This window comes from Chryseobacterium sp. Marseille-Q3244 (genome assembly GCF_940807095.1).
Classification (GTDB): Bacteria; Bacteroidota; Bacteroidia; order Flavobacteriales; family Weeksellaceae; genus Chryseobacterium.
In genome coordinates, this window is record NZ_CALNWX010000010.1 from 115,343 (window position 1) to 158,109 (window position 42,767).

A 42,767-nucleotide genomic window follows, 5' to 3' on the forward strand; every position below is an offset into this window, starting at 1 on the left:
TAATTCAATAAAAAACAGAAAAGCAATACAATAAAAATATTGCTTTTCCTTAAGATTTAATATGCGGTATTTAATAGCTCCCAACACTATAACAGCCAGAAGCAATCCGTAGTTTAGGAATAAAATCGTCTTATAAAGATCTGCCATTCCTTTTATTTATTATTTTAAAATTCACCTTCCATTCCTGGTATACGGCAGATAGGCGGACATGGTTTTGCCCAGTCATACATATTGGAAATTGTCTCTGCACGTTGTGAGTTTTGAAGATCTTCGCGGAAAGAAATGAAAATAAGAGTTACCAACATTTTTCCATATACTTTATTGTACTTAAGCCCGAAAGAACACTTAATTTCTCTCAGCCCAGGATCTGAAAGACATAGATCTGCAGTAGGTACATAAAATCTTTTAAAGATGCCCAATCCTTTAGATTCCTCATGCTCTTTATAAAACCAATCCATTCCTGATTCTCTCCAAGTTTCAATAGCTTCTATAGCAATATCCTGGTCTAAAATAGGTTTATTGGATATAGGAAAAGCCATATCTGAATTTTGCTCTACTTTTTCAAGTCCTTTCGAAAGAATGGCATTTTTAACAATAGTATATTCCTGAACTTCCTGGAGTTTTACATCTTCATTAAGCTCAGTAAGAACACTGAAAGGATATTCTTTTTGATCTATTCTGTCTCCCTTCTCATTCATAGGGTAAAAAATCAAGATTACCTGATCTTTCCAAATTCCCATTGCTGCACAGAACTCAGGATAGTCTTTATAACTTTTCATCCAATTGAGTGGGCCATCTGCAATATTAAAGACATAATTAGTAGGAAGTAAATCTTTTATTTTGAAAAAATTGCAACGGCAAAGTTCCCATTCGTCTGCAGCAGCTTTACAATCTCCTACAGGAAGCAAATAATCTACGATGTTTAATGTTGTCATAAGCATGGTTTTTTAGTTGTATAAAATTATATAAACTAAACATGCTGTGCAAGTAGCAATTTAATTAATAATTACGCACTGTAATATGATAGCAACTTTGTTGTTTTTCTTTGATGTAATAAATTCTACCAGCATCTGCGTAGTGCTTTAAAACTTTCTCCAAAGCCACCTCCATTTTGGGATTGTATTTTAGAACATTATTAAATCGTATATAAGAAATATCAAAGGAATTCCCATAGTTGTGGGAGCTGATTCCTAATGAAGCATTAGAATTGACTCTTCTCAATCTGCATTGATCTTCCAGAGTTCGGGTAATGGATGAAACAGTGAATGTGCCTCCTTTTGTTGCCTTACTGAATTTGGAACCTATATTTTCCAGCGTAGTCTTTCCTTTAGAAACCATATAAGCTTTACTGTAATCAAGTTTTTGTACCTGATATCCTTTTCCGGACTTCTTAATTTTATGAAATTTTCCGTTGCTGATATATTTCTGTACAGTCTTGGAGTCCTTCAGTAAGTGTACTCCAAAACTTTTGGAGGCATCCAGATGGGGTTTGTAAAGTGCAGTAGGTTCAACCTTCAAAACAGTTGTAAGATCATAGCAGGGAAGCATTTTTTTGGCCGCCTGCGAATAATGTAAACTATACATAAAAGGTACAAAAACCACGCAAAGAAACTTTCTCATTAACCACCACTTTAAATTACTAACGAAGGATAAAACAATTATGTCAGCTCATTTAGCAACAACGATAATCGTATCCCGACAAATCCCAAACAAACATCAAACCAATTTGTTGAATTTACAATTTTTGTTCCTCTAATTTTGAAATATTTTTTCAGTTTTAACTTTTTACTTTAAGATATAAATTCTACATTTGAGTTACATTTTTAAAATAAACAACATGATAAAAAAACTTTTCGCTGAATTTTTCGGCACATTTTGGCTTGTTTTCGGAGGTTGCGGGAGCGCTGTTTTTGCAGCCGGTGTTCCTGATATTGGCATCGGACTTTTAGGGGTTGCTCTTGCCTTCGGTCTTACTGTTCTTACCATGGCATATGCTGTAGGACATATTTCAGGCGGTCACTTCAACCCGGCAGTTTCTTTCGGACTTTTAGCGGGGGGAAGATTTTCTGCAAAAGACCTTATCCCTTATATCGTAGCGCAATGTCTTGGTGCTATTGTTGCTGCAGGATGTCTATACACAATCCTTAACGGAGCCGGAGTTGTAGATTTCTCAAAACCGGGAGCATTTGCTACCAATTTCTATGGAGAAGCGGTCTACAACGGAAAAGCATTCAGCATGGGTGCAGCATTCCTTGCGGAATTTTTACTAACAGCTTTCTTCCTTATTGTTATTATGGGTGCAACGGATAAATGGGCTAATGGTAAATTTGCCGGTATCGCCATTGGTCTTGCTCTTACTTTGATTCACCTGATCTCTATTCCCATTACGAATACTTCTGTAAACCCGGCAAGATCTCTTTCACAAGCAGTTTTCACAGGCGGATTGGCTATGTCACAACTTTGGCTGTTCTGGGTAGCTCCAATTCTTGGTGGAATTGTAGGTGGATTAATCTACAAATTCTTACTTCAGAGAGATACTGAGGAAGTAACCGACTAATAAATTTTAGAATTATAAATATCTTAAAATCCTGTCTGATGACGGGATTTTTTTATGCTATATAAGAGCTTGATTTTATTTTATGGAGGTAAAAAAACGACTTCATTATTAATAAAGGACTTTAGCTATGCCCCTATGTGGTAAAAAATAATACATATTTTCTTTCAACTGATGAAAAAATTACAAAACCTGTTAGGTTTATATTCAACTCCTAATCAATCCCTTTCGATCTTGGAATAAAATATTTTCTTACTTCTTATTTTTAAGATCAAAAGGATTTTTGAAAATGAGTTCTTCATGCTTTCCTTTGATTTCCATTTTACGTTGAAGTAAGTTCAATGCCATTTTTCTGATAAAAAGATCTTTATCATTCAACTTCCAGTAAGAATCTTCGTGGAGCCTTTTGGGTGGACGGATGAGATAAAACTCCGTATCCCAGGTATCTGCATTATGATAAAATTCAATAATGCCGCAATGCTCCGGAATAGTATCAGAATCTACCATTCCCATAGGTAATAAAAAACTGAAAGCATTGCAGACATAATCTCCACAGGAAACTTTATCGTGTTTCAGAAATTTTTCTCCCGAATCTTTATTAACATATGATTTTTTGAAGTCATTTTTAAAATCACTTTTTGAAAGCTTGATTTCAATTTCATGGCTCATTCCTTCAGCATCTATGATGAGAATATCCGCCTCCCAATCAGCCTGGAAATAGTTGGTGAGTACGAGTTCTTTTTCAAAATCGCAGTGGGTATGAATATAGGCGTGAACAAGCTCTTCTATTTTTAGCATACTATAATGTTTAGATCGGAGATGTTAAGACATGCGATATGAAACTCTATCCAAAATCCTGCATGATGAATTCCGAAATTGGCTTTATTTAGCTCACTAATAAGCTGCAGCCTCTGATATCAGAGTGATCTATTCTTCCCAGCACCTGAAATTTGTCGCCTATTATTTTTCCCAAATCCTGGGTAGCAATAAAGGAGCAAGAATGCGTATTGGCCAAATCGATGATATTAATTGCGCCTGTTCTTCCTTCTTTTTCATAGGACAAAGGGTCTTCTACATTTCTAATCTTAATCCGCATCCAACTAGGGCACTGGTATTCATTATTTCCAAGAGAATAAGCCTGAGACAACAACTCTGTCATTGAATATTCTGAGTAGATTTTATCTGTTTTGAATCCTTCCTGTAAAGTTTTCAAAAGTTCGTCTTTTGTCATTTCTTCTTTTCTTCCTTTCATCCCACCGGTTTCTATAACGATTAGGTTTTCAAGAACCTTTAGAGATTCTTCACTTCGCTCAGAATGACAGTAGTCTAAGAAGTCTAACAGCGCAAAGGAAACTCCGAAAAGAATTACTTTTTTATCCTGTAATTGGTTTAAAAGGTTGAAAAGATCGGAATGATTGTAAAGGAAGTACCCGTTTTCAGGCTTTTCAGATTTTTTCATCAGATAATCCACCATATAAATCAGTGATGAATTCTGTTTTTCCAGATAACTTGGAAGTAGTCCAAGGAAAATAAAATCTTCTGGTTTACCAATGAATTGTTCGAAGCTTTTGTAAATACTTTCTTCATACAAATTCGTATTGGCTATGAAATGCTTTGAAAGATTCATCTGTGTGGTTCCTGAACTCTGAAAAAATAAATCCGTAGTCACATTTCTATCCAGAATCTGATGGTTTTTAAACATTTCAATCGGAAGAAAGGGAATTTTCGACAGATCATCAACCTCATCCGGACTGATGTTTAAAAAATCTACAAACTTCCTATATATCTCAACATTTTCATACTGATAATGAAATGTTTTCAATGATGCATTCAGGAAATCCTGTTCAGTCTGTATGTTGAATATATTTTTCGTCTCCATAATTTTTTCAATCGTCTTATTACTTCAGTGTAAAGCAATTATTGGGATAAAATATTTTTATTTAATGTTTTTTTAATATGAGAACCTGACTTTGGTAAACTTCTTGCAAGTACTTCATTGGAATATGGATTAAAAACAGAATGAGTCCCCCACTCATTCTCAAATTACCTCTTTTTAGGGGTAATTTTTTTTGTTTTATTTATCGAAAGTATTCAGTTCAAAGTCTTTTTCAAAAACGCCATAGGTAAAATAGGAAATCCAGTCTCCCAAATTGATGTATTTTGAATTTTGCCCCAAATCTAATACCATAGGAAGGTGACGGTGCCCATATACGAAATAATCAATCTTTTGGGTCTTCAGCTTCTCCTTCGAATAAATGATAAGAAATTCCTTATCTTCTCCTAAGAACGCTTTGTCTTCTTCTCCTGAGATCATTTTATTCTTTTGGGAAAGATACAAGGCCACTTTCATAGCGATATCAGGGTGAAGCCATTTGAAAAACCATTTTGCCACCGGATTGGTAAAAACTTTTTTCATTCTCTTATATCCTTTGTCACCAGGTCCAAGACCATCTCCATGAGCCAACAAAAACTGTTTCCCACCCATTTCAAAATATTGTTTCTGGTAAAAAACCGTGCATCCAATTTCCTCTTCGAGATAATCTTTCATCCAAAGATCATGATTTCCCACAAAAAAATAAATATGGATTCCTCTGTCTTTCAGCTCTGCAATTTTCCCTAGAACACGGATATATCCTTTAGGTACCACATGTTTCCACTCATGCCAGAAGTCAAAAAGATCACCCATTAAAAATAAAACCTGAGCATCTTCTTTGATCTGATCCATCCATCGTATAAATTTTTCTTCACGTACCTTACTTTCTTTAGGAGTAGGTGCACCGAAATGCTGATCTGAAGCAAAATATACTTTTTTTCCAGGTTCTAAATTAATTGTTGTTTTTAACACCTTCTGAGCTTTATGAGATAATAATTATTGATTGTCTTCTGCAAACCATTCTCCATAAGAGTTTTCTGTCTCGTGAAGTTTAAGATAAGCCAAAGAAATTCCTTCCGGAAGTCTTGATTTTATTTTGGCTGCAATGGCATACAGCATATTTTCACAGGTGGGCTGAAAGCTGCAATAGATTACCTTATGCCCTTTCTGTTCAAGATCCTCACCCAATTCTTTATGAGGAGACAGGGCATTTAAAAGCACTGCATGATCCCAAACGTCTACGATCTCAGATTTTACGATACTTTTGATATCTCCGAAATCAACTACCATCCCATTTTTAGGGTTATCAATATCATTAATCGGCTTTCCTTTCACTGTTACAAACAACTTATAGGAATGTCCATGCATATTTTTACATTTCCCATCATAGTTGTACAGTACGTGAGCTGTTTCGAATGTAAAAATTTTTGTAATACGTATCATAGTGCAAAGATAAGGAATTTGAGATGAGTGTAAAATGATGTCCGGAAAAGAAAAATCCTTATACTTTACCTGACCATACTCATAATTCGGAGCCTTTTTTTACCATATAGATCCCGTAGTAATACCAAAGAAGGGATTGATTATTATTTTTTAAATAATTAACTTTGAAGTATGTAATAATCTTGATCAGAATTGATTTCTTAAAAGTATTTTAATTACAGTTCCCGAAAGACTATTGGTTTATTTATTGAAATTTAAATTCTTAATACAATGAAAAACCAGGCGTATAAAATAATATTCGTTTTTTTCTTTTTTTCCTGTGCGTTGTAAAAGCATATCAGTCTGAAAATATAATACCTGATAAACAAGAGCAGTATAAAAAAGAACTGATGCAGTATGCCAAAGATTTTGGTGATGCTCCCAAGAAATATATTGATAAGTTTGAAACATTACGCAAAAAAGCAATACAAGAAAACATCAGAGATGTTGCTACCGAATGTCTGTATTATCAAGCTTATTGCTTTTATTTTACCAATAAAAATGACAGTTCCAGTATTTATTCTCAAAGAGCGATTGAAGAAGCCGAGAAATATAATAATAAAACGATCAAAGCAAAAGCTATGGGACTGCTTGCTATGGTATATTCCAGACGTGGATTTACAAATCGAGCATTCAGCTTATTGGATGAGGCAGTAAAAGAACTGGCCCCGGACGACCACAAAACCAAAGCCCAGCTCTATGCCCAGGGACTACAGATTTCAATGTATGCCAATAACCAGGATAAAGAAGACCGCTATTCTGTGCAATCTCTTAAAGAAGCAGAACTTTCCGGGGACAAAAGAACACTTCGTATGGCATATATAGGCCGGAGCCGCATCGAAAACTATAAGGGAAATGGTGAGCAGGCAAAAAAACTACTGAGAAAAGCAATAGCAACACTCAATGGTGCCGAAGATAATTATATCAGCGCTCATATCAATATGGGATTTGGAGAAATTTATCACAATCAAAATAATCAGGATAGTGCAATAATCTATCAACTAAAAGCTTTAAAGTCTGCTATGGCGATAGGCGATAAAAAATTTTTAGCAGATATTTATAATGCCCTGAAAGCATCTTATAAAGCAAAAAATGACTTTGAGAATTATAAGATTGCTGATGAAAATGCCGAAAAATTAAACGATAGCCTAAGAGTAATAAATATTTCAGAACAGGAAACAGTATTAAATTCCCTTGAAAAAGATGCGAAGGACAAGCAGCTCAGAGAAAAAAGAAAGTATCTTATTGTTACCGGTGTCTCCATTCTTTTATTATTGATATTCCTCTTTATACTGATAAGATATTACAGACGTCTATATAAGCTGAAGCTTACTACCAGGGAAAAAGAAGAAATAATCCAAGAAAAGCAAAACAAGATCAATACATTGGAGGATGAGATCCAAAAGGATTCTATAGATGACATTTTGCGCTATGCCAGAGAGGATCAGCCCGTTTTCTTAAAAAAATACAAGGAACTTTATCCTGATCTTTTCAAAAAACTGGAAACAATTGCCCCGGAACTGACTTCCGATGATCTTAAATGCTGCGCCATGATGCACCTGAACTTTACCGCAAAAGAAATAGCTTACTACACCCATGCTTCCATCCGTACAGTGGAAAACAGAAAATACCGTATCCGTAAAAAACTAAATGTGAAATCTTCTGTGGACCTAAACGAATTTTTAATGAACTTATAGAAAGAACTTATACTTGCCTGAATATCCATAATTGATAATAATATTTTCATATTTAATTATTAATCAATAATTTACAATAGACACATTTAGTTTTACGGCGTATTTTAGAAGCGAAGAAGATTGTAGCAATCACTTCCATAAACCTAGAGATACGAGCCTGTTTGTCCAATGGTTAATAAGCTACGGGATTCGATGATATAAAGAGATTCACTGTATACTCTGCAAGATATTATAGAATTTAACAGGATTTATTTCAATATGGTTATTAATTAAATCGATATTTTTGAAAGTCAATTAAAACTTAATTAATTCACTAAATGTTCTGAGGCATTGGTTTGTTTTATGAAAACAATTCCATCAAAACACTCATTAAGCTTTAGAGGCTCTGTGATTGTAAATTTTTCTGTTGCAGGAGTGATAGGACCATACCCTACAAATCTCATTTTAAAAGCTTGCCCATATATTTTTTCTGAGCTTTCATTAAAATTCACAAAATAATTTTCATAATGATGATTCCCCAGCTTCACCTCCCAACTGTTTTCCAATGGATTTGAGAGTTGATATGATGTATATTTATTACTTTTCACTGCACGTGGATCAGTGGTAGCACTGTAGTTTCCAAAAGAGGTAGAAGTTGCTAATGCATAATACTTTTTTCCATATTTTTCTTTAATGTATCCCCCCATTCCATCTACCAGAACCGGTTTGAGAGCAATATGACCGTTATGGGCAAAAAGAATCATTTTTTTATTATAGGTAGTTTGAATCTTCCCGATCATTTCAGCCATAATAAGGTCTCTGGAAACATCATAATTTTTTTTACTTGCTTCATAAGGAATTTTAAACCCTTGTTCAAGGTTGTATAAAGCCAGTTTTGAGCTCTGATCCATTTTTTTCCCATACAAACTGTCTACTTTTTTAACTAATAAAAATCCTTCTGTTCCATTTTTTATGACTGCTTTCATGTCTAATTTAAAAGAAGGGTCATTCTGTTTTTCCCACATTTCATCCTGTGACCCGGCTTTTAGTTTAATCTCATTTGCTATCGCGGTGTATTCTTCTCCTAAACCAAAAGATTTCTTCAAAATTTCCGCACTATTTGACAGAACATCTGTATCGAACCCGGAAATAATTACTTTGTCTTTATGATTCTTATTATAATCTCTGATCCAAGTCAACAGATTGTAGATTTCTTTTGTCTGCCAGATGGAAGTTATATATTTTTTTAAGGCCATATTTAAATCAACTTCCGAGTTAACAGCTTCATTCAGAAAAGAAGCATCCCCATAGGCACTTTCAAATGCTATAATTTTAAAATCATTTTTACCAATTAACTGTTTTGATATCTCACTTCTAATTTCATTAAACTCTTTGGTTCCGTGTGTTCCTTCTCCCAGTCCGACTATGGTATGATCCTTCAGTTGTTTACCGATATTTCTTATAGCTTTAGCCATATTTTTATGATCTGTAAACTGTTTGGGAACTTGAATTTCGTTTTTAGTATTTTGTGAAAAAACCATTAAGGAAGATGATAGAAAGACTATCATTAAGTATCTATTTAACATATAATATATTTTAAAATTTTTAAACCCTTTTTAATCAATTTTTAGGACTAAATTATTATCCTGAGTTCCGTCGGTATTGGCTGCATTGTAAGGAATAGTGAGCCACCCATTTTTGTTCATCACAAACTTAAAACCATAAGTTTTTCCTTTTTCAAACTGGGATTTTGGCAATACAACCTCGAAGACATTATCCTTTTTTGGAGTCATCTGATAAGAAGGATCATTCATATTCCAATTGTTAAATGTACCTGCTACAGAAATATTTTTAATGAATTCCGTACTAGAATTTTCAGGATATTGATAGGAAAAAATCAGTTGGTCATTTTCTATTCTGTATCCATATATTTCCTTCTTCAGATTGGGATGAACAAAAGGCTCTGCAATCGTGATTTCTTCAGCCAGCATATAAGGATTCATCAGGTTTTTATCTATAATTCCTGCAATATGATTCACCATTTGATACATCACAGGAAATCCCTTATTTGCATTATACATGACAACAATTGCCAAATTTTTATCCGGAAAAATACTGTAGGCACTTACATTTCCTCCAGAAAAACCATATGACTTTGTATTATTGTTATCTGTAATTTCCCAACCATGCCCGAATTCCCAGTCATTATTTTTATAATGGAATGGCTTCCACATCATCTTTTTTGTTTCCGGTTTCACAAAATCATTTTTACTGAAATGGATGCTCCACTGTAAAAAAGCGGGAAGTGTAACCGCCAAACCATTCGCTGAATGAGATCTCACTCCATCGATAGAGGTTAATTTCTCATACTGCTTCTTCTCCGGATTATAATTGTATTTCCCTACTCTATTAGGGATTTTCTCAATAGAATTGGATGAAAAAACCACCTGATTATGAGAGTCCGGGAATTGGTTTTCCAGAATATACTCTTCAAAAGTCTTTCCTGTTATTTTTTCAATAATCATGGTAATCAACAGATAATTCGTCTGATTGTACCGATAATGGTCTCCAGCTTCAAATTCATTTTTTTCCTTAGACAAACGGCTAATGACTTCACTATGGGTTGCTTTTTCTGAGAAATCTTTAACATCAGCCATATCCGGAAGTCCCGAAGAATGGGAAAGAAGATTCTTAACCTGGATATTTTGCCAGTCTTTTGGCATGTTGCCTATAAATTTTGAAATCTTATCATCTACTGACAATTTTCCTTCCTCAATAAGTTTAAAAAGACCAATATTAGCAACCAGCTTTGTATTGGAGTATATCCTGAACATGGACTTGGAATCCACTTTTTTATCACTTTCCAGGTTTTCACGCCCGTAGTATTGCTGGAATGTTACCTTATCATTTTTTACAATCCCTACGGCCATCCCGGGAATTTCATTGATTTTGATAACATCTTTTATATAGCTGTCAATTGCTTTTGACTGTTCTGCTGTCTGGCTGAATCCTAAAATGGATACATTAAAAAATATAGCTGTTAAAATGGATTGTTTCATTCTTTGTTCATCTATTATTCATAAGACAACAAAAAACTTTATTATGTTACAATCTTTTTTTATTTTTTTGATAAATGATTCAGTAAATTTTAATTAGGCTGTAATGGTTCAATTTTGTACCCTAACTCAGCTAAATAATTCAATCCATTTTGTTTCTCTATCTTATTCTTTCCGGTCCAACCCTTTTTTATTCCCTGTAAAATAAATTGATGTATATATTGGGGTGCATTGATATTGACCACTTCTATGGAATTTGTTTTGGTATTCATCAAACTGATTCCCGATTTCAGAGGCTGCCCCATAATATAATCATCAAAGGTTAGAAAATCAATGATTAAGGGAGCCTGTTTTTCACCATTTAAAAATATCTTTACAGTAAGCGTATTGGTTTCCGTTTCGGCATGAAATTGATCGGTAACAGAATATAAATACGCTCTCTGATTTATAATTATTTTTCTTAATTTATTCTTCACTCTGCTTTTTTAATTTTTCCAGCCAATTGTTTTCCAGCCTCTTAATCTTCTTTGCATTTGTATCAAATAGCACCCAAAGTGTACTTGAATCCACTACCAGTTCGTCATTACAATAGAATTCTACTTTCCTTGGCTGCTTAGCTCCTTCCGGGTTTTGCGGATAAGTTTTTACTGTAATTATATCATTGAGATATACTTGTTTTTTGTAACGAATATGATGATCCAGAAGCATCCAGGCATCATTCTCATACTCAGTTTTCTGTTTTAAAAGATTCCAGTGTTCTGCTGCTACTTCTTCTACCCAATGTACATATTGCACGTTATTGACGTGGTTATTCTGATCGATATGTTGTTCTGTCACTTTAATCTGTTTTTCATACACTAAATCCATCTTGTTGAAATATTTACCCAAATTTATGATTTAAAATAAAAGATTTCCAATGCTTTCCGTGCAAAAACCAATATTTATGGTAAAGAAAAACGGAACCAGATAAATCTGATTCCGTTTTATAGTATTCAATACATTGAAATTATTTTTTAGCTTTTCCTGCTGCAGGTTTAGAAGTTGTTGCTGTAGCTCCTAATTTTGCTTTTACTTGTGCAGTAATATCTTCACTTTCATCTGTGTAAACAAGGTTACTTCCCTGCGTGGCAATATCAAATACAAAGCTTAAGTTTCTTTCTTTTGATACTGTAAAAATAGCTGTTTTTATTTTTTGTTGTATTGGAGTAAACAGTTCGCCCTGCTTAGCAGAAATTTCTTTAGCTGCCTGTGCTCTTGCCTCTTCAATTTTTTTACCCAAATTGTCTAATTCTGTCTGTGCTGCAATCAGTTCTTTAGTTAAGGCTTCTTTATTAGTATCGTTGAATGTTTTTTCTTTATCCTGTGCTACTTTCAGCTTTGTCTGATATTCATTAATCAGTTTGTCAATTTCAGACTGTTTTGTTTTAGTCAGATTATCAATAGATTCGCCAGCTGTTTTTACTTCAGCCATATTGTCAAAAATATCTGCAGTATTTACACTTCCGATCTTCTGTTGAGCATTTACAGTATTAGCCGTTAAAGTTAATCCTGCTGCAATAAAAAATAATTTAATTAGTTTCATTATAATATATACTTTTTTCGAAAATTCTTTTTTTCCGTGTCCAAATATAGTATAATTTTTCATTTAAGATCATCCTCATTTTTTAGCCTTACTTAAAGTATAAAAACTATTCAAAAACAGTGTAAAAATCATACAAAAACTTTCATCACCAAAAGTTCCTTCAACATAAAGCCCCCCCCAAAAATTGAGGAGAGCTTCGATAATATGTATAATGCAAAAAACTGAACTTTAGTGAAACTGAGCCGTCTCTGTAGAATCTTTCATCGCTACGGTAGCTGAAGATCCGTTGGTAACAATATTCTGAACCTCATCAAAATATCCTGTTCCTACAAAGGACTGATGTTTTACAGCCCTGAATCCTTTCTGCTGTAAAGCAAATTCACGCTCTTGAAGTTCTGAATACCCGGCCATTCCTTTCTCTTTATAGGCTAAAGCCAATTCAAACATCGCCGTATTTAAAGCATGGAATCCTGCCAATGTAATAAACTGGAATTTATATCCCATTTTAGCTAACTCCTCACGGAAAGTAGACATTTCTTCAACACTTAGTTTAGCCGCCCAGTTGAATGAAGGTGAACAGTTATATGCAAGCATTTTTCCGGGAAACTTTGCATGAATTCCATCGGCAAATCTTTTAGCCTGCTCTAAATCCGGATTTGAAGTTTCCATCCAGATCAGGTCGGCGTAAGGTGCATAAGACAATCCTCGGTCTATCCCCTGTTCTACTCCATTTCTTACTACATAAAATCCTTCGGAAGTTCTTTCTCCTGTTACAAATTTTTTATCTCTGTCATCAATATCTGAAGTGAGTAGGTCTGCAGCATCTGCATCTGTTCTCGCAATAATAAGACTCGGAACTCCCAATACATCAGCGGCCAAGCGTGCTGCAATCAATTTATTAATGGCTTCCTGAGTAGGCACCAGTACTTTTCCACCTAAATGTCCACATTTCTTTGCAGAGGAAAGCTGATCTTCAAAGTGTACACCGGCAGCTCCTGCTTCAATCATTTGCTTCATCAGTTCAAATGCATTCAGGTTTCCTCCAAAACCGGCTTCAGCATCTGCGATAATGGGAACAAGATATTCTTTATCTCCGACTCCACTTACTGACTGAACCTGATCTGCTCTTAATAAAGCATTATTGATTTTTTTCACTACAGATGGTACTGAATTCGCTGGATACAAAGACTGATCGGGATACATTTCGCCAGAGAGATTTGCATCTGCTGCTACCTGCCATCCTGAAAGATAGATTGCTTCTAAACCGGCATCCACTTCCTGCACAGCCTGATTACCTGTTAATGCTCCCAATCCTGCCACATAATCCTGAGTATTTAATTTCTCCCAGAATTTCTTAGACATTTCTGTTGCAATCGTATAATCAATAGTATAAGAGCCACGAAGTTTTAAAACTTCTTCTGCTGTATAAGGTCTTTTTACGCCATTCCAGCGTGGGTTTGTCAGCCAATCTTGCTCTAGAGCCTGGATTTGTTCTTGTCTTGTTTTCATAATATTTGGATTTTGTTTGTTGAGTTATAGGGTTCGAGATTCGGGATACGAGGTTTAGAATGATTATCAACAGATACAGGATTAAAACTCTTAAACACTCAAGTCTTCTACTCTCAAACTAAATAAAAGGATATGCTTTCAGGGTTAAAAATTCTTCAAAATTTTCTGAGAAGATCAACTCATTAAATAATTCTTTGGCAAGGTTGAATTTTCCGTTTTTAAAACGGGCTTCTCCCACATATTTTTCAATATTGTCCATTTCTTCGGATTCCCATTGAAGAACCATATTTCTGGTTAATGTTCTGTCGTCGCTTAATACCGCTTCATTTTTCAGCCATTGCCAGATTTGTGTTCTTGAAATTTCAGCAGTAGCGGCATCTTCCATCAGGTTATAAATTGCTGCTGCTCCTGTTCCCATCAACCAGCTTTCGAGATAGAGGATTCCTACATTGATATTCTTTCTTACTCCTTTCTCTGTAATTTCACCTTTCGGGATTTCCAGCAGATTACTTTCCTGTATGTTGTATTCAAATTTTTTATCGATCTGATTTTTGGAAGGCATATATTCATCAAAAATATCTTTAGCTACTGAAACTAATGCAGGGTGTGCTACCCAGGTTCCATCATGGCCATTCTTTACTTCCCTTTCTTTATCGCTTCTTACTTTTTCGAACGCAATATTATTGGCTTCATCATCATTTTTTACAGGAATTTGCGCTGCCATCCCACCCATCGCATGAACATTTCTTTTGTGGCAGCCTTCAATCACTCTTTTTGAATACGCACTCATAAAAGGCGAGGTCATTGTTACCTGATCTCTGTCCGGAACAATAAATTCCGGAAGGTTTCTAAACTTTTTGATATATGAGAAAATATAGTCCCATCTTCCGCAATTCAAACCGGAACTGTGTTCTTTTAATTCATATAAAATTTCATCAATCTGAAATGAGGCTGTAATGGTTTCAATTAAAACCGTTGCTTTGATAGTTCCTTGTGGAATTCCCAAATATTCCTGAGCAAAGACAAATACATCATTCCACCACCTTGCTTCTTTATAATGTTCCAATTTCGGAAGATAAAAGTATGGCCCACTTCCCTTTTCCAGAAGCTTTTTTGCATTTCTGAAGAAGTAAATTCCAAAATCTATCAGGGATCCTGATGTTTCTTCATCATTAATCTTAATATGTTTTTCAGGAAGATGTAATCCTCTCGGACGGACTAACAAAACGGCTGTCTTTTCATTCAGCTGATAAGCTTTTCCTGCTTCGTTGGTAAAATCAATGGTTCTATTAATAGCATCGGAAAGATTAATTTGTCCCTCCATACCATTTTCCCAAGTCGGCGAGCTACTATCTTCAAAATCTGCCATGAAGGTAAAGGCTCCGGAATTCAGCGCATTAATAATCATTTTACGGTCAACCGGACCTGTAATTTCTACTCTTCGGTCTAATAAATCTTCCGGCAATGGTGCGCAAACCCAATTTCCATTTCTGATCTCTTCTGTTTCCTTCAAAAATTTCGGAAGAATTCCCTGATCGAATTCTTTCTGCGTTTTTTTTCGTTCTTCCAGAAGTGCTATTCTTGTATGATTGAAATTCTGGTGTAATGCGATTAAGAAATCTATCAAATCGGGAGTGAAAATTTCTTCAAACTGCTCTTGAGCCGTAATTTTTAATTGAGTCTTAGTTTCCATAACATGTTGATTTTGTGATTTGATATTACAAACATAAACAAAAACTTTTATAAAACAGCGAACGTTCGCTAAATTTATTTAAAAATTATTATGCGAATAATCGCATCTAATTATTTATATTTGAGTAATGAATTCAGAAAGCGACTTTATCAAAACAGTCTTCGGACTAAAACTGAAACAACAGAGACAAAAGAAAAACTGGTCTCTACAGGATCTTGCAGTAAAGACCGGATTATCAAAATCTTACCTTAATGAGATTGAAAATGGGAAGAAATACCCAAAACATGATAAGATCATCCAGCTTTCTGATGCACTGAACTGTACTTTTGATGATTTAGTTTCTACAAAACTGGATAAAAGCCTTGCTCCTTTTAATGAAATTCTACAATCTGATTTCTTCAAGGAAGTTCCTTTGGAATTATTTGGAATCAACAAAAATAATCTCATCAGTATCATTAGTGATGCTCCTAAAAAAGTTACCGCTTTTATCAATGCTCTGATAGAAATTTCCCAAAATTACAATCTTGGAAAGGAAAGGTTTTATTTTGCTGTTTTGAGATCTTTTCAGGAATTGTATGATAATTATTTTCCGGAAATTGAAGATAAAGTAAGCTTATTCACGGAAGAAAATCATCTTCAAATTGATAAAGATTTAAAGTCTGATATTCTGGAAACCATTCTTACTGAAAAATTTAGTTATACGATTCAATGGGAAGATTTTGAAAAATATGGAACACTGGATAATTTACGATCCTTATTTTTTCCGGATAAAAAATTATTACTTCTGAATAAAAAGCTTGAAAAGGATCAGAAAACATTTATCCTGGCAAAGGAAATAGGGTTTAATGTTTTGGAATTGAAAGTTCGTCCTACCACTTATTCATGGCTTGATTTTGGGAGTTTTGAAGAAATCCTTAATAATTTTTATGCTTCTTACTTTGCAGGCGCCTTATTAATTTCTAAAGAACCAGCCATTGAAAAAGCCTCTGAATTTTTCCAGCAAAATACCTGGGAACCGGAGAACTTTGCCAATCTCATTAACAGTTTTACCCATTCACCTGAAACTTTTTATTACCGACTCACCAATATTCTTTCTGCGGAAATGGGAATTAAAGATCTGTTTTATTTATGTCTGGTTAAAAAGAAAGGCTCTGAAAAGATTCAAATTCTTAAAGAACTTCATCTAAATCATCAACAGGCTCCTCATGCCAATGCAATGAATGAACATTATTGCAGAAGATGGATTGCTGTGAAAAACCTACACCATTTAAAGGAAAATGAAACTCTTACGGATGCTCAGATTTCTCATTATAAAGATCAGGGAATAAGCTATCTTGTTATTTCCACCTCTCAGAAAAATCCTTTTTCTGATGGAAGCAACAGAAGTTATTGCCTTGGGATTTTACTAAACTCACAAACGATCAAAAAAATCAGCTTCATAAAATCTCCATCGTTAAAAACCATTAATGTAGGAGTTACCTGTGAAGCTTGCAGTATCCCAGACTGTGAAGTAAGACAAGCGCCACCGGTTAGATTAGAAAAAGAACATTTTAACCTTAGCATGAAGAATGCCATTGAGAAGATAAAGAAGGATTTCTAAGTTGAAGGTTTGGGTATAAAGACTCAAAACTATTTTATATCTTAGTAAAAACACACTTATGATATTAGATCTGCTCTTTCCCAACCGGTGCCTTCATTGTAATAGAATTATTGAGAGTGATCTCTTAATATGTGATCTATGTTTTGGTCAAGTTCATTTTACACACTACAATTATTTCGAAAATAATCCAGTAAAGGAAAAATGCAAACTTCTTTTTCCTGTTGAAAACACTTATGCCCTTATTCAGTTTGAGGAAGATAGCTTAAGCCGAAAAATTATTCATGAATTAAAATACAGAAACAGAGAAATTACAGGAAAAATTATTGCAGAATGGACTACCGAGCGATTGGACTTTAAAGATCAAAAACCGGATCTTCTGGTCAGCGTTCCTCTTCACCCTAAAAAACAGAGAGAAAGAGGTTATAATCAGCTTCATTTGTATACAGAAACCCTTTCAAAATATTATGAAATCCCGTTTAATCATCAACTCATCAAGAGAAACTACTATTCCAAAGCCCAAGCGCTAAAGAATAAGAAGCATAGATTGGAAACGATCAATACCTTTTCGGTTACCCAATCTATAACGGGAAAGCATATTCTGCTCATTGATGATGTTTTTACAACAGGAACTACGATTTCCTCTATTGCCTGGGAGATTTTAAATGCTGGAGATAATACGGTGAGTGTCCTGGTGATAGCAATGGATGTATAGAAAAGTGAAGAATCAAAGTTTAAAGCTTATAGGTTTCTATTGTACATCTACCAACCCTTTAAGGCTAAATTCTGGTATGATTCCTTCGTTTTCGTGTTCCGAATCTTTTGCTTAATTTTCCGGAAAACAAATAATCATGCCGAATTTGGTTTTATTGCATGGAGCTTTAGGTCACTCCGAAATATTCAACCCTTATCTGGATGACCTTTCATCCTATTTTACGATTCATACCCCTTTATTTTCAGGACATGGAAATAGTGAACTTCCTTCAGATGGAATTAATATAGAGAAATATACCCAGGAGTTAGCAGAATATTGTACAGAAAACAATCTAACGGATGTGCATATCCTGGGACACAGCATGGGTGGTTATACTGCTCTTTGCTACGCCATGAAACATCCTGAAAATGTACATTCGATTATGACTTTGGGGACAAAATTCGATTGGACTGAGGAGCAAGCTTTAAAAGAAAGTAAAATGCTTAATCCGGATGCTATTCTTGAAAAAATCCCTCATTACGCTCAGACTTTAGAGAAGCAACATGGTTCAAAATGGAAACAGTTACTTCCTGCTATTGCTGATTTAATGATTGATCTGGGTAAAAATCCACCATTGAAAAATAATCTTTCTGCCATTAATATTCCGGTTCAGATTATGGTAGGAGATAAAGACAATATGGTCACTATTGACGAAAGCACAACCGTTTACAGAGAACTTCCCAATGCAAAATTGGCCGTACTTCCTGAGACAAAGCATCCCATGGATAAAGTACGACCCAATTTATTGTTGAATTTAATAAAAGATTTCTGGAATCTTTCCTAACATTACCTTTGAAGTTTTTCTCCGTAGCTTAAATCTCCGGCATCGCCCAATCCTGGTGTAATATAGCCTTTGGATGTCAATTCTTCATCAATAGCTCCTACCCAAATATGAGCTTCAGGATAAGCATTTTGGACCGTTTCAACACCTTGCCTTGAAGCAATAGCTGCTACGATATGAAGTTGAGTTGGACTTCCGTTAGTCAATAGATCTTTGATGGCTTCAATCAGAGAAGCTCCAGTTGCCAACATAGGGTCTGCTACGATTAAAGGTCTGCCCTCAATACTTGGACAAGTCAGATAATCCTGCTTGATAGAGAAATAATCATTGGCATCGTGCTTTCTATAAGCTGCTACGAAACCACAATCTGCTCTGTCAAGATAGTTAAGAATCCCTTCGAATAATGGAACACCCGCTCTTAAAATGGTTGTAATCACTGGTTGTACTGCAATTTCCCTGGTTTTAATGGTATCTAAAGGAGTTTGGATTTCAACATCTCTTACTTCTAATCCTTTACTGATTTCAAATGCCGCAATTTCTCCGATTCTTTCCATATTTCTTCGGAATCTCATTCGGTCATGCTGAACTTGAACGTTTCGAAGTTCATTAATCCATTCATTAACAAGGGAAAAATTTTGCGATAAAATAGTAAGCATGAAGATTTTAGGTTTTAATTACAGTTAGTAAAACATTAATTGCTGCAAAATTACAACTAAAAAACGAATTTGCAGATTGGATATGAGTAGAAATAAACTACATTTATGTAATTTTCCCAACACATATATATTATATTTTTAATGATGAAAAGTCTGATTTTAGGAAAAATCAGCCCAGAGTTTATAAAAGACGAAACTCTGCCTGAATTACTGGTTCCCACTTTTGAAAAATATGAGGGCAAAACGGCCTTTATATTTAAAGATAAAAAAATATCTTATGCCGAACTGGATAGTTGGAGTAATGCTATTGCTCTACAATTGCAAAGCCAGGGTGTACAACCCGGTGACTGTGTAGGGGTCTGGTATCCAAGAAGCCTAGAACTTCCAGTAGCGATACTTGGAATTTTAAAAGCAGGTGCTTCTTACATTCCTCTAGACCGGGAAATGCCTGAAGACAGAATCAAGAAAGTTTTTACTGATATTCATGTTAAAACTTATTTTTCAGATACGGATGCACACATCCACTGTCGGCCATTGTCAATTGCTTCTCAACCGCAAGAGATCGTTCCACCTCCTGCAATCCGTTCTAATCCGGATAGCTGGGCGTATGTATTATTTACTTCCGGAAGTACTGGAAACCCTAAAGGAATTCCCATTTCCCACCGAAACATATGCCACCTGGTACGTTCCGAGCAGGATTTTATAGAGATAAGAGATACGGACATTGTTTATCAGGGGTTTTCCGTTTCTTTTGACATGTGGTGTGAAGAGGTATGGATCAGCCTTTTTGCCGGAGCCACCATTTGGATTGCCGATGCTACAACGGTAAAAGCGATCGATGAACTCAGCCACGTTTTAACAGAAAACAATATCACGGTACTTCATGCGGTGCCAAGTATTCTGGCCATTATAGATGAGGTCCCTGCCATCAGGTTTATTAATACCGGTGGTGAGGCCTGCACTAAGCAGGTTCAGGAGAAGTGGGCCAAACCCTACAGAGTATTTATTAACAGCTACGGCCCAACAGAAACCACTGTTTCATCTAATATGGTAAGGCTGAACAGTCAGGAAGATCTTACAATTGGCCCTCCGCTTCCCAATTATCACATTGCTATTATTGATGAAAATATGAATATTCTTCCAAGAGGAGAACGTGGTGAAATGATTATTTCAGGACCAGGAGTAAGCAATGGTTATTTTAATCTTCCGGAACTCACTGAACAAAAATTCCTGCCCAATCCTTTTCCGGAGCTTCCTGGAGACAAGATCTATAAAACGGGAGATGCTGTTATCATAAGGGAAGATGGATTTATTGATTTCCAGGGAAGAATAGATGACCAAATTAAACTCCGAGGGTACAGAATTGAACTTGGCGAGATAGAAACCCATCTGAACCAACTTAAGGATGTTTCCTCCGCTGCCGTAGCAGTAAAAGAAGATTCTAATGGACAAGGTCAACTTGTTGGATATGCTGTTATGGGTAATGAAGCTTCATTTGATGAGAATGAAATGAGAAAGGAACTGGCTAAATTTTTAGCTCCCTACATGGTTCCTATTTCCATTGTTCAGATGAAGGAAATGCCAAGGATGCCGAGTGGTAAAATTGACAGAAAACGTCTTCCCCTTCCGGAAAGCTTTACCGTTCATCAAAAAAATGATGATATTAATATTGATATTGAAGCATCGGTAGAGGAAAGACTATTGCAGACCCTAAAATGGGTATTTCCGGGAAAGGATATTAATCTGAATCAGGATTTTTTTACCGATCTGGGAGGGCATTCTCTGCTTGCGGCTAATTTAGTATCACATTTACGTCAGAAAGCAGGAATTCCGACTGCCTCATTAAAGGAAATTTATGAAAACCGTCCACTATCGGCCTATTCGGAATGCCTTAAAAATAAACAAACACAAAAAGCATCCCATCAGGAACCTTTTCACAGGGTTTCAACTTTGCAGTATATCGCCTGTAATATTGCCCAGACTATAAGTCTTCTGGTGGTATTTGCCCTGTTGAGTATCCAGATATTTTTTCCTTATTTAAGCTATTATTATTTTCAGCTTAACGGATATGGATTACACTATGCATTATTAAGTGCATTTTTGCTGTACACTTTAATTCCACCAGTATATTCCCTCATTATTGTCTTAACCAAATGGCTGGTGATCGGAAAAATTAAGGAAGGAGATTATCCGCTTTGGGATGGTATTATTTCAGGTGGTGGTTATGGAAAACCATCAAAAGATTAATGCCTTCTGAATTTATCGTAGAAACACCATTATATCCAAAATATTTAAGATTACTGGGAGTAAAAGTGCATCCGAGCGCCCAGCTAAGCTTATTACCTATTGCTGCTGAAGACCTTGTTACCATTGATGAAAATGTAAATACAAGTTCAGGTTGCAGTATCGATAACGCTTCTGTTGAAAATGGTATTTTAAGAATAAGAAAAGTACATATTAAGGCTCATTCTTATCTTGGATCTTCTGTCATTGTATGTGGAGATACAGTGATTGAAGAATTTGGAGAACTTCAGGACTTGAGCTGTCTGAATGAAGGAGGAAAAATCGGATTTGGTGAAGTATGGAATGGGAGTCCTGCTGAAAAAGTAAGGGTAAAAACAGGAGAAGAAGTTGAAGTCCCTAAGCTTTCTTCGGCGGCTAAAAGAAACCGGTATGCTTTGTTATATTCATGTTCTTTATTTTTCTTTCCGCTTCTGATTGTTTTACCATTGGCTCCTACGCTTTACACCTTGTATTATCTGGATGACCGTTCTTCTGACTATAGTTTTTATTATCTATGGCAGGCTCCGATACTTTCCACTGTATATATTTTACTGTTTATCGCTGTTGTAAGTATCCTTACAAGGATTTTACAATACAAAATGAAACCGGGAATCTATCCTGTATACAGTTTTACCTATTACAGAAAATGGATCAAGGATCAGATCTTTAATCTGTCGCTTATTATTGTTCACCCGCTTTTTGCTTCAATCTATATCAGTAAATTTTATAGAATGATGGGTGCAAAAGTGGGGAAAAATGCCGAAATATCAACAGCCAGCGATGTTTCACACCATCTTCTGGAGATTGGTGAAGGCTCCTTTATTGCAGATGCAGTTATTTTGGGAGAGCATGATGTAAGAAATGAAAAATTAATTTTATCTAAAACAACTATCGGAAGTAACAGCTTTGTAGGAAACAGCGGACTTATCCCGCAAGGATATGAATTAGGAGACAACATGCTGATTGGTGTATTGAGTAAAGCTCCTTCTGAAGAACAGCTTCAAAACTCATCTGAAAGAGACTGGTTCGGATCTCCACCAATAGGACTTCCTTCGAGACAGAAATCTGACGGGTTCCAGGATAACCTCACCTACAACCCTTCTTTCGGTCTTAAACTGGCCAGAGCTATTGTAGAGGGAATCAGAATTATTCTTCCACAAACGGTAGTTATTATATGCAGTGTATTATTTATTGCCTATACCAGTACTTATTTAGAAGGGAAAATCTTTTATCTGTTGTTATTTGCTCCTTTTTATTATTTGGGAATCGTTGCCTTACCTTCTTTTTTCTTTACAGTATTACTGAAATGGATATTCGTAGGAAAGTACAAGAAAACCGAAATGCCGATGTATAGTCTGAAAGTATGGCTGAGTGAAGGAATTACGACCATCTATGAAGCACTTCCTGTACAGTTTTTCCTTGACTTTCTTCGTGGTACATGGTGGCTCCCTTTCTTCATGCGTTTTCTGGGAGTTAAAATAGGTAAAAGAGTATGGCTAAACACCACTGATATTACAGAGTTTGATATGGTATCCATTGGTGACGAATCTATGCTGAATGAAGACTGCGGACCTCAAACCCATCTTTTTGAAGACAGAATTATGAAAGTGGGCGGGGTAAAAATCGGAAGTCAGACAACCATCAACTCCAGAACAATTATTCTATATGATACTGAAATTGGAAATAATGTAAACATCGATGCTCTTTCATTAGTCATGAAAGGAGAAGTTCTTTCAGATAATACTTCGTGGTATGGAAGCCCATTGAGAGGGAAATAATTAAGCCGGAATTTGGTAAAAAAATATCATTATGAACTATTCCATCAAAAAAATTAAAATCACTGAAAATTTGCCTATCGTAGATGAACTGGTAGGAGAACTTCACATTTCTGAAAAAGAGATGAATAATAACACTGCCGACTGGAGTCAGATCCGGGACAATTATCTCCGGTTTATGGCAGAATGTGAGGAAGAAAATGAGGGTACTTTTCTCATTGCAGAAACTGATGGAAAGGCCATAGGTTTCCTGTTTGGATATGTTGATGAAAAAGATGACAGTAATTTTGAACTGGGAGAAGGCGATGATCTCTATGTTTCTGAAGGATATGTAAAAAAGGAATACAGAAAGCAAGGTATTTATTCAGCTCTTAATAAAGCATTTGAAGAGATGTATTCTGATCATACCATCCGAAAAATATATCGCTTTACACTTTGTAACAATGATACGATGCAGCGTTGGCTGGCTTCGCAGGGTTATCGTCCGGTAAGAATCGTTTATGAAAAATGGCTATAATAAAAGGCAGAAAGTTCTGTTTTGTGGAAAGTATTGTAAACAATCATATTAAAGTATCATTTAAAATAAAAATCTGGTAGGAAAACCTACCAGATTTTTTTATGATAAACACTGTTCTTTTATTTTTGTCTGAAATATACTTCAATCGGAACTCCGGTAAACCCGAATTCTTTTCTCAACTGGTTTTCAGTAAATCTCTTGTATGGTTCCTTCACATACTGTGGCAGGTTACAGAAGAATACAAACTGCGGTGATGGTGTAGGAAGCTGAACGCAATATTTAATTTTAATATATTTTCCTTTCAATGCAGGTGGTGGTGTATTTTCGAAAATAGGAAGCATCACTTCATTCAATTTTGAAGTTTTAATCTTCTTCTTACGGTCTTCATAAACCTCCATTGCTAATTCTACAGCTTTTAAGATTCTTTGCTTCGTTAAAGCTGATACGAATAGAATTGGAATATCCTGGAACTGACCAATTTTATCTTTGATTGATTTTTCGAAATCACGCATTGTATTGGTTTGCTTGTCTTCGATCAAATCCCACTTGTTCACAAGAATAACAATTCCTTTTCTGTTTTTCTGTGCTAATCCGAAGATATTCATATCCTGAGATTCCCATCCCTGAGTAGCATCTACCATGATGATAACAACATCAGAATATTCAATAGAACGGATTGATCTCATTACGGAATAGAATTCCAAGTCTTCATTTACTTTAGACTTCCTTCTCATTCCGGCTGTATCTACCAATACAAACTCGTGACCGAATTTATTATATAAAGTTTGAATACTGTCTCTTGTAGTTCCTGCAATATCGGTTACAATATTTCTTTCAACATCCAATAAAGCATTGGTCATTGTAGACTTTCCTACATTTGGACGACCTGCGATCGTGATTTTAGGTAATCCTTCAAAAGGATCTTTATATTCTGTAGTTGGGAAATCCTTTACAATATCATCCAATAGATCTCCTGTTCCTGAACCTGTAGCAGAAGAAAGCGTATAGTATTTATCAATTCCTAATTGGTAGAATTCTGTTGCAGGAAGTTCTTCTTTCGATGAATCTACTTTATTAATAACGATATAAATTGGCTTGTTGGATCTTCTAAGTAGTCTGTAAATTTCGTGATCAGTATCTGTAAGCCCTTCTTCCACATTCATCATAAAGATAATAGAAGTAGCTTCATCTACTGCTAATTGCACCTGTTTACGGATCTCTTCTTCGAAGATATCATCGGTGCCTACATCATATCCTCCGGTATCAATTACCGTAAAGTCTACTCCATTCCAGTCAGATTTTCCGTAGTGACGATCTCTGGTTACACCGGCTGTAGAATCTACAATAGCCTCTCTTCTCTCTAATAAACGGTTAAAAAGCGTGGATTTCCCTACATTGGGACGTCCAACGATTGCGACAATATTTGACATAAAAAATGTTTAATAATCCTTTTGCTCTGCTAAGGATAAGTTATTAATGGGTTACTCCAACTTTTGGAGCCCAATTTTTTGCAAAGATAAGATTTTATTATTTAGTATTAGAAACCTTCCTGATTCTGGAAAATTTCCACAAAAAATAATTCTTTGGCTATCAATGAATAAGCCTGCTACTCCCCTATTATGTTCATAATTTTTTAATTTTGATTTTCGTATTTAAAATAAATTCTATAATTTCGCAGCATCGAAACAGACCTATAGTGTAACGGTAGCACTCCGGTTTTTGGTACCGTCAGTCGGGGTTCGAATCCCTGTGGGTCTACAAACCACTCTTTTTTAAGAGTGGTTTTTGTTTTTATAGATTTTTAAAAATTACAGCCTCCAATCTGTAAATGGTTATATTAATTTTTATAATAGTATTGTTTCTAAATTGAAAAATTAATAAAAAAGCACCTACATTTCTGTAAGTGCTTCGTTACTATTATTTTACTAAAATATTAAATGCTAATTTCCATCATAGGTTATTACCCAATTCATATTTTTCAAATCCTGTAATGTAAGATCGTATCGTTTTAGAACAAGATTATTTGCTTTAACATAATCCCATCCCTTCGTCTCTAAAGTAGATCCATCAAAAACGTAGACCATCATAACACCGGATGGTATTAAAGAATGATACACATTTTCATACGATGTTTTGGATGATAATACATTTTGGGTGGCCTGATCTGCTTCAACCTTATTATATCCTCCCAGTTTAGGATCTGGACTTTGCTTATAAACGTCTGTATCAGGATATTCATAAGAACTTAATACATACAAAGTTTTATGAGTTTTGTTTACAAACGTTATTACCTGGTGGCTATTTTCAGTGTTGCTGTATACACAAGAAACAAGCATCATCATTGTACTTAGCAGAAGAATAACATTTTTCATAAAGTTTATTATTTATTAATAAAATAATTAGAAATTCCTGAAATCGCATACCCTGAAGTTGCAAATAATACAGCGTCATACCACTTCAGATGAGTAAGATTATTGGACAGGGCCATTTGATTTGCAATATCGTTATACGATTTAGACCAATCATATCCTACGATTACATTTCTTCTATCCCAGCCGTTATAATTCTCAACATGCTTATTAAAATAGGTAAAAGCCCTTGAATTAGCATCCTGCTCTGCAAAGTGTAAAGTATGATTATTTTTGCTTAATGTATCAAAGAAACTTGGTATCGCAAACTTTTGCATATAGAACAGACCAAATTTCTGGCTTTGTAAATAATGACCATACTCATGCTGGAATAAACTGTTGTTAGGATCTGCCTGTAAACCTCTATCACCAATTATAAAGTTTCCAAGTGTAAACCCACCCCAATTTGGTTTATAAGATTCTACTGCTGTTGCACCATCATAGTAAGTAACACTTTTTACTCCTCCGAAGAGATTATAGAATCCTGAGGAAAGGTATCCCAACATTGACTGATCAGACTCCCATGTAAATCTGCTCAGGATCTGTCCGAAATTACCTTTAAATAGGCCCATATCAATTTTCCAGGCTTTTGAAGTTCTACTGTAGTCATAATCACCAAAATTAACGCCATGAGTGAAAATATTTTTAAATGTATCAAAAATAGCAGTAATAAATGAAAACAGTTCTCCACTTGGATCTGTATATGCTAACGGATTATTCAGTACATATCCATATCGATTATAATTCTGGGTATTAAAAGGATCCTGAATATAGTTATCTACAGAAAGGAAAGTGTGCAGTTTCGGATCGTACATTCTTCCGTTCATATGTATCAGCCCAACCTGGAAGAAATGTTCATGTCCTGTATAACCACGCTCAATCATTAAATCAGGAGCTACTTTGTCTAAATTAATTATCTTTCCGTTCTTTTCTAAATACACAAGATTTCCCCATGGATCAAAATGTCTTCGTTCTTCAACATTACCCTTTCGATCTGAAATTGCTAAAATGGTCGACTGGTAATCTCTATGAAGATAATGTATTCCTTCACTCAATACATCCATATTAACATTAAAATCTTTGATATAAACAGCTGGAGCAGTGTAAGGATCATTAGCAATATAAGTGATAATCCGGGTCCCCAATGCATTAACATTTGGCTTGCCTAAATAATTGTAATTAATAATCTCAACGGAGCTATCATCAGAATAGATTTTTCCTTTTCCATATACAGAAAAATCAGTATAAAAATCCTGATCTGCAGCCGACCTCCTTTGATGGATATTATAATTAAAGTGAGCCATTTCGTATCCTTCCTGTTTTATTACCGTCGGCATTCTGTACGAATTATATTCAACCTCCTGCAGAGTGTTTACACTGTAATATGAATCACCAACAGGATTCAGATTAATGGTTTCTTTTTTATATCTGTTAACGCCATCGTATTTGTAGTCGCCCACATTGCTATTGTTGTCTATTCTTCCAAAGGCATCATAGGTCTGTGATTGCGATCCGTTGGGATTAGTCCAAGCTACAAGTCTTTGCTGATTATCATATTCGAAATTTTCTAACCATCCTCCCTGAATCACTGTACTGTTTCTGTTTTGCAAAGTACCGGTCATAGCAGAAAAATTATAAATATTCTCAATAATATTTGCACTGGTGCTATTATAGTGTTTTATAGAATGAAGATAAAAATTACCATCATATTCATTATTGATTTCTGTTCCGTTACCCAGCTGAGCATTTAAAACGTCCTCTTTCTCATTTGTTTTGTTAAGCTGCCATATCAACTTATCTCCATCATCTGTAATGCTATATAAAACTCCACAAGATGCATAAAAATTCTTATGCTTAAATTCGCTGGATACAGAATTAATCAATGTCTGAGTAAATTCTTCACTTATTCTTCCAAAATTATCATATGAATAATTTTTCTTAAATGTCGCAAAACCGTTGTCTTCTTCTTTTTCTGCAAACCTATAGTAATTATCATATTGGTAATTGAATGTGTTTGGAACACCATTTGAAGTTCCCAGCTCGGACTCTAAAAGCCCTAACGAATTGTAATTATAATCTGTTTCTATATCTGTAGCATCCCCTTCAATTTTCTTATGAACAAGCCTTCCAAACTGATCATAAGTGAAAAATGTTTTTCCTTTAGGATTTTCTTCTTTTAAAAGTTGTCCTAAAATATCATATTCATAAGTATAATATCCCCCTACAGCCGGATCATACATTTTTGTTTTTCTTCCCCATCCATCCTGTTCAAATTTTATGACATATCCGCCATAATCTGAATTTTTTAATGCGCCATTGGCAAAATATGAATAATTAATAGTTCCACCGTTATCACTGGATTTGATCTTATTTCCCCAGGCGTCACTTGTTGTGGTCTGTGTTTTTGTTCCTTCAACTACTGTAACATTTAAGCCATTATAGCTGGTGGTTACTATCTTCCCTGTAGGGAAAATCATTTTTTTGATTCTATTATATTCATCAAATTCGCTCACCACCCATTGAGATGGTGTTACGGTAGAAAAATAAGGATTACTAACTCTATATGGTTTATCAAAAATGTTATAATCTGTCCGTATGTCAATCCACTTATTATTTAAACTCAACTTTCTTTCCACTCGTTTTCTTCCCCATACATCATTATAGGTTTCACTAGTTGCACCAGTAGGTTCAGTAACTTTAATTTTTATTCCATTAGTAAAATCTCCGGATGTGATCCAGTCATAAGTAAAGTTGGTTTCGTTATTATAAATATCCCTTTCTTTTATTTTCTTTTGCCAGCCGTCGTGCTCATAAGATACTGTCTGATTAAGATGATTGGTTTTCGATAGTAAAAGTCCGAAAGCAGAATTATAGTTGAATTTGTCTTCAAAACCTAAAATATTGGTAGACATTACGATAAATCGTCCAGAGGCATCATACTGCATTTTTTCAACTCTTGCAGTCATATTAGGTGCAGACATCGTTTTCTGAATTAAATTTCCATAATTATCATATTGATAATCTTCTGTTATAAAATCTGTAGCATTTCCTTTTTTCTTGAATTGAGAAATCAGATTATTAGCATAAGAAAACAATTGCTCGGTTGAAAATGTTTCAGAGCCTAACGTTTGAGTTTCTGTCTTTTTAGTTTGTCTTCCAATAAAATACTGGTTTGAGATTCCTGACGGGTTATTATCAAATTCAAGAAGTGTTGTTTTTTCGCCACCTGGAGCGACATCTCTGGTCTTTGTAGCGTTATTATAAACATCATAGACATCAAAATATGTATATTTTGTAACTCCTGTCAGATTGTCAATCTGCTGAATCTCTGTTGGTAAATTGACAAATACTTTGTTAGATAGCAATGTTGAAGAGAATGTCTTCCGTGTTTTTGTTACAAAACTTGCTGGAGAATCAAAATTAGGACTTCCATTAATAAGATAAGACTCAATATTAGCTCCACGTTTTTGAGGGCTTTGTTTTGACACGGTCCACAATTTCTGAGTTACTGTTCCTCCATACACAGATGAAGTAGCAACTCCTTTAAATCCTAAAAAGCCAATTCCTTCAAAATTTACAACCGCTCCTTTGTACTTATAATCCTGAATTTTACTTTCCCCGTTGAAACTTTTCGTAACCTGTGCTACCAACTGGGTAGAAAGAGAGTTATTGATGTTTGCATAAGGATAAAGTTCTTCCTGATCTTCTGCATATACTCCGTTTCCATTATCCAGCAGGGGACTGTAGTTTATTGTCGTTAGGATATCATTTTCTTTTATCCTCTTTAAAGCAACATCTACCCTGTTATCTTTTTTGAAAGACACATATTTAATTTTATCTCCTCCAAAGAAAGCATAATCTAAGTTCTGATTGGTAGCAGTCGGATTATTTAAAAAGATTGGAGTCCCTTTATTCGTAGCTCCTCCATTTGTAAAGTTATTTTGCCAGTTATCAATATAAGCGGAGAATGCAGGAAACCCGTTTGCATCATTACCCATATTATATCTGATACTTCCTTTATCTCTCACGGTAAAATTATCTCCATACTGATTGTAAGGATAATTCCATTGTCCTCCCTGTGGATAATTATAAGGAGTAAGCACATCATGTACAATAGCATCTGCCTTACCATCACCATTAATATCTGAAAATATATAATAAAATGCCTGCTGCATATAGCCACATAACTGACCTCCGGATCCATTTGGATAACATGTATTGATAACCTGAGGAGCATAGTAGGTAATTCCTGTATTAATATATCCAGGCTGGAAAGTTTTTCCGTTGGAAACCAAAATGATCCAGTTTGAGCTTCCGTTAGCATCGGGAGTAATTAAGTCCGTTTTACCATCACCATTAAAGTCAGTTAAGTAAATAGGCTTACTTAGTGTATAGAAAGAATTACTGGTTTCATGCAGCAAAGTAAAACTATTGTTTTCAAAACTGAAAACAGAAATTTTCAAATTGTTCACTACATAAAGATCAGATTTCCCATCCCCATTAAAATCAGCGACATACAACCTCGAAGAACTAGTAATTATATTATTTGATCCGATAAATAATGGATCTTGAATGCCTGTATTGTTAGCATCAGATTTAAGGAAATAAAAATTAGAAATATTATTATAATTATCCTTTACACAGCACGGGTTACTTCCATCTCCGGGATCAAGAACCGGTCCGTTGCCACAATCACTCGTTGGATAAGAACTATAATAAGGAAAAGATATCGCTATGATATCAGATACGCCATCCCCATCAAAATCTCCTGAAATATATTTTTTCGGAATTCGCGCATATATAGGATTATCCATGAAGCATTGATAATTTTCCGCAGTCGGAAAAGTATAAGAATTGGAAAACGTTAAATCTAAAGAATTATATGTTGTATTAGAAATATAGTTATTAACCTTAACAATCTCATCAGACGACATCATAGATCCATTACTGCTAACAGTTGACAATGCATCAAGACCATAGAACTTATTGTTAGCCAAAACAAGTTTTGTTGAGAAAATATCTGTGAATTTTTCCACATTTATTAAACTACCCGAAATATTTGACGAAGAATTTAATAAAGTACTCGAATTAAATCGATACAATTTATCTTTAGAACCCGGATAGGTCATAAAATCAAGGGCACCATCTTTATCAAAATAGCCAGAAACATAGTTCCAGCTTGAATTGTCAAAAGCAGGAGATACATTTGTCACTGTTCTGGAATTATTAGTAAGCCCATTAACTGTTGTATCATATTCAAAAATAATAGGAACAACAGATTCCCCTGCTGAATTAAATTCTTTAATCTGTGTTAGCCTTTCGTAATTTAGAGAGGTTACATCATAAGTCAATCCATATTTTCTGTATAATTGACCGTTACCCTTAACCTCAATTCTTTCCAATTTTTTGGTTAAGTAGACAAATTTCGAATCATATACATAATTCTGCTCATTGCGGGAACTATTCTGATAATAAAAATTGATCTCGTTAACCGGAGTATATTGTCCTACAGACGGATTCCCTCCATATTTAACAGTTGATAAATAAATGGTATTTGCTCCTTCCTTGCTATAACCATATTCAATTCTGTTATATTTAACATCATCAATCTGGCTGATTTTCCATTCGAATGAATTTTTGGAATTCGCATCATTTCCATAAATAGCAACATTTCCGTTTGGATAATAAACAATAAAATAGGAAGGTCCATCAGGAGTAGCGCCTTTGGAAACAATTTTCAAATTTGAATAATTTTCTGTTTGATATTCAGCATTATCTCCTCCATAAGTTCCAGTCTTCAAAATAAGTCTTTGACCATCCAAAGCAAATCTATCACTGCTATCATAGTCAATAGGATCAATAACTCCGTCATGAAATTTTGTTGAGGATACTCTTGTAATAGAAGATATACCTTGAATATTCCAGCCCCAGCCTGCAACCCCGTTGCCCGACTGATTTGAATAATCCAATGAGATGCTTGGCACCATGTCCTTTATGCCCGGTAAATTTTTAATAGGGACAGAATAGCTTGCCCCACCGGCCAACGAAACTGAAAAGTTGCCATCTGTTTTTCCAACGCTTTGTGATCTCAGAAGCGAAGTAAGAAATAAAAATATTAAGAAAACAAATCTTTTTTTCATATTGTATTAGTTTTTTAATATTTTATAAGTTAACTTTTCTCCGTTCGTCAGATGAAATACGACAACATACATTCCTATAGGCTCTTTTGACAAATCAATCATAGCCTTCATCTCACCCCTTTTAAATTCTAAAGGTCTGATTTGTGTAAAATTATACGCAACATATTCTATCTTTTGAATTAACAGATCTGTCTCTTCAGACCAAATAAGCGTTACTTTATCCCTCGTAGGATTGGGATATATTTTAATTTCTGATTGCTTTTTAGGAACTTCTGCAATAGAACTGTTTTTAATTGCCGAGGACTTTGCTACGTGAGTACATCCATCACAGTATTTTCTGACGACCTGATTCCCTCCTGAATCATATTTGAATGTTAAAGTTTGAGAATGGGAAAACTGAAATGCCAGAAAAGTAAAACTGATCAAAAATTTAGTTTTTTTCATGATTATTAGTATTATGGTTAATCCCAAAATTAACAATTATTATGAATTAAACAATATTTTATTAATATTCTTTAACATTAACCTGTATTTTCATAATGATTTCTCACTTTAATAATGAAATGAAATAGAATATGTAAAAATATATAAAAGGCTTCAACACTAAGAAAGCAACGACTCAGCTTGCTGGAAGAAACTGGATTTCATGATTGATTCGTAAATAAATTGAAACGGTTCCGCCTGGTTGGATGTATTCTTTTTTATAAAAAATAACAGATTGAATGTCTTGTTCATTGTATAGTAACTTTAATTGTTTAATAATTCAGTTTTGTTACCACTTTCTTGTAAGATGTTTATTCTTTAAACTAGCTGTTGGTTAGGTTTTGCTTAGTTTTTAGTGATATATTTTTTTAGTTTTTTGATACTATTATAAAAAATAAAAACCGCTGTAAACATTGATATTTATAGCGGTTTAATTTATTTTGGCGTTGCTTTTTTGTTTTACCTACTATCTTAAAAATCACCTCGTTATACTCTTAAACCATCAATCCCTTTTTATTCTAAAATAATTCAATATTATACCTCTGTATCATTTTCATTTCTAATAGGTAATTTCTACTTCAATCAATTCAATAATTTTAGAAATTTTCTTAGTAATCAAAACTAAATTTTATCACGATATAATTTGGTGTTCTATAAAAATACTTTTGTACCAAAGAGAAGTAATAAAATTTAATTCTACTCAATAGTGATAAAAATCACATTAAATCCCTTTATAATGAAACAATAAACATGTTAAAAAGTGTTAAGTTTGTAAAAATTAAAACTAATACTAACTCAAAAACAACAGAGAATGAGAAAACTCTATCTCAGTGCATTTACTTTATGCATTGCAGGAGGCATATCTGCCCAGGAAGTATTATGGCAAAAAGATATAAAATCCTCTACACAGGATTTCCTGAGCCAGATCACAACCACCATCGATCAGCAATACCTTATCACCGGAAGCAGTATTCAAACTAGGGATCAAAGACCGAACAACGGTTACGATTTCCATGTGATAAAACTAAACCAACAAGGAGAAGAGTCTTGGGAAAAATACTTTTCAGGAACGAGCCATGATTATTTATCTGCTACAGTAAACACACAGGATGGTGGATTTCTGTTGGCCGGAACTTCCTGGTCAGGAAAAGGATTAGATAAAAAAGAAGAATCCAAAGGAGGTTCAGACATTTGGATCATCAGAATTAATGAATTCGGAGATGAGCTTTGGCAGAAAACCTTGGGGATGTCATCCAATGAAGAAGCAGGAGCTGTCATTCAAACTAATGACCAAGGCTTTTTTGTGGCTGGTAATATTCGAAATGCTGTTGATAGCTATGGTTCAAAAGATGTTTGGGTAATTCGTCTGGACAAGGAGGGTAACGAGCTATCTCAGCTTATTCTAGGCGGAAGAGGACTTGATGAAATTGAAAAAATGATTCCTACGAAAGATGGAGGAGCATTGCTAGGAATTTATTCAAGGAGTTCCGAGATTCGAATTCCGGGTTCCGGGGACTCCCCAAAAAGCCAAAATCCAGAACCTCGTACCACAAATCCCGCATCCCGAACCGCAAAAGCCAGCAGTAATTTTGGAGAGGGAGACTATTGGATCGTTAAGTTAGACAAAACCGGAAAAGTAGAATGGGAAAAAAACTTTGGAGGTAAAGGAGATGATCATATCAGAACCTTGGCCTTAACATCAAATGGATATATTATTGGTGGTGAATCGAGATCAGAAAGATCAGGAAACAAGACTGTAGGTATTGAGGAAGGAACTGACCTTTGGCTGATTGCTCTTAATGAGAGCGGTGATGAACAATGGCAAAAGTCTTATAATTTCAAGAACCGAGATATTCTTAAAGGAATGAGTGTCGTTCATTCAGCGGATGATAAATCTTCAAAAGGTATTCTGCTTGGAGGTTATACTCAGACTGAAGGGAAAAGGGAAAAAGAAGATGAAACATTTTGGATACTTTACCTTGATCACAACGGTGATGAGCAATGGAGAAAACATGTAGTAGCAGGTAATAAACAAAAAGAAGAAAGACTGTCGGATGTGAAACTGAACAAGGATGGTTCTATTATCATAGCAGGAACTACTGCTGAGGAACTGGGCAGAGAAAACTGGAAAATTGTAAAACTCGGTGACAAGCAAATCAATCAATTAATTCCTAAATATGATATTAAGATTTATCCGAATCCTGTATCAGAGTACGCCTATGTAGAGATTGGATTTGATTTTAAAGAAGCTGATATCATACTCTACGATATGAGCGGAAGACAGCTTCAGAATTTAAAGACAAAAAATAAAGTGACTAAGATTGATACTCAGAATCTGGTCCAGGGAGCTTATTTAATCACTATAAAAACGGATAATAATAAAACCGCCAACGCAAAATTAATCAAGAAATAAATTATGAAATATAAAGTTTTAATACTATTGCTCCTTTTAAAGACAATACTCATTGAAGCCCAATTTGGTCCGTTTTCAGAAGGGCAAAGATATCATGCTCCAGATTTATTTAAAAAACCTGATATTGCTTCTTTAGGAGTATATGGTGATACTGACGTTAATATATCTGAAGGGAAACCTAACATCAATATTAATCTATATACCATTCATGTTGATTCTCAAAATTCATTTGATATAGGGCTATATTATGATACAGCAGGCAATAAACCTGATAATTTACCCTCATGGACAGGCTTAGGATGGAATCTTACAAGTGCAGGTTCTGTCACAAGAAGCTTAAGAGGTGAAGTGGATGAGGTAGATGGAAATGCCTATTACTTTAATCCGGGAAACTTTTTGGGGGCCGATGATTGGGATTCTTATGGTAAAATGCAAACCTATGTAGCCAATAGCAAGAATATAGAAAAAGCAGCATCACCTGATATATTTTATTTTTCTGCTGGCAATCTTCATGGAAGCTTTTTTAAAAACCATCAGGGTAAATGGATTGTTAACTGTAATGAACAAGACGTTATTGTTACTGATGTTTTAAGAAATAATGACTTAGGTATGCCAAGCTTCATTTATTCATTTACCATTACAGACAGTAAAGGAAATATTTACACTTTTGGAGGTAGCCCTGAGTCTATTGAAAGATATAAATTAAGAAAAAAATATATTATAGATGTTGAGTTCTACAATTATGTTAAAAACTGGCATTTAACAAGTATAAAATACAACACCAATAAAAAAATTGATTTCAGTTATAGTCAGGTAGGTAGAGTTTATAACAAACAAATGTTTGCCAACTACAAGCTGCATTCCTTTAAAAACTGGACTGGCTCTATTGGTTGTTCCTTCAATATCAACAAAGCTGATTGTTTCAGACTTGCCACTTTTGAAGAAGGAGATCTTTCTTATCTCAATAAAATTACGTTTGATGCTGGTGAACTTATATTTAACAGATCAATTGCCAATAGTCTGGAGTTTAAAATGAGTGGAGCAACCATTGACAGAAATGATATTAGACCGGACAATAACTATTATAATTATAAACATAGATACAAACTTGAAAGCATTGTCATCAACCACAAGAACACTATGGTGGATAAGATTTCATTTGGATACGACGAAAATCCATCCAGACGTTTGAAACTTCAAGCTGTTATAATAGGAAAAGATGCTCCAACAGCTAAAAAATATGGATTTGAATACAACCCTAATCTATTTCCTGATTTCCACAGTACCAATACAGACCACTGGGGATATTTTAATAATAGATACTTTAATCCCTATTCTGTAAATCTGGATAACTTTGCCCAGGTAAGTGATAACTATTATCAATCTCGCGAACCTAATTTCCAGCTTAATGAGATTTTAGAAAAGATTACCTATCCTACAAGCGGTTACTCTAAATTCATTTATGAGCCTCATACCTATTCCGGAACTCTTGCTTATAATAATGGTTTTTATCCAAGTTATGGTCCCGATAAGACAACAGGTGGGTTTAGAATTAAAGAAATTATCGATTTCGATGGAAGTCTGGAAAAGAAGAAGCAATACTTTTATGTTAATGATTATTATGGGAATAATCCATTATCTACCGGGGTAACATCAAAGATACAAAGCTATGCTTCAGGCAATGTTATCATGCAGGAAATGTCATCCTCCAATATATTTAATGCTACCAATAATTCTCATATTGTGTATACTAAAGTATATGAAAAGCTTTCTAATGGAGGGGTTACAGAGTATATTTTTTCCAATCAGGATAATGGATATATGGATCTTAAAGCAAGTAATTTTTTAACAGGATGCAGGTTTATGTTAGGATTTGCGGGTCCTCCGCCATCAAGCTCTATCAGCTGGGGAGGCAGCCAGACAGAATATTACAATCCAGCTTCAACATTCTATAAGGAATACAATTCTCTAGAAAATGAAAGAGCTAAAATATTATCGAAAACAGAATATGATCATTTAGGTAAAAAGCTTACAAAACACACTTATGAGTATTCCAATGACCCTCAAAGGTTTGAAAAATATGGTAGATTTTTAAGTCTTGAAATCGGAGATTATGGGATATTTAGTTCACTTGCTCCGGCTGGCACACCTCAGGCAACTGAAAGATACATGACCTCTTTAGCAGAAGTATCAGCCTACAGAGTATATTTTTACAATCATTATTTAAAATCCGAGACCACTACAACATACAGTGGAAATAAAGAGTCTTCTACTACAAGAAAATATTTTTATACAGGAGCCTATCATAATCAACTAACTAGTGAAGAAGCAGTTCTACCAGATAATTCAACAATAAAGACAACCTATAAATATGCTATGGATTTAAGGCAGGGAAATCAGCCAGGACAACACCTTCCCCCTTATCGTGCAATTCCTTACATGGTTGCCTATAATATGATAGGAATTCCCATGATTACTGCCAGTTATAAGAATAATATCTTCCAGAAAAAAGATCAAACCTTCTTTGAGGTCAGCCCTGATACTAGTCTTTTAGTATTACCTAAAAATATTTCGTCTTATACGGAAGATGGAACAATAGCGGCTCACCCTACTCTAGGACTACCTTCTCCTGAGTTTGCCAATTCAGAAATTACATACGATAAATATGATGATAAGGGGAATCTTTTGCAATACACCCTAAAAGATAATATTCCAGTAACGATAATCTGGGGCTATGGACAAACACAGCCTATTGCCAAAATTGAAGGGATTACCTATGCTGAACTTGCAACAAAATTAGGCTTTCAAAATACCAATTCAGGTTACACTACCTTACCTATTGTCAGCAGTTCAGATTCTGATATCAGCGCGAATTATGAAAAACAAACTTTCATTCCGGAACTGGATAACTTCAGAAAAAATCCTGCTTTAAAAGACTATCAGATTTCAACGTATTCTTATGATCCATTAGTAGGAATTACAAGTATAACCCCTCCTTCAGGAGTAAGGGAATATTTTATTTACGATACAGCCAATAGACTGGAACGAATTGTTGATATCAACAATAAAATTATTAAGGAATATTCTTATAATTATAGCAACAAGGTTACTGCTCACAAAAGCGCTCCAGCGAGTAAGACTTTCACAAGAAATAATTGTGCCTATATAGAAAACCCAGGAAATTATACCTATAGCCTGCCCCAAGGAGCCTTTGTATCCTTCTTCAATCAAGGTGATGCTGATCAAATGGCACAGAATGAATTAAACCTTAATGGTCAAAATCTCGCTAATGCAAATGCTACATGTGAACCCAAGCCATTTGATTGCACTGTAACTACAGACTTTAATGTATGGAATAATTCATCAACCTTTTTTAATCGTGTAGCCAATAATAATTATTATGGAAACTATCTTGTTACTATAGCTTTTAACACCAAAAACTATAATTGGGGAAATATAGGAACAAGAGTTAAGATCGGAAAGATCAATGGAATGTGTCGCCCACAATTTTACAAACATATATTTGCCCACCCATGGAGTATTGATGTAGATAGCAGTGGAGACATATATGCCAGTCTTTTTTCAGCTACTACTTCTTATAACCCCAATTCAGATATTATTCTAAGTTTTGCTCTTCCCATTAACTAATAATCATGAAAAAAAACAATACAATATTTATATTTCCTTTGTTTTTAGCGAATGCAATTTCCGCTCAAACCAATACGGAAAATTATATACAAACAAGAGTCTATCGGGATTCCATAGCGACTTCGAGCCCAAATGCCAGTAAAATTGAAACCGTACAATATTATAACGGGCTGGGTAAAGAGAAACAAAAAATTAATGTAAAGGCCTCTCCATTGGGTAATGACCTTGTCATCCCTACCATATACGACTCAGCAGGTAGACAAAGTAGAGAATATTTACCGATTCCACAATCATCAACCAGTAATGGTGAAATATATCAGCAAGCAGCTGGAAGCATCCCCTTCCCTGTACCGGATGCTACCAACTTTTACAATGGTGAGAAAATATTCACAGAAAAAACTTTTGAGAATTCTCCTATTGACAGAGTTTTACAGCAAAAAACAGCAGGCGCACAATGGGATACTCATCCTTTACAGTTTAATTATGACTTTAATAATGGGGATGAAGTAAAAAAGTACGTTGCCACTTTTGACTATACCACAAACAAAGCTAAAATTATACAATCAAATAACCATACTGCTAATACACTAATTAAAAAAATAACAACAGATGAAGATGGCAACCAAACGATTGAATATAAAAATTCAGAAGATCAGGTGCTTCTTCTCAGAAAAGTAATTAGTGCTACGGAAAATGCCGATACCTATTATGTATATAATGAATACAGTCAACTTGCTTATATCATTCCTCCTCTGGCTTCAGCAGGAACTTTAGATGACAACATTGTCAACCTTCTTTGTTATCAGCTTATATATGACAGAAAAAACAGAGTTATAGAAAAGAAGCTCCCTGGAAAAGGATGGGATTTTATAGTATATGACAAGAGTGATCGTGTCATCATGACCCAGGACGCTAATCTGCGCAAATCAGGAAAATGGTTTATTAATAAATATGATAAAATAGGAAGGGTAGTCTATACGGGAATTATTCCCGGAGGCAGCAGATCTGAAATGCAAAATCAAGCAGGAGACAAATATATTGTTGAAACCCGTGATTCAAATGGATTCACCCGTAATGGAATGCAAATATTTTATAGTAATAATATGTTTGTAGATATCGAAACGGTATTGACTATAAATTATTATGATATTTATCCTTCTTTACCACCCGAAATAACAATTCCTGCTTCCATTATGAATCAATCGGTAATCACTGATAACTCTGCTGCTTCTATAAGCACAAGAGGGCTTCAGCTAGCATCTTATACAAAAAATGTAGAAGATGATAATTGGACCAAAGGGTTTACATTCTACGATAGAAGAGCAAGAAATATAGGCACTTACACTCTTAATCATTTAGGTGGGTATACAAAGATTGAAAAAGAATTAAGTTTCACTGGATTGGAAAAAAAGAAAGTTACTCTTCATAAGAGAGTCTCTACTGATATTGAAAGAGTGATTACTGAAAATTTCGATTATGATCATCAGGACAGACTGGTTGTACATACCCACCAGGTAGACAATAATCCTATAGAAATCCTGGCTCAAAATAAATACAATGAAATTTCTCAACTGGAAAGCAAGAAGGTTGGAGGAACGGATCCTTCCCAGCCTCTTCAAACCATGGATTACCGTTACAATATCAGAGGCTGGATGACCTATATCAACAATCCCAATAGTTTAGGAAATGATTTATTTGGATATAAAATTAACTATAATCAGGTAGATGGACTTGAAGTTCCTAATCAGGATTTTACAGATTTAAAGGTAAAACCCAGATTCAACGGAAATATTGCTGAAGTATCCTGGAAAACTCTTGCTGAAGATAATGAACCTCTAAAAACATATGGATATGTCTATGATCCCCTCAATAGACTTTCAGCAGGATTTTATCAAAAGGCAGGAAATGAAAGTGCCAAAGAATTCTACGAAAAAATTGATTATGATTTCAATGGAAATATTTCAAGACTGAGACGATCAGGTGAAATGACTATAGGAAATACTACTGCATTTGCCATTGATAACTTGAAATATGATTATATAGGTAATAAGTTAACAAAAATTACGGATCAGCAGCAAAACCCTACCGGTTATCCCTATATTCCTACTCCGGCAACCATTACTTATGATAATGATAATAGTGAAGGGAATGGAAATATGACCAGTCATCCAGATAAAGGGATTTATCAAATAACATATAATTACCTCAACTTACCCAATTACTATGGAATTACTCAAAGTGATCCTTTTTTCGGAGCCAAAAACTACAATTTATTTTACTTCTATAGAGCCGATGGAACGAAAATAAGTAAGACGTATTCTTCGGGAGGAGGAAAAGGACAGGACTCAACCACTCAAATCACTGATTATCTGGATGGGTTTCAATACACCTATTATGAAAATTCAGGACCGTGTCCATGGTGCAAAACCAGTATCACTTTTGATCAAGAAAATTTAAAAGGAGGTATTATTGGTCCTATCAAACCAATTAAACCAAAATGGATTCTTGATTTTGTTCCAATTTCTGGAGGTTTTTACAGTTTTACAGAAAACCGCTATATTTACCAATATGTAGATCATTTAGGAAATGCTAGAGTAAATTATGCTAAAAACAGCAGTGGAATCCTTGAAATAGTTGACACCAATAATTATTATCCTTTTGGGCTTAATCATATAGGAGGAGGAAGTAAAGGCCTTTTAGGTGGCTATTCGAATTACAAATACAACGGTAAGGAACTTCAGGAGAGTGGTATGTATGACTATGGAGCTAGAATGTATATGCCAGACATCGGGCGTTGGGGTGTCTTGGATCCACAGGCAGAAAAGTCACGTAGATTTTCACCTTATTCATATGCTCTAAACAATCCTATCCGCTTTACAGATCCAGATGGCAGAAGTGAACTAGACTGGATCAGAAAAGATGGAGTTTGGCAGTATAATGAAAATATTACAACAGCACAACAAGCACAAAAATTACCCGGTGTAGATGGTTTTGCTGAAAATGGTACAGTTCTAGCCAATGCAAGTATTGATGGAGGTAAAAGAGGTTTCGTACAGTTGAACAAAGGAGGTACAGCAGATTGGCTTGACACAGACGAACTAGGGTCTATGAAAGCAATCTTTCATGCTTTACCAATGTCTTTAGGTGGAAAATGGACAACATGGACACATGAAGATTTCCCTCAAATCACCAATACAGGAGGCCTTGCAAGAACAGATTTTGATGCAAGTACTTGGGATAAATTCAGACCTGGGGACAAAGTCACTAACTTAGATTGGGGAAGTTTTGTTGCTCCTAGTACTTTCCCTGCAGATGGTTCTAAAAAAATGGCAACATGGGCAGGTAGAATCTATGCAGCAGTATGGGGTGGAGACAGAATGAGAGAATTCTCTGATCTTTTTCGCAGTCAAAAGGGAAGTGATACAGTTTACTCTTCATACCCAACCTGGACAATTGATCAAAAAGGTAGCTTTAAAGATACGATTCCTGGAATTTGGCACAGAAGAGATGATACATTAGCCTATCCGCGTTTAATAGATAGAACTGATTCATCGAGACATATAAAAATTAAAAACTTTAAATAAATGAGAGGTATTTTTTTCATTTTTATAATTATTTTTTCATTGGTTTCCTGTGAGAAATCAGTCAACAAGGTTGCAACAAATAAAGACATAATCACAACTGATTATTTTTCAACTGCAACTAATTTGAATACTTTAAAAAATGTCAACAGAATCAAAATCAACGATTCTCTAACAAAAGTTAGTGGTGTTTTTAATCAGTATCGGGTTGATGGGTATATCAATAATACAGGGCAAAAGATAAATTGGTGGAAAATCATAGATACTATAGACAATAATGAATACAATGCTAAAGGAGAATATCGG

General features: G+C 34.8%; 31 protein-coding genes and 1 tRNA gene (1 of these 32 cut by a window edge). 13 read left to right on the forward strand and 19 right to left on the reverse strand.

What is annotated here, in order from left to right:
* The 3 genes from NBX25_RS17415 to NBX25_RS17425 form a co-directional block, all read right to left on the reverse strand.
* Positions 1–147, reverse strand: the beginning of a protein-coding gene (locus NBX25_RS17415; protein WP_250254561.1) for a hypothetical protein. Its footprint begins 477 nt before the window's first position; 147 of the gene's 624 nt are visible here — the first part of the coding sequence; its start codon is at positions 145–147; its stop codon lies off the left edge, out of view.
* Between the two features lie 17 nt (positions 148–164).
* Entirely contained in the window at positions 165–935 is a 771-nt protein-coding gene (locus NBX25_RS17420) for a hypothetical protein (RefSeq protein WP_228412748.1), read from the reverse strand.
* Between the two features lie 64 nt (positions 936–999).
* Positions 1,000–1,620 (reverse strand): DUF5715 family protein, encoded by a 621-nt coding sequence (locus NBX25_RS17425; protein WP_123910213.1) that lies wholly within the window; start codon positions 1,618–1,620, stop codon positions 1,000–1,002.
* 220 nt (positions 1,621–1,840) lie between these two features.
* Here NBX25_RS17425 and aqpZ point away from each other — a divergent pair, with 220 nt between their 5' ends.
* Positions 1,841–2,557: an aquaporin Z gene (aqpZ, locus tag NBX25_RS17430; RefSeq protein WP_123860595.1), complete on the forward strand. Its 717-nt coding sequence runs from the start codon at positions 1,841–1,843 to the stop codon at positions 2,555–2,557.
* Positions 2,558–2,806: 249 nt separating this feature from the next.
* On the opposite strand, the gene NBX25_RS17435 is transcribed toward aqpZ, so the two are convergent.
* From NBX25_RS17435 to NBX25_RS17450, 4 genes are all read right to left on the reverse strand, one after another.
* Positions 2,807–3,352 carry a hypothetical protein gene (locus tag NBX25_RS17435; protein ID WP_250254563.1) on the reverse strand — a complete coding sequence of 182 codons (546 nt, stop codon included), beginning with the start codon at positions 3,350–3,352 and terminating at the stop codon, positions 2,807–2,809.
* A gap of 88 nt (positions 3,353–3,440) precedes the next feature.
* Positions 3,441–4,433, reverse strand: a complete 993-nt coding sequence (locus NBX25_RS17440; RefSeq protein WP_250254566.1) for a LuxE/PaaK family acyltransferase — start codon at positions 4,431–4,433, stop codon at positions 3,441–3,443.
* 195 nt (positions 4,434–4,628) lie between these two features.
* On the reverse strand, positions 4,629–5,399 hold the full coding sequence (locus NBX25_RS17445; protein ID WP_250254567.1) for a UDP-2,3-diacylglucosamine diphosphatase: 771 nt from the start codon (positions 5,397–5,399) through the stop codon (positions 4,629–4,631).
* Between the two features lie 24 nt (positions 5,400–5,423).
* Positions 5,424–5,870 (reverse strand): 6-pyruvoyl trahydropterin synthase family protein, encoded by a 447-nt coding sequence (locus tag NBX25_RS17450; RefSeq protein WP_123910209.1) that lies wholly within the window; start codon positions 5,868–5,870, stop codon positions 5,424–5,426.
* Between the two features lie 389 nt (positions 5,871–6,259).
* Between NBX25_RS17450 and NBX25_RS17455 the strand changes: the two genes are divergently transcribed.
* Positions 6,260–7,606 carry a tetratricopeptide repeat protein gene (locus NBX25_RS17455; protein WP_250254568.1) on the forward strand — a complete coding sequence of 449 codons (1,347 nt, stop codon included), beginning with the start codon at positions 6,260–6,262 and terminating at the stop codon, positions 7,604–7,606.
* A 305-nt stretch (positions 7,607–7,911) separates the two neighbouring features.
* Here NBX25_RS17455 and NBX25_RS17460 read toward each other — a convergent pair whose 3' ends face one another.
* The 7 genes from NBX25_RS17460 to aceB form a co-directional block, all read right to left on the reverse strand.
* Entirely contained in the window at positions 7,912–9,153 is a 1,242-nt protein-coding gene (locus NBX25_RS17460) for an erythromycin esterase family protein (protein ID WP_250254570.1), read from the reverse strand.
* A gap of 48 nt (positions 9,154–9,201) precedes the next feature.
* The gene (locus tag NBX25_RS17465) at positions 9,202–10,644 is read right to left on the reverse strand and encodes a serine hydrolase (protein ID WP_250254572.1); all 1,443 of its coding nucleotides are present in this window, start codon (positions 10,642–10,644) and stop codon (positions 9,202–9,204) included.
* Positions 10,645–10,733: 89 nt separating this feature from the next.
* Complete coding sequence (locus NBX25_RS17470) at positions 10,734–11,117, reverse strand: hypothetical protein (protein WP_250254574.1); 384 nt, start codon at positions 11,115–11,117, stop codon at positions 10,734–10,736.
* A complete protein-coding gene (locus tag NBX25_RS17475; RefSeq protein WP_123910204.1) occupies positions 11,107–11,508 on the reverse strand; it encodes an acyl-CoA thioesterase in 402 nt (133 codons plus the stop codon). The genes NBX25_RS17470 and NBX25_RS17475 overlap by 11 nt, the downstream gene beginning before the upstream one ends.
* Before the next feature lie 139 nt (positions 11,509–11,647).
* Complete coding sequence (locus NBX25_RS17480; RefSeq protein WP_123910203.1) at positions 11,648–12,223, reverse strand: OmpH/Skp family outer membrane protein; 576 nt, start codon at positions 12,221–12,223, stop codon at positions 11,648–11,650.
* 228 nt (positions 12,224–12,451) lie between these two features.
* The gene (gene aceA, locus NBX25_RS17485) at positions 12,452–13,732 is read right to left on the reverse strand and encodes an isocitrate lyase (protein ID WP_250254576.1); all 1,281 of its coding nucleotides are present in this window, start codon (positions 13,730–13,732) and stop codon (positions 12,452–12,454) included.
* A gap of 118 nt (positions 13,733–13,850) precedes the next feature.
* Positions 13,851–15,425 (reverse strand): malate synthase A, encoded by a 1,575-nt coding sequence (gene aceB / locus NBX25_RS17490; RefSeq protein ID WP_250254578.1) that lies wholly within the window; start codon positions 15,423–15,425, stop codon positions 13,851–13,853.
* Between the two features lie 127 nt (positions 15,426–15,552).
* Here aceB and NBX25_RS17495 point away from each other — a divergent pair, with 127 nt between their 5' ends.
* The 3 genes from NBX25_RS17495 (at position 15,553) to NBX25_RS17505 (ending at position 18,560) form a co-directional block, all read left to right on the forward strand.
* Complete coding sequence (locus tag NBX25_RS17495) at positions 15,553–17,025, forward strand: helix-turn-helix domain-containing protein (protein ID WP_250254580.1); 1,473 nt, start codon at positions 15,553–15,555, stop codon at positions 17,023–17,025.
* A gap of 58 nt (positions 17,026–17,083) precedes the next feature.
* On the forward strand, positions 17,084–17,737 hold the full coding sequence (locus NBX25_RS17500; protein WP_250254582.1) for a ComF family protein: 654 nt from the start codon (positions 17,084–17,086) through the stop codon (positions 17,735–17,737).
* A gap of 136 nt (positions 17,738–17,873) precedes the next feature.
* On the forward strand, positions 17,874–18,560 hold the full coding sequence (locus tag NBX25_RS17505) for an alpha/beta fold hydrolase (RefSeq protein WP_250254584.1): 687 nt from the start codon (positions 17,874–17,876) through the stop codon (positions 18,558–18,560).
* 2 nt (positions 18,561–18,562) lie between these two features.
* Here NBX25_RS17505 and upp read toward each other — a convergent pair whose 3' ends face one another.
* Positions 18,563–19,213 (reverse strand): uracil phosphoribosyltransferase, encoded by a 651-nt coding sequence (gene upp / locus NBX25_RS17510; RefSeq protein WP_123910197.1) that lies wholly within the window; start codon positions 19,211–19,213, stop codon positions 18,563–18,565.
* A 141-nt stretch (positions 19,214–19,354) separates the two neighbouring features.
* Here upp and NBX25_RS17515 point away from each other — a divergent pair, with 141 nt between their 5' ends.
* The 3 genes from NBX25_RS17515 to NBX25_RS17525 are packed head-to-tail and all read left to right on the forward strand — an operon-like array spanning position 19,355 to position 23,788.
* Positions 19,355–21,460 (forward strand): non-ribosomal peptide synthetase, encoded by a 2,106-nt coding sequence (locus tag NBX25_RS17515; RefSeq protein WP_250254585.1) that lies wholly within the window; start codon positions 19,355–19,357, stop codon positions 21,458–21,460.
* Positions 21,460–23,274, forward strand: a complete 1,815-nt coding sequence (locus NBX25_RS17520; protein ID WP_250254587.1) for a Pls/PosA family non-ribosomal peptide synthetase — start codon at positions 21,460–21,462, stop codon at positions 23,272–23,274. Before NBX25_RS17515 ends, NBX25_RS17520 begins: the two co-directional genes overlap by 1 nt.
* A gap of 31 nt (positions 23,275–23,305) precedes the next feature.
* Entirely contained in the window at positions 23,306–23,788 is a 483-nt protein-coding gene (locus NBX25_RS17525; protein WP_250254589.1) for a GNAT family N-acetyltransferase, read from the forward strand.
* 119 nt (positions 23,789–23,907) lie between these two features.
* On the opposite strand, the gene der is transcribed toward NBX25_RS17525, so the two are convergent.
* Positions 23,908–25,218 carry a ribosome biogenesis GTPase Der gene (gene der, locus NBX25_RS17530; protein ID WP_123910194.1) on the reverse strand — a complete coding sequence of 437 codons (1,311 nt, stop codon included), beginning with the start codon at positions 25,216–25,218 and terminating at the stop codon, positions 23,908–23,910.
* A 257-nt stretch (positions 25,219–25,475) separates the two neighbouring features.
* On the opposite strand from der, the gene NBX25_RS17535 reads away from it, so the two are divergent.
* Positions 25,476–25,546 (forward strand) — tRNA-Gln (locus NBX25_RS17535).
* 182 nt (positions 25,547–25,728) lie between these two features.
* On the opposite strand, the gene NBX25_RS17540 is transcribed toward NBX25_RS17535, so the two are convergent.
* Genes NBX25_RS17540 through NBX25_RS17550 form a run of 3 tightly spaced genes read right to left on the reverse strand, consistent with a single transcriptional unit; the run spans position 25,729 to position 32,780 of the window.
* The gene (locus NBX25_RS17540) at positions 25,729–26,160 is read right to left on the reverse strand and encodes a hypothetical protein (RefSeq protein ID WP_250254591.1); all 432 of its coding nucleotides are present in this window, start codon (positions 26,158–26,160) and stop codon (positions 25,729–25,731) included.
* An 8-nt stretch (positions 26,161–26,168) separates the two neighbouring features.
* The gene (locus tag NBX25_RS17545; RefSeq protein ID WP_250254593.1) at positions 26,169–32,336 is read right to left on the reverse strand and encodes an RHS repeat-associated core domain-containing protein; all 6,168 of its coding nucleotides are present in this window, start codon (positions 32,334–32,336) and stop codon (positions 26,169–26,171) included.
* Between the two features lie 6 nt (positions 32,337–32,342).
* A complete protein-coding gene (locus NBX25_RS17550; RefSeq protein ID WP_250254595.1) occupies positions 32,343–32,780 on the reverse strand; it encodes a T9SS type A sorting domain-containing protein in 438 nt (145 codons plus the stop codon).
* A gap of 850 nt (positions 32,781–33,630) precedes the next feature.
* Here NBX25_RS17550 and NBX25_RS17555 point away from each other — a divergent pair.
* From NBX25_RS17555 to NBX25_RS17570, 4 genes are all read left to right on the forward strand, one after another.
* On the forward strand, positions 33,631–35,232 hold the full coding sequence (locus NBX25_RS17555; RefSeq protein ID WP_250254597.1) for a T9SS type A sorting domain-containing protein: 1,602 nt from the start codon (positions 33,631–33,633) through the stop codon (positions 35,230–35,232).
* A 3-nt stretch (positions 35,233–35,235) separates the two neighbouring features.
* Entirely contained in the window at positions 35,236–38,880 is a 3,645-nt protein-coding gene (locus tag NBX25_RS17560) for a DUF5977 domain-containing protein (RefSeq protein ID WP_250254599.1), read from the forward strand.
* 5 nt (positions 38,881–38,885) lie between these two features.
* Positions 38,886–42,464 carry a DUF6443 domain-containing protein gene (locus tag NBX25_RS17565; protein WP_250254600.1) on the forward strand — a complete coding sequence of 1,193 codons (3,579 nt, stop codon included), beginning with the start codon at positions 38,886–38,888 and terminating at the stop codon, positions 42,462–42,464.
* Between the two features lie 123 nt (positions 42,465–42,587).
* Positions 42,588–42,767 (forward strand): hypothetical protein (locus NBX25_RS17570; protein ID WP_250254602.1); only part of this gene is annotated, 180 nt, incomplete at its 3' end.

What these genes read in the sequence shown, in the direction of transcription:
- NBX25_RS17420 (WP_228412748.1), bottom strand. Translation starts at nt 935, where the DNA reads ATGACAACATTAAACATCGTAGATTATTTGCTTCCTGTAGGAGATTGT.
- NBX25_RS17425 (WP_123910213.1), bottom strand. Translation starts at nt 1,620, where the DNA reads ATGAGAAAGTTTCTTTGCGTGGTTTTTGTACCTTTTATGTATAGTTTA.
- NBX25_RS17435 (WP_250254563.1), bottom strand. Translation starts at nt 3,352, where the DNA reads ATGCTAAAAATAGAAGAGCTTGTTCACGCCTATATTCATACCCACTGC.
- NBX25_RS17440 (WP_250254566.1), bottom strand. Translation starts at nt 4,433, where the DNA reads ATGGAGACGAAAAATATATTCAACATACAGACTGAACAGGATTTCCTG.
- NBX25_RS17450 (WP_123910209.1), bottom strand. Translation starts at nt 5,870, where the DNA reads ATGATACGTATTACAAAAATTTTTACATTCGAAACAGCTCACGTACTG.
- NBX25_RS17455 (WP_250254568.1), top strand. Translation starts at nt 6,260, where the DNA reads ATGCAGTATGCCAAAGATTTTGGTGATGCTCCCAAGAAATATATTGAT.
- NBX25_RS17460 (WP_250254570.1), bottom strand. Translation starts at nt 9,153, where the DNA reads ATGATAGTCTTTCTATCATCTTCCTTAATGGTTTTTTCACAAAATACT.
- NBX25_RS17465 (WP_250254572.1), bottom strand. Translation starts at nt 10,644, where the DNA reads ATGAAACAATCCATTTTAACAGCTATATTTTTTAATGTATCCATTTTA.
- NBX25_RS17475 (WP_123910204.1), bottom strand. Translation starts at nt 11,508, where the DNA reads ATGGATTTAGTGTATGAAAAACAGATTAAAGTGACAGAACAACATATC.
- NBX25_RS17480 (WP_123910203.1), bottom strand. Translation starts at nt 12,223, where the DNA reads ATGAAACTAATTAAATTATTTTTTATTGCAGCAGGATTAACTTTAACG.
- aceA (WP_250254576.1), bottom strand. Translation starts at nt 13,732, where the DNA reads ATGAAAACAAGACAAGAACAAATCCAGGCTCTAGAGCAAGATTGGCTG.
- aceB (WP_250254578.1), bottom strand. Translation starts at nt 15,425, where the DNA reads ATGGAAACTAAGACTCAATTAAAAATTACGGCTCAAGAGCAGTTTGAA.
- NBX25_RS17495 (WP_250254580.1), top strand. Translation starts at nt 15,553, where the DNA reads ATGAATTCAGAAAGCGACTTTATCAAAACAGTCTTCGGACTAAAACTG.
- NBX25_RS17500 (WP_250254582.1), top strand. Translation starts at nt 17,084, where the DNA reads ATGATATTAGATCTGCTCTTTCCCAACCGGTGCCTTCATTGTAATAGA.
- NBX25_RS17505 (WP_250254584.1), top strand. Translation starts at nt 17,874, where the DNA reads ATGCCGAATTTGGTTTTATTGCATGGAGCTTTAGGTCACTCCGAAATA.
- upp (WP_123910197.1), bottom strand. Translation starts at nt 19,213, where the DNA reads ATGCTTACTATTTTATCGCAAAATTTTTCCCTTGTTAATGAATGGATT.
- NBX25_RS17515 (WP_250254585.1), top strand. Translation starts at nt 19,355, where the DNA reads ATGATGAAAAGTCTGATTTTAGGAAAAATCAGCCCAGAGTTTATAAAA.
- NBX25_RS17520 (WP_250254587.1), top strand. Translation starts at nt 21,460, where the DNA reads ATGCCTTCTGAATTTATCGTAGAAACACCATTATATCCAAAATATTTA.
- NBX25_RS17525 (WP_250254589.1), top strand. Translation starts at nt 23,306, where the DNA reads ATGAACTATTCCATCAAAAAAATTAAAATCACTGAAAATTTGCCTATC.
- der (WP_123910194.1), bottom strand. Translation starts at nt 25,218, where the DNA reads ATGTCAAATATTGTCGCAATCGTTGGACGTCCCAATGTAGGGAAATCC.
- NBX25_RS17540 (WP_250254591.1), bottom strand. Translation starts at nt 26,160, where the DNA reads ATGAAAAATGTTATTCTTCTGCTAAGTACAATGATGATGCTTGTTTCT.
- NBX25_RS17545 (WP_250254593.1), bottom strand. Translation starts at nt 32,336, where the DNA reads ATGAAAAAAAGATTTGTTTTCTTAATATTTTTATTTCTTACTTCGCTT.
- NBX25_RS17550 (WP_250254595.1), bottom strand. Translation starts at nt 32,780, where the DNA reads ATGAAAAAAACTAAATTTTTGATCAGTTTTACTTTTCTGGCATTTCAG.
- NBX25_RS17555 (WP_250254597.1), top strand. Translation starts at nt 33,631, where the DNA reads ATGAGAAAACTCTATCTCAGTGCATTTACTTTATGCATTGCAGGAGGC.
- NBX25_RS17560 (WP_250254599.1), top strand. Translation starts at nt 35,236, where the DNA reads ATGAAATATAAAGTTTTAATACTATTGCTCCTTTTAAAGACAATACTC.
- NBX25_RS17565 (WP_250254600.1), top strand. Translation starts at nt 38,886, where the DNA reads ATGAAAAAAAACAATACAATATTTATATTTCCTTTGTTTTTAGCGAAT.